This is a genomic window from Streptomyces sp. NPDC059917, assembly GCF_042730635.1.
Lineage (GTDB): Bacteria > Actinomycetota > Actinomycetes > Streptomycetales > Streptomycetaceae > Streptomyces.
Genome location: NZ_JBHWLC010000001.1, coordinates 57,672 through 112,961 on the forward strand (window position 1 = coordinate 57,672; position 55,290 = coordinate 112,961).

A 55,290-nucleotide genomic window follows, 5' to 3' on the forward strand; every position below is an offset into this window, starting at 1 on the left:
GCTGCGGTGTGGCAGACGGTTGCCCTGGGGCTGGAGCGTCTGCATGCCGGGTGTGGTCCTGCAGTCGTCGGGACTGGGAATCGGTTGGTGGAGCGGGAGATTGGTAAAACTGCTCCCCGCACCTGAGGGGATGGCGGCCCGCTGACCATTGGTGTGCCCGGCTCTCGACGAGGCCGCCAGATCCTCAGGCCGCCCGGCTCCCCCCGTTGTCGTCCTGACCGTTCTCGGCCCGGCGGCGGGCGCGGCGGATCTCAAGGGTGATGGCGAGGGCCGAGCCGATCAGGGAAAGGGTGTCGGCGGCGATGGCGAGGAGGTCTGTCACGGGTTCTGTCCTTCGGGTCGGGACCGCGGTGCGGTACGGGTCGAAGGCAGACGGTGCAGGGGAGTTGCGCTGTTCGGACCCTCTGGACCGGACAGCGCAGGTAGATTCCGGACAGAGCAGCGGTTGTCCCAAATGGACCGGACAATCGCGCGGCCCGTCCCGACGGTCGACCCGCCGTTGCGCGAACGTCGCCAGAGCGAGGCGGCCGCGCTGCTGGACCAGGCCGAGCACCCGCCCCGCGCCACCGCGAGGACCGGTCTGCCCGGGACGGGAGCGCCCGGGTCCGTAGAACTCGTCACGGCCATGGCGCAGCACATCGATACGTACGACCGGCTCACCCACGCCATGGAACAGCAGGCCCAGCTGCGCCAGGCCGCCGACAACTACGCACGGCTCTGCTGGATGTTGCTGGGCATCATCCAGTGGCTGGAGGCGCGGGGCGACCTGCTCGGCCAGGAACGGGACCGGCTTCCGGAGACCGCGGGCAGGGAGGTCCAGGCGGAGCTGGAAGCCAGGCTCGCGCGGACGCAGGCCCAACAGGCCACGGCCGACTCCGAGCTGGCCCGGGCCGAAGCGAGGCGGTTGCGGGCCGAGGAGCTCGCCACCCGCCTGCAGAAGCAGATCGTCGCACTCAACCACGAGCTCGACCGGCTATGCGGGAACGGTCCTCCCCTGAACGGCTTCCCGCTCGACCGGTCCCTGGCCGCGTCCCCCCTGCTCGGGCCGGAGTCGTCCTCGGTGGACCTGCAGGCCGACGACATCGATGCGGTGCTGGTCCGGGTGGCCACCGTCAGCGACACCGACGGCGACACCGTCGACCGCATCACCAGGGAAGTCGGCGAGGACGCCCCCGGACGGATCGGACGGATCGGACGAACCGAACGGAGCGACGACGTACCACCGATCCGGGAAGAGCTCGACGAGGACCCACTCACGTTGGTCGGGCTCTTGGGAATGGACGAGGTGGTGCAGAATTTCAGCCGGGCACTGCAGATCGACCCCGACGATGTCGTCGCTCTCACCGGCCGTGGCCTGAGGTACAGCGAGGGCAGGCAGTACGACCAAGCGCTCGTGGATCTCAACCACGCCCTGCGGGTCGAACCGGACTCCGCGACCGCGCTCTTTCACCGGGCCGGCGTCCTCAACCGGACCGACCGGCACGAGGAAGCACTGGCCGACCTCGACCGGGCACACGGGTTGCGGCCCGCCAACGCCTTCGTCCTCGCCCGCCGCGGCGACACCCACCTCGCCCTGAAACGGCTGCCCGCGGCGCTGGCCGACTTCACTCGCGCATGCGCCCTCGCGCCCGAAGACCTCTCGATACTCGCCCGCCGTGGTGATGCGAACAGTCGCTCGCACCGCTTCCTCGAGGCGCTCGACGACTTCACCCGCGTCATCGAGGCGGCCCCGGAGGATTTCCACACCCTGATGAAGCGGGGAGCGGCCCACATGAACCTCAGACGCTTCGACGAGGCTCTGCTCGACTTCGACCGGGCCCTGGCTCTCAAGCCGGGGTATCACGGGGCTCTCTTCCTGCGCGCCTACCTCCGTGCCCGGACGCACCGCTATCACGAGGCACTCGCCGATTTCGACCTGATGACGGCCATCACCTCCTTTCTCCCCGCGCTGGTCATCCGTGCCGAGGTCCATGCCCGCCTGGGACGCTTCGAGGACGCCCTCTCGGACGTCGATCAGGTGCTGGACCGCGGCACCCCCGAACTGCGCGTCCTCGTCCTCTGCATCCGGGCGTCCGTCTTCCTGCAGTGCGGATGCCTCGACGACGCGCTCGCCGACCTGGAAGAGGCGCTGAAGATCGACCCGAACTGCGCCAACGCGTACAGCTCTCGTGGGACCGCGTACCGGCGTCAAGGTCTCTTCGAGGAGGCGCTTGCCGACCATGACCGCGCGATGGCGATCGCTCCCCGAAGCCCCGAGGCGTCGGTCCACCGGGGCGAGACCTACCTCCTGATGGGCAGGTTCACGGCCGCCCTCGAAGACTTCGACCGGGCGCTCGCGCTCGACGCCCTCCATCCTGAGGCGCTCGCGGGAAGGAAGCGTGCGGAGTCGGCGCACCCCGGGGCCGCCGATGGCCAGGTCCCGGCCTGAGCCTGAAGTTCACCTTCGCGACCTCCGGATTCCGCGGGGAACTACGCGCGTCGCCCGTTCGTCTGTGAGTTCGGACGGCTGTGGGTTCTTGGGGAGAACACAGGGGGAGTCGTGCTTGGTCACACCATGCTGAAGGTTCTGGCGCGCGTCATGTACGACCGGCTCGACGAGCACGGGGACGAGCACGGGGACGGGGACGAGCACGGGGACAGGGATCTCGTAGCGGTCGAACGAGATCTCCGCCGGCTGTCGCTCCTGGCGCCGCGAGAACGCCGGGATGCCCTGAGCGCCCTCGCGCCCGAGGAGCGCCGCGAGCTGATGGTCAGCGCGTTCGCTTTCGGTGCGACGCGTGACGATCCATGGAACACCCGGTCCGACGCGAACCTGGTCGCTGCCTTGCTGGATGCCACCGCCGGCGTCATGGTCGTCGGTGCGGAAGCCGAGTGGGACGAGGCCCGCCGTGCGAAGGAGATGCTCACGGGCCAGGCGCAGTTGCTGCGGGCCGTCGAAGCCGATGCCGCGGGGAACCGGCCCGAGGCCCACCGGATGTTCACCCTCGCCCAGGCCCAGTGCGAGGAGGCGGAGGACTGGATCGCCCTGACGCTGGCTTCGCTGGGCGTGGTGGCCTGCGGAAGCGAGGCTCACCGTGCCGAGCGCGCGGTGATCGGCGAGGTGACCAGGCCGGTCTTCGACACGCTGGAACCCTGCCTGCGCCCACCGCACGAGCGGCGGCTGCGGCAGGCGTTCCTCATCCGGTACGAGGCCTTCGGCGTGGTGGAGGAGGCGTCACGGCTCGGTGACGCGGATGCCGTCCTGGCGCTGGCCGGTTCGTGGTTGGAGGGGAATCCTCCCGGCGCCCTGGTGGAGCTGATCCAGGCCTGGGCCGGCGAGATGCGGCGGGGTCTCGAGGACGGGGACGCCGACTGGGCCGTCACGTGGGCGGTACTGGGAGACCGACTGCTTCTCCCGGTCCGTACGGACTCGCCCTTGCAGAAACGACTCGCGCGCTACTTCTGCGACGACGGGAACGCGGACCGTGCCATCGCGGTACTTGAGTGGCTGGTCGCCGATGACCCCGGGGATCAGCACGCCCTGATATTCCTCTCGGACGTCCTTGTCGGCTCGGGCCGCGTGGACGAGGCCGTCGCCCTTCTGCGGTCACGTCTCTCGGATCCTCCCGCTCCAGGGGAGGAGGAAGTCCTGCGCGAGCTGGTCATACTGCTCGTGCACGAGGATTCCCCGGAATCCGAGGCGTGGGAGAGCGAGTACACCCGCCTCACCGGCACCGGCACCGGCATTCGAGGCATGTTGCCGACCGTGGGAGTCGCTGCCCCCACGCCCCAGCCGGCGTTCGCCCACTTCGAAGACGGACGGCTGACCGTCTCGTCGGACATCGACACAATCCCTCCGGGGGAGGCGACTCCGCAGATCTTTGCAGCCTACATAGCCGGGCTTCCCGACGGTCCCCAGCGGTTGCTCGACCTGGCCGAGCAGGATCCGCTCCTGGCGGCCGACGTGGCCCGCCTGCTCGGGGTGCCCTTGACCACCCGGGCTCACAGGGAGGCCGCGCCGCACATCCAGCGGGGAGAGCGGCACTTCCAACGGCGCGAGTACGTCGAGGCCGCCGTCTGCTACCGGCAAGCCCTGGAGGTCAACCCCGAGAGCGCCGGAACCCTCCTCATGCTGGGCGACGCCTACTACGCACTGCGGCACATGGGCCTGGCACGGGTGTACTTCCAGGAGTCCCTGGCCGTGCAAGAGAGCCCCATGGCCTGGCGTTTCCTGGGCGACACCTATCACGCGGAACAGGACGCGACGGAACGGGCACGCGCCTGCTACGAACGCGCCCTCAGCCTCGACCCGAACTACGGCGGTGCCAGAACAGCCCTCGGCGCATTGCCCCCACCGCCGAGACCCGAGGACGCGGCCGACGGCGAGACCGACGGAGAACCCGAGGCGGGCGAAGGGACCCCGCAGACCTTCAGCCCGCGCCCCGGCATCCCCCACGCGGCCTTCGCCGCCGGACCGGGCATCGAAGGCGGCCTGCCCGCCCAACTGGAGGCCGGCTTGAGACAGTCCCAGCCGGCTCTGGGCTCCCTGCTCGACTGTCTCCCCACCGATGAGGACTTCGCGCGCTGGCTCGCGGACGAGGCGCCCGAACACTGGTCCCGCGCGCTGCGGGCGCTCAGGCTCCTCGTCTACCAATGGTCGGCCAGGGGCACCGACCCCGAGCGGGCACTGCTGCTCGCCCGCCGGAGCGTACAGATCGTTCAGACACTCGACGGCCCCTGGCCCGCGGGCGATCCCGAGGACATGGGCAAGGCACGCCTCATGGCCGACAGTCTGAGGCAGCTCGCCTCGGTCAATATGGAGCTGGGACGCCACAGCGAGGCGTACGACCTCCTCAGGGCGGCAGAGCACTGGTCCGATGTCGACGAGGACGAGCGCATCCGGTCGGGCAGGGCGCAGAGGACCGGAGACGACCACTTCAGCGAGCGCCCGCGACGAGCTGCCGAGTACGAAACCCTGGCCGACGCGGCCCGCCGCAGCGGCGATGGCGCAGGGGCGGAGCACTACACCCGGCTGCGCCGCGAGCGCGAGGACGGCAGCCCGGTCACCGACCATCAGCGCCTGGTGCAGCTCGTCACCCACGGACTCGAGGCGTATCTGGAGAACAGTGACCCGGAGCGCGCGCTGCAGTGCCTCTACGCCGCGGAGCGACTCGCAGAGAGCGAAGCGGCCCGCGGCCCGGTCATGGTCGCCCTGGCCACGGTGCACCACGCCTTCGGCATCCTTCTCACCCGGCTCGACCTGCCTCGCCGGGCCCTGCACCATCTCGCCACGGCACGTGAACTGAACGCGGGCAACGCAGGCCGTCTGGCTCGGGACTGGATCGTCACCGCCGAGGCACTCGAACGCTGGCCCCACCTCGGCTCCGCCGTCCTGGCCTACGAACAGGTGCTGGTCCTCTCCTCGGTCCCCGGAACCATCGGGGACCGGCTCTTCTGGGCCCCCCGCCATGAGCCCACCTCTCCCACGGGGCGCCGCGTCATCGCACCCGAACGAGCCTGGAGCGTCGTCATGCCGATGGCCCACTCCGCATGGCGGGCCGGTGACCTCCACACCGCGACGGAGGCCCTGGAACTGGGCGCGGGCCTCGCGGAATTGGTACGCGCGGCACAGCCCGATCCGGATCTGCGCATGCGGATCCAGGACGAACGGGCCGCCGTCTTCGAACTGCTCACCCGGTTCCGCCTCGAGCTGGCGAACGATGCGGAGGAGGAGGCCGATCCGCATCTCGTCGCCGCGTACACCGCGTCCGAGCGGAAGCGGTCCCGGACCCTCCTCGACGCGATGAGCACCGCTCGCCTCCGAGCGCCCGCCGGAGTCCCGCGGCCGCTGCTCGACCGTGAGCGGGAGCTGCTGCGCGCACGCACCGAAGTCGAGAGCCACGCGGGGGTGGACTGGACACGCCATCACACGCTGACGGCCGAACTCGCCACCCTCTGGAACCACATGACGGCTTGCGGTCCGCAGGCCGCCGAGTACGCCGCGATCCGGCAGTCCGAGGTACTGCCCCCCGCCGACGTGATCGCTGAGCTGGCCGGGGAGTCCGTCGTCGTGGCGTCGTACGCGATCCTGGACGACGGCCAGATCGTCCTCTTCACGCTCAGCGGGGAGAACGGACTCCAGGTGGCCGCCGTGGACACCGACGGTCCGCGGACACTGCGCTTCATCGAGGACCATTTCGGCAGTACCGGACAGGTGCGCGAGATGGCCGAAGACATGCCGGGCCTGTTCCAGCACGTCCTGGGTCCGCTCGTCGCCCCGCTCGCCGCGGTGACCAGGCCCGGACAGACCATCCTGATCTGTCCCACCGGGGCCCTGCACCACGTCCCCTTCCACGCCCTGTCGGTGGCGGGGTTCCCCTCCCTTCTGGACCGCAACCCCGTCGGCTACCTGCCCACCGTGTCCCTGCTGCGTACCCTCAACCACCGCTCCCCCGCGACCGGCACCGGCGCCGTCATCCTGGGCGATCCCGGCCTGGACCTGCCGTACGCCCGTGCGGAGGCGACCGCTCTGGGAAGCCAGCTGGGTACGGTCCCGCTGCTGGGCCCGGCGGCCACGCGGGAGGAGGTCCTGCGCCGCGTACCGCACGCCTCCGTCTTCCACGCCGCCTGCCACGCCCGCTTCGACGCCGCGGATCCCCTCTCCTCCGGACTCGTTCTGGCCGGAGGAGTCCTGACGGCCCGCGACATCCTGCAGCAGGACTGGCACGGTGTCCGTCTCGCCGTCCTGTCGGCCTGCGAGACGGGCGTGGGCCGCACCAGCAGGACGGACGAGACCCTCGGCCTGAGCCGGTCGCTCCTCTTCGCCGGAGTGCGCTCGCTGGTGATGAGCCTGTGGCGGATACCCGACTCCACCACCGCCGCCATCATGGGCGACTTCCACGATCTGACCCTGGCCGGTGAAGCCCCCGCGCACGCCCTGCGGGTGGCCATGCTCGCCGCACGAGACCGCCCGGGCGGCGGCCGGATGGACCGGTGGGCAGCCTTCTGCCTCCTGGGCGACTGGCGAGCCCCGGCCCGTAGCACGCCCCGAGACGGAGACTGACATGCAGACGCACACGGAACTCCCCCACGGCTACGAGCTCCTCGATCTGGTCGAGCCGGAGGTGGCGGAGCACGAGCCGGACCGGCAGTTGGAACCGCTCGACGAATCCACGATCACGCTGTTGCGCCGCGAGACCCGGATCGGGCTGGCCCGTGGCCCGGTCCGCCGGGTGGAGGCCGCTCCCCCGGGCCGCAGCGGCTACGACGTGCCCCTGATCTGCGTGATCCAGACGCACCCCGAATCGGATGTGCGCTGGTCCCGACTGGTCGTCGACCTCTCGGCCTCGCAGGGAGCCGTCGTCGCGGACATGGCACCGGGCCTCGTCGAGGGGGAACACCCGGTCGAGATCGAGACGACCCTGGGCGCGGGGCTCACCTTCCAGATGGCGAGTTCACTCATCGGCGCGGAGCTGGCGCCCCAGATCACCCGGCGACGGACCGTCTACTGCCCCCGGATCACCTCGTCAGGCATCGGCTTCACCACCGCCTACTGGGACTTCAGGGCGTCGGACCAGGCGTTCCTCCATGTCAACGAGGAACTGCGGCTGCTCGTCGACGCTCCCGCGGGCGTCCCCGTCGATGCGAAGGTGACCATGCGCGTCAGGGTCATGCCACGAGGCCTCGGCAGGGTGATCCGGCTGACCGGCAAACTCGGCACGACCGAGCGACTGTGCCGCCTGGCGGACCCGGCGCCGTCGCAGCCCCCCCGCGTCGCGCCGTCCGACGGTCGCCGGTGACTGATTCGGCCGCCCAGGATGAGGGACCGAGCGAGTGCGCCAAGAGCCGGGCCGGGCCTCGTCGAGCAGGCGTTCGGGCGCGGTGATGCGGTGGGTGTCGAGCGCTGGGCGCCGGTGATCCTCGCGCAGGACACGACGTTCCCGATCACGGCGCTGGGCGTGGCCTTCCGGGACCGCGGTGACCTGGAGCGGGCCATGCAGGTGTTCCTGCGCGCCGAGCACGCTTACGGCTTCGCCCATCTCCGCAGCCGCCGGAGTCACCCCGACGTCCTCGACTACCTGGAGCGCATCCAGGCGACCCTCGACCCCTTCGGCGGCCGCTTCGTCATCCACGGTCCGCCCGTCCTCCGCCGACTTGGCGGTCTTCGAGTACGCGATCCACAGGTCGACAGCCCCACGGAGCCACAACCTGGCAGCACCCCATCGGACCTGACCGGCCGACCGACCCGCGGCGGTCATCCGGATGGAGCACAATCGTTGTTCAGCCGGGGCGGCCTCGACCGCGTACCGGCGATCGCGGGCAGGAACGGCCAGGCAGGGTGGGGAAGCGCGTGCAGGCAGCACAGATCGTCGGGGTGCACGGGATTCGACAGTCCAAGACCTCGGGGCGGCAATTGACCGAGGACTGGGGCAAGGCGCTCCGACGGGGCATCAAGGAGTTCACGGACCGGCCCGACGATGCCTTCACCCTCCAGGTGCCGCACTGGACCTCACTCTTGGCCACGGGCACGGACCGCCTGGGACCGGCGGACGACCGGTTCGGCGAGTCCGCACCGATGACGCCGGGCGAAGAGGAGTTCGTGGCCGAGGCACTCCGTGACCTGGTCCGGCCCGAAGACCTGGCCTTCGCCGAAGAACAGCCGCTGGCCACGCTGGGCCTGCCGAAGCTGTGCTCACCCCGCATCACCCGGCTGTTGATCGCCTACGACCACCGCCACCCGGGCGGGGTCGGGCAGTCCGTCGTACGCAAGATGAGGGAGGTCCACCTCTACCTGACGGAGCCGGACCTGGCCGCCGCGGTCCGGGCACTGATCCGTGACGACTTCTGCGCCACCACCTCCGTGGTCATCGGCCACTCCCTGGGCAGCGTGATCGCCTACGACCTCTTCCGCCTGGAGGAGATCGGTACCACGCGCACTCCCGGGCCCGCCACCGACACCTTCGTCACCTGCGGCTCCCCCCTGGGAATCCCCTCGGTACGGCGGCTCATGGGAATCAAGGACGACGAGCGCCTGCGCCTCCCCGACCACATCACGTGGATCAACGTCTACGACCCCGGCGACCTCATCACCGGCGGCGCCGGGCTCTCCCACGCGGCACCGCACCTGACCGACGCCAGGGTCGGTAACGGCATGGGCGACCCCCACAGCGCCGTGCGCTACCTCCGTACCGAGCCGGTCGCTCACGCGGTGACGGGCGGACGGCGTTGACCCGAGAGCCCGCCCCGCGGACGTTCGCCCGCCGCCTCCTCGTCATCGCGGTCACGGAGTACGACGACGGGACCCCGGCGCAGCAGAGCGAGTTCAGGGCGGGCATCACCGCCCAAGTCGCGACCGTGGAGGGCTGGTGGGCCGGTCCGGGCCTCGATGACAGTCGCCGCTTCACCTCGGTCCCGGCCAAGCGACTCGACAGCCTGCGTGACCTGCGCGAGTTCCTCCTCGACCAGGAGCTCCACGATCTGGCCGATGATGAAGCCCTCGTCGTCTACGTCACCGGCCACGGCCTGGCCCCGGACAACTCCCCACAGCACTTCCTGCGCCTGCCCGCGTCGTACGAGGACCGGCCGCTCAGCACCGCCTTCCCCACCGCCGAACTGATCACGACCGTGCTGGACTCCCCTGCCACGCACGTGCTCGTCATGGTCGACTCCTGCTTCTCCGGCCGGCTCGGTGGAGAGCTGACGACCAGCGTGAAGGCGCTTCGCAAGGACCGCCACGCGCTCGGTTCACTCGTCGTGATCGTTTCCGGAGACGACGAGAGCAGGCCCCGTCTGGGGCAGTTCACGAACCTGCTGCGGGCCGTTCACGACCACTGCGCGGACAAGGCCAACGGCTACGCCGAGCCGCACCTGAGCTGGCAGGAGTGGAACGGGATCGTCCAAAAGGTCTTCGACCCGCGCACCATGGCCGACCTCCACCACATCTGGCCGACGCGCTCGCTCACGGTCCAGAGAGCACAGCAACTGTCGAGCCCCTGCCTCCCCAACCCCGGCCATGCCGGAGTCGAACCCGTCCTCGACGCGTCCCTCGGTCAGGTCGGCTGGACCCGCACCGAGCTGGACACGTATTGGATCCCGCCCGCCGCCGGCGCCGGTGTGGCCGGGGCACCCGGTTGGTATTTCACCGGCCGCGCCGCGCTGGTCAAGCGGATGCTCGCGTTCCTGGAGGGCGAGGAAGGCGTACTCGTCGTCACCGGCGAGGCAGGCTCCGGCAAATCAGCCCTCCTCGCGCGCATGGTGACCCTCAGCGACGCCCGGTTCCGGTCCGACGCGCGCTACGCCCCCCTCCTCGACTCCATCCCCGACGAACTGGACGTACGCCAGGGGTCCGTGGACGCGGCCGTACTCGCCCGCAACGCGGACCCGGACGAGCTCTCCCAGGCCCTGTACGCGGCGCTCGGCGGTGTCCCCGGCACAACGCCCGAGAGTTCGGCGACGACGCGGGACGCCGGCCCTCCGGCCCGCCTGCGCACGCTCGTACAGGACACCGCGCAGCGGCGGGGGAAGGCATTGACCATCGTCGTGGACGGCATCGACGAGGCCAGGAACCCGACGCGCGTCATCACCGACCTCCTTCGTCCCCTCGCCGACCTGCGCATGAAGGCGGAGACCGGCGAGCGGCCCGCCGTCCGGCTGCTCCTCGGTATCCGCAGCCCCCGGCAGAACACCCCGGCTGCCGCGGGCGGCCTCCTTGCCTCTGCCCCGGACCATGCACCGGCCTCTGCCCCGGCCCCGGCCTCCGCCGTCGGCCCGTCCGACCTGCTCAGCCTGCTGATGCGTGCCACCCACTCCTGCGCGCCGATCCGCACGGACGATGCCGAGACCACCGCCGTGGACGTCGCCGCGTACGTCCGCGCGCTGCTCCGAGCACCGCGTGCGGACCAGCACGACGACCACCCGGTGCCCGACCCGGCCCGGCACCACGAGCTGGCCGAGGCAGTGGCGCGGGAGGTGTCCCCGTCCTTCCTGGACGCCCGGATCGCCGCCGAACAACTGCGCGCGATGCGCGACCTGCCGGACCCCGACGATTCCGAGTGGCGCCGAACCCTGCGGCAGGGCACCGAGGCCCTCCTCCGCGAGGACCTCGGCGAGGTCGCGCTCTCCCACGGCACACCGGCCGGAGAGCTGATCGCCGCACTCACGGCGTCCGCGTTCGGGCAGGGGGCGGGACTGCCCTGGGCCGACATCTGGCCGACCGCCGTGCGTGCGCTGTCGCCGAGCCCGGCTTCCGACCCCGACGCGGTCATCCAGCAGGTCATGAAAAGCCGTCTCAACGGCTATCTGACCACCGCGGTCGAGGACGGACGGACCGTGTACCGCCCGATTCACGAACGCATCGGCGAAACCCTTCGGTACGCGCCGCACTCGCTGCTCGACGTCCCGGAATCCGGCCGTCCGAAGAGGCTCTCCTCCAGCGAGGTCGCCGCCGTTCACGGGAGACTGACCAGGGCCTTCGGGCAGTTGATTCCGCTCGGGACCGACCAGGCCCCGCACCCCTATCTACGACGCCACCTGATCGCGCACGCAGCCGCCGCCGGACTGCTCGATGACGTCCACGTCCCGAAGCGCTTCCTGCCCTGGGAGACGAGTGGCACGGTCCGGGCGGCCCTCGGCCTCCCGGCAGACCCCGGCCCGCTGACCCGGAACCTGGCTTCCTGGGCCCGCGTCGAGCACTTCCTCGGTGACGCCGGAGTAGCGGCCCGGGCTGACAGCCTGGATCTGTCCCTGCTCGGTTTGGACCTCGAAGAGGATGAAGAGGACGCGATCCCGTCCCCGACGGAGACCCTGCCCGCAACGGAGACCCCGTCCGCAGCGGAGACCGCGTCCGCAACGGAGACCGCGTCCGAGACCGAAGCCGGTCGGTGGGACGACGGGCACGGCTCAGGGGCCACTCCCCTGTGGAACCACCTGCGGGTGCCCGGCAACCTCCTGGGCCGTATGACGGCCGGCCTCTCCTCACTCGTCCCCTTCACCCTGCCGGACGGCAGCCCGCTCGTCGCGGCAAGCGATCAACACGGTGAGGTGAACGTGTGGGACCCGCTCACCGGAACCGAGTTCGGACTGCCCTTCCAGCGGGCCTACTTCGCGCGCGCCCTGGCGGTGCTGACCGGCCGGGGCGGGGAGCCCCTGCTCGCGGTGGGCACGATCAAGGGCGTCTGGATCTACGATCCCCAGAGCGGCGACGCCACGCCCCTGCCGACGACGGAAGCAGTGTTCGCACTCGCGGCCTTCACGACACGTGACGGCCTGGGCAGGCTGGCGGTCGGGACCAGACAGGGGCTGTCCCTGTACGACCCCCTGGCAGGCGAGTTGCTGTACCGCCGGCCGCTCCTCGACGGTGTGGTGGGCCGTGCGGTCACGGCCCTGTCGACGATGCGGCTCCCGTCGGGAAGGACGCTGCTCGCCATGGAAGGCCCGAGCGGCACCCTCGACGTCGTCGATGCCGAAACGCTCGACGTCGTCACCGTGGTACGCGGTGTGGGAGGCGGAGTGGCGGACCTGGCCCTCTACGCCGACCCGCACGGTCGGCCCCGACTCGCCGCGGCCTTTCGGACGATGCGCAGCGTGCGCACCTACGACGCGTGGACCGGGGAGGAGAACTGGGCCGCGCGCATCACACACCGCGCGGTGTCCATCGGGCTCTACCCCTTTTCGCACAACCGGACCGTGCTGGCACTCGGCAGCGGTGACGGCTCCGTGAGCCTTTGGGATCCTGGTACCGGAAGGGAACTCTACAAATCCCCGTCCGACCACACGCAGCGGGTGACAGCCGTGGCCGCGGTGAGCACGGAAGGGGAACTGCCCCTCGTGCTGTCCGGTTCCTTGGACCGGACGGTCAGGGTCTGGAAGCCCACTCCTCTCATGTCCGGTTCGCAGATCCGCCTGGAGGAGCTGGGGGACGGTTCCCACATGGCGGTGCTGCCCCGAACGCGGGGCGGTTCCCTCCTTCTTGGGCCGACCCGCTCGGGTGGCGTGACCGTCCGGTCGGCGGTGACGGGGCGGTTGCGCCGCCGCTCGGAGTGGCCCACCGAATGGAATTCCGGGGGCCTGACCGCGCTGGCCACGCACGAGTGGCCCGACGGTTCGACGCGGGTCATCGCCGGTACGGCCCACGGCTTCATCGGGTGCTGGGACGAGGCGAACGGCTGGGAACGTCTTCCGGTGGCCGATGCCTCGCAGAAGACGAGTGTGCGTGCGCTCGCCACGTTCCCCGTCGGGGGTACCGACCGAGTCGTCCTGATCAGCGGAACGGGGAGAGGAGACGTCCACTTCCACGATCTCGCCACCGGCGAACCATGGGCCGACTCTCTCCGGACACGCGGAGCCATTCGCGCCTTGGCGGCGTTGCCGAGCGCGTCGGGCCCGCTCCTGGCCTTCGCCACCGGGCACGACGTCAGGGTCGGGCGCCTCGGGGACCCACCTGACCTGCGCCTTCCCATCCGCATCGGTGACGTCTCCTCCCTCGCGGTGTGCCCTGCGCAGGACGGGAGCCCTCTCCTCGCCACAGGCGGCCGTGACGGTTGTGTGCGGCTCTGGTCCCCGGAGACCCCGAGGAAGGAGGTCTATCCGGTGCTCGAGGGCCACCGCGGTCGGGTCTCCGCCATCGGGCTCCTCCGGACGCCCGCCTCGTCGCGACCGCTCCTCGTCACCACGGGATTGCACGACACCACCGTGCGCCTGTGGGACCCCTGGACCGGAGAGGAGCTGATGCGCCTGGTCACCGGTACGAGCCTCACGTCCCTCGGCGTGCTGCCCGCCGGGAGCGGAGCGGCGGACCACGGCGACCCCGTGATCGCCTTCGGCGGACCGGCGGGGATGGCCGCGGTCACGGTCCGGTGACCTGACGGCGACTTCCTGCCCCCCGACTGGAGCGAGCGGCAGATGACCACGGTATCGAGCATGAGCGCTGGTAGGACGAGCAGTGGTCCTACCGCCCTCTGGAGAGCCGCGTCATCCGGCCCCCTTGCGAGGACCCCTGTGGCGCAAGGGCACCTGACTCGGGCTCACAGGCACTGACTGGCACCCAGGTTGCTCCAGCGCCGATTCACCTCCGCTGACAGCTTGTTGCGGGTATCGGTGTTCTCCTGGTAGCTGCCTTCGGGCACCACGCCGTCAGCGATCTTTCGGAAGGCACCCGCGAGTGCGCCATCCAGATTGCTCACGTTGTTCATTGCCGTGATCAGACCCGAGATCTCAGTGTCGTGGCCCTTGGGGACCTCGATCCTTTCGAGTTCGGCTTTCAGCATCCTCTCCTGGCCCGTCAGTTGGTCCAGGTCGTCTGCCGCCGTACGGAAGACCTGCCGCAACTGTGCGGTGGGGAGCTCGTCAGCCGTCCCGATCGCCGCCTGGGCATCGAGGGCGGCGCGTGTCGACGCGTGCGACGTGTTGTTCGCCTTGAGGATGTCGCCCCAGTTCTCGTCACAGGCGCTGTTGGCTTCGTTCGCCCAGTCCGCCGGGGTGAAGGGCTTGGGAGGAGGGGGTCGATCGATCAAAACGATCGCCGTACCCACGATGCCGGCGATACCGGCCAGCACTCCGAGCCACGTCTTGGCATGGCGGGAGAGCTTGCTCTGGCGCTGGGCTTCGCCCGGGTTGTCCGCTTCAGGTTCGTCCATGGGACATGGGTTCCAACTCCGAGCCCGGTGGCGATCCCGGTGAAACTCGAATGGCGTAGCCATCCGGCGGGTGGAGGTCGTGTGTCACCGGTACGTCTGCGCTCTTTGACGCTTCTGCTCTCCGGTGGCACCGCTCACCCGTACGGTTGCAGGCGGGCTCCCCCTCCCCCGACACCCTGAACGAGGAATCCCGTGCGCAGTGTCATAGCTGTCCCGGCCGCCGCGGCGGTCGTTGCCCTGGCCGTGGCGTGTTCCCCGCAGGGCCCGGCCGCCGGGTCATCCGCCGCGCCACCGACGGCCCGGGCGACCACCGTCGTGGAGGGGACCCTGACGCTGCAGGGCAAGGCCGCTGCGTACGCCAGCCAGTCCGGCCGCACCGACAGCAAGGTCTGCACCGGGGCCCGGGGATACGACGACGTACGCGAAGGCGCTCAGATCACGGTGTACGACAGGTCCGGAACCGTCCTCGGCGCGGCACGCCTCGGCAGTGGGCTGGACTACGGGCGCGTCACGCTGCTCGGCAACAGCACGCAGAAGGCCTGCGAGTTCCACATCGGCCCGGTGTCGGTACCGGCGGGGGCGGGCCCGTACCAGGTGGAACTGGGCGGGGGCCGGCGCGGGAAGTACACGCTGGTCGAGGGGGCGCCGCTCGCACTGACGTTGGGAACGGGCTCGGGAACGGGTTGAGGACCGGCCCGCTGACCGACCTGCCGCTCGGCGAGGAGGCCGTGCGGGCCCATGGGGCTATGCGTTGTCGGGGCGGTCGGCCTCGGTCCGGAGCGCGACGAGATCGCGGCAGAGGGCGGTGACCGAGCCGTTCCCGTGGGCGATCTCGTGGCTGCAACCGTTGCGGTGGGGCAGGACCCCGTCGAGGGTCACCGTCCCGAGGTGGAGGATCGGACCCGTCGGGCCGGTGCCGATGGCCAGGGCGCGGACGGGGGCACCTCTGAGTAGGGAGTGCCGGAGTTCGCCGGTCAGGGGGTTCCAGACGCGCACGCCGCTCCGGTCGCCCGAGGCGAGCAGCATCCGGCCGTGGGACGTCCCGGCCGGTTCGCCTGAGCTGGCTGGCCGTCCCGGCCGGGGTCGCGGACGTGGAGGTCGGCAACGGCAGGCTGAAGGCCCACGACGTGCGCCGCTACCTCGACCAGCCTGCCGTCGCCGAACGCATCGTGAAGGTGGCTATTGAACGCTTCAACCTCGGTGGTCAGCCCGCGGTGGGTGTGGAGGGCGCCGCCGCGAGCCTGGCCATCGCCCGAAGCCTAGTGAAGTAGGAGGCGCAGTACTCCTCGTTGATCAGAGGAAGGATCTTGTCGAGGTCGGTGATGCAGCCCCATAGATAGGCGACGCCACTGTCGTCGAGTCCGCCCTTCAGCTCCCTCTGCACGAGGCCGGCGACGTCGGCGTCCAGGAGGACCAGGTCCACGCCGTCGAAGTCCACTCCGCGGAAGCCGTCGGGGAACAGGGGGCGCAGGTGGTCCTCCCACAGTCGGACGAGACCGCCTCCGGGCTGCGCTCCACCCGCGCAGGAGGCTGTCACCTCTGCCGCGGACGGTGGGCGCAGGAGCAGGGAGACGGCATCGAATACGGCACGCAGCATGGCGGCGGCCCGGGTCGGTGCGTGACGGCGACGGTGGCGAACTCGTACCGGTAGTAGGAGTGCCGGATGAGCTCGCGGGAGGTTTCCAACGAGCTCATGACGTACATCGACGCACCGCCGGGCAGGACCAGGTCGCCGACCAGGGCGTGCATGTCCGCGTGGTCGAGCACGAGGTCGCGGGCGCGCGGGTCCCGTACGGGCAGCGAGAGCGGGTCGGGCGGCGCTGGCAGGGTGTTCGCCGGTGCAGTCTTGTCGCGGGAAGGGTCGGTGCCATCGGATTTGCTCGGGGCGGTCGATGCCGCCCGGGCCGCCCGGATCAATCAACCGGCACGTCACGTCGGCGGCAACGTGAAGAAGGGTGTGATCGCGATCGGGCCGGTGACCATCCGCAGGACGCCTGGGACGATCGCCGCACTGGTTGTCGTGGTGGTGCTCGTGCTGGGCCTCGCCCTCAACGGCTTCGTTCGTCTCCTCGACAGCGACAACAGTTCCGCCGACACGTCCAACTGCCAGGGGCGATTGAACACGGGTGGCGTGGGACCGGCCGACTCCTCGGGCGACACCCAGGTCGCGTGCAACTACCGGACCCACGACACCGTCGAGAACGCCAAAGCCGCCTACCAGCGGTACGTCGACCAGGCCGGAGGGACGGTCGACGAATCCCGGGACACGATGTCCCTGGCGCAGGTCGGCGACAGCAGCATCGCCTGCTCCTCGCGCCGGTACACCGGTTCGGAGCAGCTCTACGAAGGGCCGTGGCGGCGGCGCGGGCACGGGCCGCCGGCGAAGAAGGTTGCGCACGCCTGCGTGGATGGCCACGTGGCCTCGGGCGTGTTCCAGAACTGGGGTCTTTGCCTTGCTTCGTGCCCCGATGATCGGGGAGGGGGTGGGGAGAGGGGGCCCTTCAGATGGCCAATGGCCGTTCTCGGGGCCGCTGTTGACGGTCACGCTCCTGGGCCGCTCGCACCGCCGATACAGTCCCGCTGCCGTCAGGGGCATCGACGCACTGTCAGCGGCCTACAGAGCGGGAAACCCTTCGACCCCACGTTTCAGGGCAGGCGGCACTTCGGCCAACTCCGAGACGATCAGGCTCACCTTCCGCCTGAGTTCGGGGAACTCGGTCCGGACCTCGACGTCCCTGGTGAGGACGGCGGCCAATAGATCGCCCTCGTACATGTCGCCTCCGCCAGCGGGTCGGCCCGAAGGACCTCCATCGCCAGCGGCAGGAGACGGGCAAGGCCCACGTCCTGCCCGATCAGCAACCGCATGTCCTCGACCGACGGACCACCGATCGGCTTGCGCCGAAGCTCGCGCACGGTCGCCATGAGCCGGGTTTCACCGCCCCACCGGGCCGACCAACGGTCACGCTCAAGCTCCTCAAGGGAGCGGCCACGGTTCACCAGTCGAGTCACCCACCGATCGTCCCATGTCAGATCTCCAGCGCGTCCTGAGAAGTACGCGGACAGAATGCCGAAAGCCCGAGAACTCCGCGAACAGGCGGTCCGGATCTCCGACCACCCTTGAGACGCGGGCTCCTCGCCGATGCGGGATGATCCTCGATTCCGTGCGTGGCCTGGTGTGGGCGTGCGCGGGTTGTGCGCAGGCGGGTCCATGCGTGCCGGGCGGCTGGGGCGACGAATTCGGATGACAGGTCTCGCCCTGGTGGGCATGATCAGTCGGTTGTTCCGTCATGTCTGACTACGGGGGTCCCCACGTCCATCCACATCGAACGTATCTGGTCGCTGCCATGGACTGCAGCCGACCCCAACCGGAATCCCTTCGACTGGGACGACGACGAGGCGGCACGGCTGACGGCGCTTGTCGTCCCGATGGTGCCCACCGAGGCCGACCGGATGGCTGATCCCGACCGGGTGGCGGGTTATCGGTTCATGGACGAGGTCACCGTGCTCCTGGTGTCCCGCTACGGCCGGTGGGCCTGCGGTTGGGAGCGCTCGGTCCATAACGGTGGACCCGTCGAGGCCTGGTGCTGCGAGTCGCACTCGGTCACAGACGCACAGGAGACTGCCGAGCGCGTCGTGACGTGCCTGCTGGAGTGGCGGGACTGGCTGGAGGACATGGCCGAGCGGTTCGAGCAGCTCGCGCCGTGTCCCGACGCTGACGCCGAGGACCGGAGCTGGCATCTGGAACGTGCGGTGACCCGCCTGGTCACCGCAGTCGTCAACAGCACGCACGCCGAGTCGTCCTGGTACGGGCTCTGCGAGAAGACGCTGACCTGGTTCCTCACCTCCACGGGGCTGGGCTTGGAAGAGGCACAGGTGGCGGTGGAGGCCGCCATAGGCGGTCGGTTCAAGAGCCACGTTGCACCTGCCCCGTTGCTGGTCGACACGATTGGAGAGGACCTGGCCATTCGCCTGACCGGACGAGGGTTCTATCGTGAGCGATGACGCGCTGGCCGCATGGTGCGAGGTAAGGGAACAGGTCGACTGGTCCTCGGCCGCGTGCGTAGGTCCGGCACCGGTACGCCCGGCTGTCGATGGACTCGCCGCCTGGTTCGACGGTCCGGTCCGCCTTCGCGACCCGGATCGTGCGGACCGGCTCCTGGCCGCGATGGCCCTGTCCCGCGTAGCGGCCTCACGGGGAGAGCCACTCACCTCGACCCTCCTCGCCGACTGGCAGAAGCGGGTCCTCGGTGTGAACGAGGTGGGTCTGCGTCAGAGCGACGCCTTTGCCAAGGGCGGGCGGGAACGATACGGCCTCGCACCTCACACATGGCGGGACTTCGCCGCCTGCCTGCACCAGAGTGCCGACCCGTCCGTTCCTCTGACGGCCCGCGCGGCCAGGGCATACCTCGACATAGCCTTCTTCCACCCCTACCCGGACGGCAACGCCCGCCTGGCACTGCTGGTCCTCGCCCACGTCCTGGAGAGGGAAGGAGTACGCCTGGACGAGGTCGGGCCGTTGCAGACCACCCGCTATGCGGACGACCCTGACGGCGCTCTCGACCTGGCGGTTTTGGTCACCGTGCTGATCCGCGCCACGTACCGTAGGGCAACCGAACGGTGAGTGAAGATGGCGGCGGCGTGCAGCGTCCTCTGCTCCCCGCCGGCGCGGGGGCAACCCCTACTCGCCGTCGATCGCGGCCAGTTCGATGCTCGGACCGTCGACGAGAGGCCGCCCCATCGGCATCGGCCAGCTCGCTCGACGGGTCTCGGGAGGGCATGGCCCACTGCACGGGGCAGGGTCGAGCGGGTCGGCCACTCGCGTGATGGTGCGGTCGCACCAGTCGCAGAGCACTGTCGCGTGGGAACCTGAGCCGCCAGGACATCGACCGCGCCTTGGGCGGTTGCGGGCAAGTCGGGTTCCGTGATCGCTACGGACGGACCGTCCAGCAGAAGCTTGCTGTTCCGGAGGCTGAGGCCGGTGATCGTTCGGATCGCACGTCTCAAACCAGTGCCGCATCGGACAACGTTCGCCCCTGATGTGCTGGGCTGGGGACTGCCATACTGGGCGCCATGGGGAGAGCTTTGAGTCGCACGAGACCGTGGGAGCAGGGTGATCTGACCGGCGGACCGGCCGATCAGGTTTTCGCGCAGGTCCGTCAGGCCGTGCCGGGTGTGGTCATCGAGCGTCTGGCGGTCACGCACCCCGCCGACGATGGCAACGTCTACTTCCTGGGTGCCGGGGCGGTTCTGGACCGAGTCCAGTTGGATACCGGCCCGGATGGTCGGCCGCCGTTCCTGATCGAGACGGATTGTCGGGTGGTGACCTCGGACGTCACCGAGGCGGTCGCGGCTGTTTCCGTGGGGCTGGGTTCAGTCGACGTTGCCTTGGGCGACGAGCTTCCGTAGGCGGTCGTCGTCGGCGTTGCGGTTTCGCCAGATGATGTGGCGCCGGATCGTGCTGCCCTGCTCCTTGTGACCGGCGCGATCGGTGCCGTCGAGGGTGAAATAGCGCAGGTCACACAGGACCCGGGCCAGCCGGGTGACGTCGTAGCCAGCATCGCCATCAATCATGATGGCCGGTCCTCGGCCCGTCACTGCCCCGCGCCGATGAACCGTTCAACGACTCCTCGGAGCTGGTCGGCGGTGACCCCGGTCGCGTCGTCGACCGGTCCGGGCCGGACTGCGTCGAGGATCGCGGTCCAGGATGTGGCACTCGGCTCCAGCACGGCCACGAAGGAGTAGGGCCGGCCTGGGATGAACCGGGAGGCCGTCTTCGCGCGCCCGTGGACGTGGCAGAACAGCCGGTCGGCTGGGCACGGCGCGTTCGACCGGAGCCACGGTGACACATTGACCGCCGGGACCAGCCGTCCACCGTCGAACCCCGGTAAGGGCAGCCCGGCCAACACCGTCCGCTGACGGTCGACGTCGATCCGGCCGCGCTTCAGGTCGCCGTGCATCGCTCGGCGCCCACGACGGTGCTCGGGCAGCAGCGTCGGGTCCACCAGGGACTTCACCGCACCATCCACACAAGCACCGCATCCACCAGCTCGAACAACTCGGTCGGACACTCCTAGAACTCGCCCTGGAGGGTGACGCTTCCGCGAACGCTTCCCTCCGGACCGCATCGGGCAGCAGACCCGCCCTCACGACCTTCGCCGTGATCACCTGCAGACTTGGTCGGAGCACATGATCAGACGAAGGCCGCCCCCGCGTCCGGCGAATCCCCAGGTGAGCGACCTAGGACGTCTCTTTCGGATCACTGCGCGGCCCAGATGAGGATGCCCGCAAGGTGGATGCCGGCCTGGAAGATGCTCGCGGTCCTGTCGTATCGGGTGGCAAGGCCGCGCCACTGTTTGGGTTGGTTGACGCACCGTTCCACGGGGTTCCGCTGCCTGTAGGCAGCCTTGTCGAAGCCGGGCAGCCTTCCGCCGTGGCGGCCTCGGCGCTTTCGGTTGGCTATCTGGTCGGAGGGCTGGGGGATGACCGCCCGGATGTCGCGTCCGCGGAGGCGGTCACGGATCGCGCGGGAGGAATGGCTTTGTCCGCCAGGACCATGGCCGGTCTCACCCGAGCCCGCCCGAGCGGGCGCGGCACCCGGATTGTGGCCATGACCTGTTCAGATGCGGGTGCGTCACCTGCCTATGCGGGGGTTGGTACGAAAGCGAGAGGGCGGCAGAGGTCGTCCACTGCCACGTTGCGCCTCGGAGTGCACTCCTGGGGGTGACGGCATGATGCCGGCAGCCGTGTTCGCCGCGGTGTTCGCCTCCCATGTCTGGGCGGATCATTGCTGGCAGACGGACAGATGGGCAGGGGCGAAGGGTCGTCCCGAGCCCGATGCCGATGGGCCGCCAGCGGCCGGGTCGGGGTGCGCTCTGCTCGCCATGTCGCTGTCCATCACCTGGTCATGGCCCTGATGCTCGCGGTGACGACGGTCCTGCTCGACCTTCCCGTCGGTTGGGCCGGGGCCACGGCGGGGATCGTGTTCTCGGCCGTCACCCACGGTTTCCGGGACCGCCGATGGCCGGTGAAGGCATGGATGGTCCTGACCGGCAGTGGCGAGTTCGCGAAGAACCCGCAGGGCCGATGCTCCGTCGACCGGCCCAGCATGTCTTCTGCCTGTGGATCGCCGCCTTGACGATCACCCTGGTGTGAGCTCTGGGGCAGGATTCGGTCATGGAATATCGGATTGAATGGCCGGCGCCCATGGACGAGTACGACTGGGCGACTCAGGAGGCCAAGGGCTGGATGGATGTGACCGTCGCGTGGGGCGGTGGCGGGCGAGTCGTTGAGGTGTACGACCCGGTTCGACTTGCGCAGTCCGTAGCCGGTGAAATCGACCGGCTGGGGCACTTCACGGCTGGGAATCTACTGGTGGTGGCGAGCGTGACGCGCGCGAACGTTGAATCTGCCATTTCCGCGATTGCGGACGAAGGCTTCTTCGATCGGGCGTCGTCCCACTGACTTTGCCCGGGAACCTGAGCCAAGCCGCAGAGCGTGGCGAGCTCGTGGCTCACGCACTGGGCCTTGTCCTTGGCCGCCAGGACCGACAGGGTCAGCTGGTGACGCTCCTTGAGCTGGCTGAACCCTTCGTGAGTTCGGGCGAGTTCGCTGGTGAGTCGCTGGTTGAGGTCCCGCAACCGAGCGATCCGCGCCTCGCCTGGGTCGGGTTGCCGGCCCGCGGCCAGGCTGCGGCCCGCCCTTTCTCGAACTCGTCCTCGAGGTGGCCCCAGGTGCGATAGGGGGCGCCGCGGGAGATACCGGCCTCGCGTGCGAGCGTCTTGACGTCACACGCTCCGCCGGGAGGGATCTGACCGATGAGGAACCGGTCGATAGCCGCGCGGATCCGCCGTTCGGCCTGGTCACGCTGCTCTGCGCTGAGCCCCACGTCACCCCGCCCTTCTCGTGCGGTTGTCAGTCACGCCAAGCACAATGTGCCCATGAGTTATGACCTGGCTGTCTGGGAAGGGCCGAGCCCTGCCAACGATGCGGCGGCCAGCGCGGCCTTCGAGGATCTCCATGCTGAGTTCATGGGCGGCCGGAGCGTCGCGCCAACCGCATTGATCAGGCAATACGTCGGCGAACTGGTGACGCGCTGGCCCGACCTCAGTCCCGATGACGACGACGAGGACGAAGACGCGAGCCCCTGGTCCGATGGGCCGTTGATCAACAATGCCAGCGGTCCTCTGTTCTACTTCGGAATGCTCTTCAGCAACTACCAGCAGGCCGCGCAGTTCGCTGCGGAGCGGGCCCGAGCACTCGATCTCGTCTGCTTCGACCCTCAGGATGGGCGCCTCGTCACCTGACCACGTCGTCACGGGATGCCAGCCGCCTGGTCGATCGCTTCGAGGGCTCGTATGGAGCGCTCGTGTTCGGCCCGCAGCCGGTTCTTCTCGCCGGCCGGGATGCGCGGGCCGGCCAGCAGGACGGTGCTGTTGTCCGCCGCGGTCTGTCAGACGGGCCGGTGCGGGAGGTGGTGAGTGGCCTGCGGGCAGCGGGAGCTGTCACACAGCCCCGTGAGCGGAGCCGCCGCTGACTTGGCGCCGGACGGCTTGGGACACGGGGCTTCGGCCGGGCCCTCGCACCAGCAGTAGTTCGCGGTGGAGAAGTGCAGGACCGCGGCCTTCTTCTTGAGCAGCAGTTCGACCTGCCGGTCGGTGACCATCTTTGCCGGGCCTGGATCGTGTCCGCGGAGTTCGTCCTCGACCGTGCGGAAGGCGGCCATCAGAGCGTCCGCACCGGGATCGGCTGGCAACTGACCGTCCTGAAACTGGCGGAATGCCTCCAGGCTCCGGCGCATTTTCTCGTCCGCCTCGGCTCTCTAGTCATCAGCCGCGACGAGGAGAGTGAGCGTCGCTGCCTGGCGGTCGATGAGGACGAGTTCGTGGTAGTCGATGTGGATGGGGCCATAGTCGTGGAACGCGTCCTCGGGAAGCTGCCCAAGCAAGTACCGGCTGGTCGCCTCGCGGATCGGGAGGTAGATCTCCTGATGCAGGCGTGAGGCGAGCGAATCCGGGATGTCTCCATGTTGGTTGGCCCATGAGTGGATGACGTCGATGGCCCTCACGGCGTCGACAGTCTCGTAGGTATCGGGGGCGATGCGGTCAAGCCACCACTGACCGTGCCGCGGCCAGTCTTGAACGCCCGCTCCGTCGTACGTGTTCCGAAACTGAGGATGGGCGATCAAGGCGGCCAGCACGTCTCGGTCGTCCAGCACCTTGGACGAGAGCTGGAAACGTGTGGCGTCGATCCAGCGGTAGCCATGGGAGCCCTCTCCGAAGTCGAAGTCTCGGAAGTTGATGAAGGGGCTATCCACGTGGACGAGAGCGGGCACTGGTTCCATGATGTTCATCGTAGGTCTCGGGGGTACTCAATCCCATTGGAAATCTCTGGCCTGACCAGCGACGATTCCTGATCGTTCTCATGTCCGGCACCCGATTTTCCCTCGGCTGCACGGCTCAAGAAGTCGTGCGCCGGATGACTTCGGCGGCGAGGGTGAACAGTGCGATGGAGCGGTCCTGCCGGGGCCGGATCCCGATCTTGTGGAGACGCCGGCCCAACCGGTCGTCGCCGAGGGATGTCCTGGGCGGCCGTCGGGAAACAGCCGGGGGACGTCTTCGGAGGCTCCGATCTTGGCTTTGCCCCGGCGGGTCACGACGAGCTCGCGGACGAGTGCGGTCAGCGGCTCGGGTAGGGCGATTGGCGAAGTGCCGAACGTGATCGCGACGGTGCCGTTGTCGAGGTGGACGTCGTCGACAGTGAGCCGGCCAATGGTGGCGATCTTCTGCGCGTAGAGGACCAGCAGCAGTCCGGCGACGCGGTCCGGGGTGGACAGGGTGTCGTCGTGGAGGAGCCGTCGGACGTCTGACCAGCGCTTCTCGCTGTCGATGGTGCTGAGGGGGCCCGTCCAGCGGACCATGGCGTAGGTGAGGCCGCGGGCGTGCCGGTGCTGTACCGTCCAGCGGACTAAATGGCCGGTCTTGTCCCGGAAGCTGGCATCGGCGTCTGAACGCCATCGCTCCAGGCCGGGCTGTGTACAGTCGCCAAGCGTCAGGCCGTTGCCGATCAGACGGTCGAGGAAGTTGGCCGCTGCGGTGACGTGACAGCGGACGTTCAGGGCTTGGAGATGGGTGGTGTGTTCCTTGCCGAGGCGTCGTCGCAGTCGCCGCAGGTGATGCCGGCCCGCGTACCCGTGCAGGATCCGGCGCTCGGTGGGACCGTCGGGGGCCTGAACTGCCGCGGTGATCCAGCCCTCCAGGGCGACGAGGCGTTCGTCGCGGGGCCGGCAGTGCTCCGGTGGTGACCATGACGCTGCGGAGACGGGTGAGAACTTTGCTCACGGGTAGTTCGTCGAGTGTTTCGTGGGTGATGGGTCGTTCGTCGCGGTCGATCTGCCGGAGGAGGCTGCTGACCTTCGAGCTCGATAGCCAGAACATCGTGCCGGTGGGCCGGAGCCCAGCACCAGGCGGCCCGACGACGCGTTGACCTGAAGCTCCCACGAGGCCGACGCCGACCGCTCGTCCAACGGCCCGGACAACCGCCGGTCCGCGTACGTGCCCAGCGCGGCCACCAGGTTCTGGCGCGAGGCGAAGACCCCGATCGCGTGATGCCGCAGATGAGTCGGCCGGTCCCGGGCCGCCAGAGCGTACGCGCGCCACGAGTTCGGCGAGGGGGCGCCATTCGACGGCAATGTACGCCGCCACGTGTTCACCACCCGCGTCGCCCGCGGGCCGTCCGAGTCCCCACGGCTGCCAGCCCTCGGAAGCGAGGAGATGCACCAACACGGACCGGGACGTTGGGCCCGCGACACGACCTCCATCAACTGGTAACTCCACAACCGATCAACAGGAGCTGAGAGATGGGAGACACGCAAGGAAAGCAGAGACGAACTGGATCCGGAACGACCACTGCCCCCAGGTTAAGGCTGCCGCCGACGCCAAGCCGGTCCTGATGGCCGCCGCCGACCCGGACGCCGAGCCGGTCGCGCACGGCACCCGCGACGGGATCAATGCGCGCCCGGCAGGACGCCTCTGCCTGGTCGGTTGCGGTTCGCGTGATCGTCAGCGAGTGTTGTCCCTGATCAGGGCAGCTGCGATCGAACAGATCGCTCCGCGACAGCCGTCGTAGACGCTGCTGGTCTGACGGCGACGTACATGGGCACGAGGCTCCGTTGCCGGGGCCTCCAACGGCATGGGGGCTCTCCATGGGCATGAACAAGGCGGCCAGGACCGAGTGGTGGGAGAGTCTGCCTGCCGGGATCCGCGACGAGATCGACGGATACATCCTCCAGGACTCGCTGCTTATGGCGGCGAAGGTCATCACCGACATTGGCCTCGTTCCCCATGGCATAGGGGTCGGTACCGCTCAGCTGATCGCCAATGATCGCTATCTCCACTACGGCAACCGGATTGCCCGCGAACCGGAGAGCCCCCTCGACCTGGAGTCGCTGGCCTATCGGGCGGCCGGATGTGGGGGCCGCGTCGTGGCGATTGAGGCGATCTGGGACGGTGACACCGTCCACGACTGGTTTGTGCGACTACTGGCCATCACCGCTGACCCGGCGGGAGAGGCTCAGATGGCCACCGTCTATTGGTCGACAGCTCAGCAGTACGTCGGCGAACAAGAGGATCGCCACAAGCGCCACCCCGTAGCGGTGGCTGCAGAGCGGGCTGGTCGTGCCCTTGCTGAGCACCTCTCAGTCCCGTTCCACTTCGCCAGCCCGGACACGCCCGATGACGAGGCCCCACGCTGGCAGCCCTGAGCAACTCGGAGAGCTGGTCGCGGAGCTCGGCGACCTGTTGTTCAGGGTGTCCGATCTTCCGCTGAAGGGTGTGCGTGTCGGTGGGAGCGCCGAGGCCAGTGGCGCGCCAGGCGTCTTGGCCGAAGGCGTCGGACAGGCGTTGTTCGAGGCGGGCTGCGTGGCCCGCACGGCGGGTGTTGCGTTCGGTGAGGTTGGCCAGATCACTCAGCAGGGAGTTCCGGCTGACCTGCGGTCCGGTGGCGTTGTTGGGTGGTTGGCCGGCCTCGGCTGCCACGGCTGCGTGGAGGTCGCCGTGGCGGTGGATCAGGCTGCGGTGGCCGCCGGTCAGGCGGGCTACGGCGGAGACGCTGATCGGCTGGCCGGTGCGGGGCAGGTCGTCGAGCGCGGCCAGCACGCGCCTGCGGTAGCGGGTCGATTCATCGGTGCGGGCCTGGGCGAGCCGGTCGGCCGTGAAGGTCGGCTTCCTGCTTCTCGCTCGCGTCGAAGGCCACCGGCGGCCGGCCGGAGGTGGGCAGCCGAGCTGTACGGTACGGGACCGGCGCAGGACCGAGGCCGCCCGGCGGATCTCCTCGCGTTCTTCGTCGGTGAGGGTGTCGAGGTCGCTCTCGACCCTGCGGATCAGGCGCCGCAGGCAGCTGATCTCCTCCTCGGATGGTGTTGTGCCTCCGCCCGGGCCCAGGGGTTGAGCTCGTCGGCCGCGGCGAGCCGTTTCCGGTCCCGTAACTGGGTGTCCAGGTAGGTCCGCAGGTCCGGCAGGTAGGAGGGGTCGGCGCGGAACGGTACGGCGACCTGGCCGATCCGCATCCGGGCGTGCTCGTGGTCCAAGAGGGCCTTGGCCTCGTCCCACGATCGGCCGCCGTTTCGGTCGAACTGGAGGGTGACCAGCCGGTCGACGGCCTGACGCGTGCGCTTCTCGGAGACCTGTGATGGTGGAGTCGGGTATGGGAGCTCCCGGAATGCCTCAGCGAGCGTCTTCATGGGCCGCAAGCTGTTCGGGGGTCCCCACGAACGCCGGGCCGGTGCTTGACGGAAGCCTCGCGATGACCATGGCGACGGCTTCTTCTGCAGTGGCCGCTGGACCAACCGACTCGTTCCGAAGGGGCCCGGACACCCAGTAGCCACCGCCCTTGGCTGGCTGGATGTAAGGGATGTCCCATGTCCAGCGATGCTCGGTGCAGCGGCTGAAATGCAGCTCTCCCATGCCTGTCCAAGGGAAAAGTCGTCGCAGGCGCGGCTCTTGGTGGGCAACGTCGATGAGTTCGTCCCGGACTCGCCCGTCACGGCGAACGGCCTGCCAGCCCGCTTGAACGATCTCGTCGCCTGAGGGCAGTGCGTTCATGTCATGGTCATCGAGGGGCACGGGCGTCTTCCTCCTGGTGGGGGTTGGTTCGGCGGCTGACGTCGGCGGCGGCAGCCGCCCAGTCGCCCGCGGCGGCCCACTGCCATGTGAAGGCGACGGTGATGTGGATGCCCAGGGTGCGGGCGAGGATCGCGGAGGGCAACTCTGTGGCGAGCTGGAACAGTGCGGTTGAGCGGGACACGGCGAGCCGGATGCCGAGCTTGCGGAGCCTTTCACCCATGCCCCAGGCGCTGATCGGGCGGCCCGGCTGGCCGCCGGGGTAGAGCCACGGTAACTCGGTCTGGGCGAGGACCGCGTGGCTGCGGCGGGCGGGGACCCGCTGCGGGGCCGGCCCGGCGACAGGACCGGGCAGCGCCACCGCGACATCATCGAGGTGGACGCGGACCGTCGCGGCCGTCACTTCGATATGGCCGGTGGTCAGCCGGGAGATCGCCGCTGGCCACTGGGCATGGAGGAGCAGCAGCAGGCCGGCCAGACGGTCTTCCTTCCGGATGGTGCCGTCGTGGAGCAGACGGCGAGCGGTGGTCCAGCGGGCCTCGTCGTCCATAGCCTGCCCGGAAGACACATGGCCAGCCAGCAACTCGGCCGCCGCCTCCACACCATCGGACTCCCCGCCGAAGTCGGACGGAGCGCGGCCCTGCTCGACCTCTGCGAGCAGATCCCCCGGGCGTTCTCCAACGTCTGCTCGGGATCAGCCCTGCGGCTGCCGATCGCTGGTCAGCCGGGGCCGCCGGGACCGCAAACGCAGCCGAGGTGGCTCTTCGACCAGACAGCTGAGACACATTGAGCAGCACCGACGTCTGCTCAGCGGGCTGCCATCATGCTCAAATGGCCCACGACATAATCTTCTTCCTCGCCCCTGACGACGAGACGGCCGCCTCGACCCGCCTGCGGGGACCTGGCGAGGACTTTGAGTCTGTTACCTGCCATTTCATTGAGCCGGACAGCGCCATCGCCGAGTGGGACATGTACTTCGAGGCACCTGCGGGCGGCGCCCCGCCACTTGAGCAGCTCTATGCGTGGCGGCCGTGGCCGGAGTGGGTCACCGCCCCCTTGAACGATGGCGTTGAGGTGTTCGCTCTGCCGAAGCGGCTGACCCGAGCGCTCGGCAAAGCGACTTCCGCCGAACTCGAAGAACTCGCAACCCGCTGGATCACGCGCCTCCGGTCTGAGGACGGCGACGATATGACCGACGATGATCTCCTTGTGGTCTTGCGGGGCGTTGCACGCCTCGCAGCGTCTGCGTCGAAAACGGGTGGCGGCCTCTACAGCTGGAGCTTCTGACGGCTCCCCCGCGAGGGCCGCTCCTTCTTGACGCCGTTGCACGCCAGGAGCTCGGTCCCAGTGGCGTCGAAGTACAGGGTGAGGAACCAGGACCGATCTGCTGCGACGATGTTGCCGGTACGCAGTTCCTCATCACGGTGCCGGGCACGGAGGATCTCAACGGTCCCGTCGAGGCCGACGGTCGTCAGGCCGATCTTCACCGACCGTCTCAGCCTTGTCGCAGCGATGCCGAAGACCATCCAGTGCGGGGCCCGTCCGTCGTAGACAGAGCATGACCTCGCCGCCGGCGCGATGGCGGCGCGCGCTGCTTCGTAGGCTCTGGTCCGGCCTTGGAGCATCGCGGTGATGTCGCGCTGACTTGGGGTTTCCTCCTCGGTGGCCATGCGGCGACTGCAGGGAACGGGGGCGTCGCTACGGGGTTCGGCGTGGCCTGCGCGGGGCCGTTGGGCCGTGGGGAGCCATCAGGCCGCCCACCCGGCGGAGGACGTTCGTCGATGGCGCTGCTACTTCGCGCTGATGGCCGCAGCCTGTGTTCGGCATCGTTCCAGCCCTGCCGCCACCTCTTCGTGGTCCGGGCCGTCCTGGGCGGCCAGGAGTTCGCCGGCCGCGGTCATTGCTGCCCAAAAGTCGCGTGGTGAGCCGCGCCCGTCCCGGAACCGGGTTTTGGCGAAGTAGAGGAAGATCTTCGTGAGCTCCCCGGTGCGAAACCAGGCGAGCAGGCTGCCCGGATAGCCTCCGCGGGCACCAGCAGCGGTTCCCAAGAGGTCGCGGATGCGCTCCTCGTGTTCCGCAAGTACTCGGTCCACGATGAAGACGTGCCCAAACGTGAGAAAGAGGGCGAGGTCCTCCTCCTGACCCACCGCGAAGTCCGAGAAGAGTGGTTCGGCCTCGCGGAGCCGGGCCTCGGCGTCAGCCCGGGGCACACCCAGGGCCAAGCACACGGCCAACAGACAGACACCCCATGTGCCGGTCCTCGCGGCCAGCTCGGTGAAGACCTCCTCGTCGCTGTGCCCTGCGGCGAGCATCTCCTGCGCCTCCAGAACCAGCGCGCCCTCACCCTCCCCGTGACCCATGGCGAGAGGCTACCGCGAAGGTGCGTCGGCCGAGTCGGCTGCCTTCCCCTCGCTCACCGAGGCAGCACGAAGCTTCCCGGCTGGCGGGGTACAAAGCGCAGCAGAGCCGGATTGCAGCCCTATTCCGCACACTCGAATATCCGAAGCTACCGACACTGGAGCAGCTCGCGACCAAGACGGGGAAGGCCAACTCCTTCCGCCCCGCCGATCACGGCCGTCGACCGGGCGGAGCTCGCCGCGATCCCGCGCGAGCGCATCGAGGGCACCGAACCGCCCGGCGGCCTCATCCCCCGGCCCTCTCGCAGCTGGTCACCTTCGCCGCGCACCGTGCCGAGCCCGTCCGGCCCGACCGCTGCGGCGACGCCTCCCACGACCTGCACGACTGCGCCGCCATCGTCAACGACAACGCCGGTGCGCGCCTGCTGAGGGCCACCCGCTCCCTCGACCCGCAAGGAGAGCCCGCATGAGCACGCCGACGTTCCACCCGGAGCTGCCCGAGTACGGCCCGGTGATCCTCATCGGGCCCGGCGGAGCGGGCAAGCCGACGCTTGCGGACGCCTGGCCTGCCTCGCAGGTCTGTTCCTGGACGCGCTGCGCGAGGTCGTCAGCGACGACTTCCCTGTCAGGTGCAGCATGTTGAACTGAAGCAGTCCGCCCAGTCGACCGGCCGGTGGTCTCGCGCAGGTGGCCGGCGATCCTTTTCTCGTTCCGCCTGTCGTACTCGGGCAAGGCGGTCCACCGACCCGTGTCGGCCAGGTAGCGAGCCTGGACCAACTCCTTCAGGAACTGACGGAACGGGAGCAAGAGGTACCGGACATCGGCCAGTGTCGGGATGCCCACTATGATCACGCTCTGACTTGCTCACGGGGGAGCTGAGGCCATGAAGAGACCGGGATGCCTGACGATCTCGTTGAGTGCAGCCGGCCTGCTGGGCCTGCTCGGCTGGGGCGCGACGTCGATGCTCGACTCAGCGTTCGGACCGCCGGACAACCATGTCGCAGCGACCGATCCCCGAGTCTGCCCGGAAACCCGGCACAACAACCTCTCCCTCGCCGATGCGACCAGGCACTTCGGACTGGCTGTGCCCACCGTCGCCACGAGCCTCGTCTTCACTGCCGAGGCCGGTGGTGTGCAGGGAGAGAGCGACCTGACGCTGCGATTCACCACCACGCCAGCAGATCTCGCCACGTTCCTCACGGCCAGCCATTTCGAACCACCGAGTGCGACCACGAAGGTACTTGAGGGTAGCTGGACCGCCTACAGTCCCGGAGCAGCTGTTCAGCCTGCCCAGGGCCCGTGCAGTCTGACCCCGCCGGTCAACCCCACCATGGTCTACAGCCAGGACAGTCCCGGCTATGCCAAGCGGACCAGTCCACGGTCCCTGGCAGTGGACAACACCGATCCTGCGCATCCCGTGGTCTGGGTTTCGGGTGCGGACTTGTGACCACTTCCGCCACCTCTTCGCTGTGATGGAGTCGGCGGTCAACGCCGGCGGTGCCTTCTGGGAGTGGGGCAGCGCGACACCGTTCATCACTCACACCTGACGCCACCGAGCACTCGAACGACACGCTGGTCGCGCGATTCAGTGCAGGTCATCCGGCATAGTGCAGAGAAGGGTCTTCGCCTCCTGCGGGCCAGGACGCGTTCATCGAAGGCCACGTCCACGCGCTGAAGACCCTGGGTGGCGTCCCTCGCGGCAGGGTCCGCTACGACAACCTGAAGGCGGCGGTCTCCCGGGTGATCGGGTTGGGACGCATACGGGTGGAAGCCGAACGCTGGACCCAGTTCCGCTCGCACCGGGGCGTCGACGCGTTCTACAGCCACGGCTCAAGCCGCTGCCGGAGGAAGCGTTCGAGACGGGCCGCTGGTTCACCCCGCGAGTGGACCGCTACAGCCAGATCACCGTCCGCACCAACCAGCACTCGGTGCCGGTTCGCCTCATCGGTCAGTCGGTGCGGGTGCTCCTGCACGCCAACGACCTGGTCGTCTACGACGGCCGCAACGAGGTCGCCCGGCACGAGCGACTCAGCACCAGGGGCGGCTCCCAACTCGTCCTGGACCACTACCTCGAAGCCCTCATCCACAAGCCGGGAGCCTTCCCCGGCTCGACCGCGCTGGAGCAGGCCCGTTCGGTGGGCAGGTTCACCCCGGTCCATGACAACTGGTGGGCGGCGGTCCGGTCGGCGCACGGAGATGCCGAAGGTACCCGGGCCCTGATCCAGGTGCTGCTGCTGGGACGCCACATGCGGCACGAACACGTCGTCGCCGGCCTGGCCGCGGCCTTCCGGGCGGGTGCCCTGACCGCGGACGCGGTCGCGCTGGAGGCCCGCAGGGCCGCCGAGGGCGACAGCCCAGCGCCACCTGCTCCGGCACCCGAGCCACCCGCCCCGGCGGTGGAGGAACACGCGAAGGTGACCTTCCTCGCCGACTACCGGCTGACCCATCTGCCGCCCGACACCCGGCCTCTGCCCTCGGTGGCCGCCCACGACCAACTGCTCAACCGCCGCCGGACCGGCGGCCAGGGCGCCAGCCAGGGAGAAGCGACATGACCGTCCCGCGCCAGCGCGAAATCACCGAAGAAGCCGCCACCACGCGATCGACCAGGCCTGCCGCATGCTGCGGCCGCCCACCACCCGAAGCCAGTTCCCCGACCTCGCGGCCGCGGCCTCCCGCGAGCAGATGTCCTACCGAGGATTCCTGGCCGAGCTACTGATGTCCGAGTGCGACGACCGGGCACGACGCCGCTCCGAGCGCCGGATCAAAGCCGCCGCCTTCCCCCGCGGCAAGTCCCTACGGGCCTTCGACTTCGACGCCAACCCCAACGTCGACCCGGCGGCCATCCACACGCTGGCCAAGTGCGAGTGGGTCCGCAAAGGCCAGCCGCTCTGCCTGATCGGCGACCCCGGGACCGGGTCCCACCTGCTGATCGCACTGGGCACCGAGGCCGCGATGAAGGGCCACCGGGTCCGCTACACCCTCGCGACGAAGCCCGTGAACGAGCTCGTCGAGCCCGCGGACGAGAAGCAGCTGACCAAGACCATCGCCCGCTACGGCCGCGTCGACCTCCTCTGCATCGACGAACTCGGCTACATGGAACTCGACCGCCGCGGCGCCGAATTCCTCTTCCAGGTGCTGACCGAGCGCGAGGAAAAGAACAGTGTGGCGATCGCCTCGAACGAATCGTTCGGAGGCTGGACCAAGACGTTCACCGACCCCCGGCTCTGCGCGGCCATCGTCGGCCGCCTCACCTTCGGCGGCAACATCATCCAGACCGGAACCGAGTCCTACCACCTCGCTCACACCAAGGCCCAAGCTGATCGCGCCGAAGTTGGCTGACCAGCAGCTCTTCCCCAAAATGCTGGGCCATTCGAGGAGAGCGCCCGTATGTTGGCGTCATGGTGGATGAGGGAGACCAGCAGCTTTTCGTGAACCGGTGGGGCGAATCGTCCGGTGCAGAGTCGGTTGGACGCGAGTTTGGCCAGGAGACCTGCCGCTGCTTCGACCAGCGCAAGCCGTATCCGCGTGCTCGGGTCGGCTTCCATGCCGAGCTACAAGACACCTCGGCTCCTGGCTGGCAGCACCTACTTGAGCTCATCGACGAGGCAGCCGCCGACGGCCGGGAAGAGTTCCGTCCCCTTGTCGAGCTCAGCCCCCAGGAACGGCGGCAGGTCATCACTCTGCCGCCGGCCATCCGCAAGCTGACCGCAGTCAAGCACCTCGTGCTCTACGGCAGCAACCTCGTCCGGCTCCCACCCGAAATCGGGGCAATGGCAAGCCTGGAGGAGTTCACCCCTTACACCTCCTACCGGCTGCACTGGTTCCCCTACGAAATCACCAGATGCACCCGGCTCGTGAGGAGCACGGTCAGCACGCGTTCTCTGTTCGGAAACTACAAGCTGCGGGCACCGTTCCCCCGGCTGGCACCCGCTCTCAGCTCGGTCGCAGGCCTCAACACAACGGGCTTGGACGCACGTCGCTGGGGCACGACAGCCGTCTCATCATGCAGCGTCTGCGACCAACCCATAGAACAGGGCGGACTCCATCCGGTCTGGATCTCCTTGCGCGTGGCCACGGATGTCCTGCCCCTCCTGGTCAACGCATGCTCTCCGCAATGCGTGGCCACCCTCCCCGAGGCGCCCGAGGACTACGTCCAATCCGCGCATACCGGCGGCCGGGTCAGTCAACCCGCAGCTGACTGGGACTGAACAGCAAGCGCCTAGTCGCACACGCAGGCGGCACCAAATCTCATTGACTTAGATCTTCGTTCTGCCGCCACACAGTGCCACAGGCGGAAGTATCGCGGTGGCCGAAGACCCGCCCGCGACGGGGGATGGACATGGGCAGCACGTACGTATGGCCGCGCGGGGCGACACCCGGCGACACGCTCCGGCTTGCGACGTGGCTGGCCGCGCACGGCTGGGAGGTCGACCCGACGGTCTACATGGTCAGCGGGGGGGGGCAGGTTCGCCGCATTGGGGCGGCCTGGGCTGATGGGGAGGCGGGACTGCTGATCCTGCCAGCGGAGAAGGTGGTTCACGACGGGACCCGGATGCGGATCGCGCCGCGGGCCGCCGTCCCCGCCCGCTGTTCGGCCTCCTACTTCGACTGGGAGGAGCCTGGGTCATCGCCGGTTCTCGATGGGCGTCCAGTTGGCCACACCGCGTACCTCGGGCGGAAGGTCGGGGTGATCGCGGCTGCCGCACGCCGTGGCGAGCAGGGTGCGCCAGCTCCCGAGTACCTCCTCCGGGGGTGGGCGGGTCTGCCTCATCCGGCTCGCTGTATACGGATCCCTCGGGGCGAGTGCCGTCCGGGCGGGTGTCGGCATCGGATGCAAGGCTGTGGCCTGCGGCAGTGGGCCGCCCATCGCGGACGGACAAGGGGGCCGGCCATGGACAACCAGCGAGTGAAGTGGGTACGCGCGGAGGACGGCCGGCCCATGGTGTCCGGGGTGAGTTACGACAGGCCCAGCGCCGAGCAACGCAAGACGGCACTTGAGGCCGAGGGGGCGAAGGACATCGAGATCGCGAAGGTGAAGCCCGGCCAGTAATCCACCGGTAAACCTGGAATGGGAACAGCCCCCTCGATCTGATGGTCGAGGGGGCTGTCACGTTGGTAGCGGGGACAGGATTTGAACCTGCGACCTCTGGGTTATGAGCCCAGCGAGCTACCGAGCTGCTCCACCCCGCGTCGGTGACACCACCCTACGTCACTAACCCCCGAGCTCCTGACCGAATTCCCCCAGGCCTGCGTCACCAGTGACTGGCCACCCCTGCGGTGTGGGCTTCTAGGAATGCTGAAGTCTTCTGGCTGGTAAGCCAGTTGCCCTCGGCGGGCAGTTGGCGGCCCGGGCCCAGCCGGAGCGTTGTCAGTGCTGCACGTGATCATCTTCGGCATGGGAAGAATCCGCCTTGACCTCGAGGAAGTGCTCCGCCGTACGTTGGCGGTGGGCCTTCAGCCTGTCGATATCGCGCTGTACGCGGGTACCGGCAAGCCGTTGGAACTGCGGTGCCAGAAGTGCCAGGCTGTCGACAGCTACCGGATCAGTGACATCGGCAGCAGAGGCTGCCGGCACTGTACGCCCCGTGAGCACAAGGTTCGCTGGACGAACGAGACAGCCTCAGCGCGGATGGCCGAGGCGCGTCTGCGCCCCCTGGGGCCGTACCCGCGCCGTACTGACGGGGTCTGGCCGGCCGAGTGCATGGACTGTGGTCGGGTGAAGCCCAAGCTGCGCTTCACGCAGGTCCTCAGCGGATGGCGCTGCCCTCATGTCAACCCGGGGAAGCCCCAGCTCTCTGAGGAGGAGGTCTTCGCCGATTTCGCGAAGGCCGGGTTGGTGATGCTCGGCCCCTACGTGAACACCACGACCGCGGTCGAAGCGACCTGCACCGGCTGCGACCGCACGGTGAGCCCGAGGCCGGCGCAGATTCGCCGCGGGGAGCGAGGCTGCGGGCCGTGCGGGGTGAAGCGGCGTTCCGCAACGATGATGTTGGACCACGCGGTGGCCGCGGCCGTGATGCGGCGGGTGAACCTCGTGCCGCGCGAGCCCTACCCCGGGTCCGAGACGCCCTGGGAATGCGACTGCCTGGTCTGTGGTGCCGTCGCCCGCCCGCGGTACGCCAACGTGCAGGCGGGCCAGGGAGGCCGTGACTCGTGCCGGCGGATCGCCCAGTCCTTGCGGCAGAGCGTGCCCAGCGCCAAGGCGGAGGCGGTCATGAGAGCGGCTGGCCTCGAGCCCCTGGAACCGTACAGCGGGAACGGCAAGGACCAGTGGCGGTGCAAGTGCCTGAACCCGAAGTGCGGGGCGATCACGGAGCCCCGCTACGCCACGGTGGCCGCGACCGGCAGCCGGTGCGAGATCTGCGTCCCCTACGGATTCCTGAGCTACAAGCCCTCCGTCCTGTACGTCCTGATGCACCCGGAGAAGGGGGCGGTGAAGGTCGGCATCACCAACACCACCGCGCGCACCGACCGCCTCGGCCGGTTCATGAGCGAGGGTTGGATCGTCATGAAGGTATTCCCCTTCGAAGTGGGTCGCGATGCCCGCATGGCGGAGACGCTTGTGAAGCGGCAGTTCAAGCCCTACGCCGGGTTCCTCGCACGAGGCCAGATGCCCAACGGGGGTGCGAGCGAGACCTACCCGCTGGCGAAGGTCACGGTCGAGGACCTGTGTGCTGCCGTGGATACGGCCGCCGGCGGAGCCGCGTAGGCCTCTGGCGTTCCCCCGAGTCAGCAGCCCGCCCAGTTGGCTCTGTATCCGTGGTTCAGGCACGGATTCCGTGAAGGTGGCCAAGAGCCGGTTACGTTCTGTGGTCGGTCGGAGTTCTGCTCGGGCCGCTGTGCTGGGCGGATCTCTGTGCGCGAGAATGTTCGGCATGACGACTTGAAGAGCACCAGCCGGGCGACAGCATTGGCGAAAGGTCGGGCGCTGGGACACGATTCCCGACGGTGATCGACGCGTCTGCGCCGACTGCGGAACGCCTGTCAGTTCCTACCAGTACCGTTTCCATCCGCCCGAGACTTCGATGTTCGAGCGCTGCATCGGACTCGCCTGGTGTGCAGGTTGCCGGATCTACTCCGGCAACATGGTGTACGTCCCGCGGAAGCGAGTCCTGGTCGATCTACTCGCCTCTCTTCCTCTTGAGCAGCGAGAACAGCTTCTACGTTCGGAGACGCGAGTGATCGAATTCCTGGACCGCCAGGCCCGACGCGGCAGAGGTTAGGGTCGGCGGCTGGCCGCGATCAGGAGGAGCCGCTTGCGCAGCAGCGGCAGTTTCGCTCTGCCGAATATGCTGCGTTTGAGGGCCTTCAGGTCGTTGACGCGGCCTTCAACGGGCCCGGAGGACCATTCGGTGCTCATGCCGAAGACGACGGCGTCGAGGTCGGTCATCAGCCCGGCGGCGAAGGAGGCCAGGCCGCACTGCTGGTCGGCGCAGACATCGGCGATCCATCCGGGCAGCCGGTCTCCTTCACGGTTGGTCATGATGGTCGCGAACGTCCGGACGTGGGTGGTGGCGGCCGTGAGCTCGGGCGAGCGGGCAAGCAGCATCTTGAGCTGCAGTTTGTCGTCGTCGTGCAGGTGGTCGGGGTGGCTCGTGATCCAGCGGATGGCTTCGCGGGGCGAGGGCGGCCGGGCCATCGGCGGACGGGTGGCCACGGGTCGGCGTCCGGGACGCAGCGGATGGACGTAGTCCCGCAGGGTCCTGTAGGCGCAGCGGGCCCCGCGTTCTTGCAGCTCGCGGTGGAGGATCGACAGGTCCGTACAGCCCTCGGCGATCCGTTGCTCCAGGTAGGGCCTGTAGCGGTCGAGTTTGCTGGTCCGGTCTTGCCGCTGGCCGTGCAGCATCGCCTCCGGGCTGGCCGCGCGAGCGTACTTGCGCACCGTGTTGCGTCCCAGCCCGAGCCGGCGGGCGACTTCGCGCAGGCTGAGGCCCTGATCGACCTGGCCGCGGACCGCGGCGTGGGTGTCGCGGAGCCGGTCGAGGAACTTCCCCGGCGGGTAGGCGTCGGGTGGCTCCTGGCCAACGGAGGATAGGGCGGGCTCCGGCTCGGGTTCGGGCGAAGGTTCCGGCTCGACGAGGTCGCGCAGGAGAGCCTGGTGGTGGGAGACCAGGCGTTCGACGGCTTCGCCGAGGTTGTGCCAGACATGCCATTTGTCTCCGCAGTGTTGGGCCTGCGGGGCGCCGGTGCGGGCGCCTTCGGCGAAGAATGCCCGCGCGGTCGCGACAGACGATCTCGACGCCGGGTTGCTCGCGCAGCCAGGCAGCCAGGGTTTCGGCCTCGCGGTCGGGCAGCAGGTCCAGGGGCTGGTGGGTCTCGCAGTCGATCAGGATGGTGCCGTACCGGTGGCTCTTCCTGGTCGCGAACTCGTCGACTCCCAGCACCCGCGGCACCGCCCAGGCCGGCTCCGGCAGCGCCATCAGCACACGCAGCACGGTCATCCGGCTGACCACGATGCCCAGCACCAGCCCCAGCCGGACCACAGCACGAGCGGCCAGAACGACATCAAGAGCACCAATGATCCGCTGCAGGACGGTCGTTCGCCGACCGTAGCGGCTGGTCAGCCCCTCGACTTGCTCAGCGAAGGTCACCCTCGCGCAGCCGCTGTGCTCACAGAACAATCGGCGCACCGACAACTCGATGACCACCAGCCGGGTGCCGACCGGAGCATCGGCGATCCTGCGTCCGTAGCGGCTGTGCACCCGTATCGACGATGCCCCGCACCCCGGACACGTGGCCGCTGTCCCGTCCTTCGTGCTCGCCGTGATGCGCAGCACGCCGCTCTCCACCACCGCGCGTTCCACCAGCACCGTCACCAGGTGCGGGAACACCAACTCCAGCAAGGTCTCACACGACCGAAGGATGATGCCCATGATGACGGAGCGTCACCGGCGCAGGGCAGCACGATCCACTTCACGGAATCCCTGCCTGAACCGTTTCGGCTCTGGTCCACTTCTTGTGGTGCGGCCACGCAAGGTAGTCAAGAGGTGATTGGGGGGCCTGTGTCAGAACGGCGGGTCGTCGCTGTAGCTGCCGCTGCCTGTCCAGTTACCGTCCCAGGAAGCGCGGGCGGCTCTGAGAGGGGCGTAGTGCTCGCGGGCTGCGATGTCGGACGCGTTCTCCAGTCCGCTGGTGTCGTGGCCCCAAGCCTTCAGCGCCTCCAGGACGCGGTCCCGGTGGTGTCGGTCAGTGCTGGTGGCCAGTAGGCGTCGAGCGTGGTCGACCAAATCGGCTTGGTATTGAGTGAGGAAGGGGTGCTCGATGAGGGGGATGGCGGTGACCAGGGCGATGTGGCGGACGTTGGCGTCGTCATGACCCAGGAAGGGACGAACAGCGGAGAAGATCGCCGGGCGTGCGTCCCGGAACGCCCGCATCGCGTCGTACTCGTCGAGGAAACCCCCGTCGAAGACGCGTTCGCCGGCAGCGACGCACTCGTCGTCGGCGTCGTAGGCCGTGTCGCCGAGCCAGTCGAGCAACTGCACAAGAGTCGGGCGGTGCTGTGTCCCGACGACGAGATTGTCGTCGCCCGCAGTGATGGCCGGATGGTTGAGGATGGCCGCGACGAAGAGCGCCACGGGCACGGTGGCCTCGTAGATGCTGTTCTGGTGGGTCACGGGCCCCAGCGCGGCCTGGAGAGCGGACTCCCTGATGACCGGATCGGGATCGGTGAGAAGCGTCAGCGCCACCGGCAGGTCTTCGCCGGTCCCGAAGGCTGTGTCGAGTACCCCCCAGTTCGTATTGCTCAGCAGTGTCTGGAACGGCGGGAGGACGGCAGGGTGAGCCTGCTCGTTCTGGCTGGTGCTGTGGGTCACAGGACGAGGCTATTGCGTTGACCAGCCAGATCTGTGCGCGGGTGTCACCTGTAGACCAGAACTCGTTTGCGGAGGAGGTCGAAGCCTGCGCGGCCGAACATCTGGCGCTTCAGCATCTTGATCCGGTTGACATGGTCTTCGACGACTCCAGAGTTCCATGACTGCGAGAGTCCGGCGGTAACAGCGTCGAGGTCGCGTTCCAGGTGCCGGGCGAATCGCTGGAGGCTGGGCAGGTCGGCGTCGGTCGCAGCCTCGATCCACGCCGGCAGTTGGTGGCCTTGCAGCTGAGTAGGCATGTGCGCGAAGGAACGGACGAGCCCGGCGAGTGCTTCCAGTTCGGGGCAGTTTGCAAGTACGGCCTTGAGCTGGATCCGGTCGCCCTCGGCCAGGGCCTCAGGACGGGTAAGGATCCAGCGGGTAACGGCGCGAGCGGATGGCGGCCGAGGGCCGACCGGCTGGGGCTTGCCACGTAGATTCCGGCTGACTTAGTAGTGTTGTCGTACCGAACCTGAGGGCGGTGTTTTCACTGGTCAGGCATAGGGTCAGCGATCTCGTGGGAGGGGTGGTCTGTCGTGTCATCGTTCCTGGGGAGGTCGTGGATGCTGTCGGTCGTGGGGTTGCTCGAACAGCGTGAGCTGGGTGCTCGGCGTCGGGTGGACGAGCTGCGGGAGGAGGCGGATCGCGTCCAGGCCGAGCTGGCCGTGGCCGAGCGGGAGTGGAAGGAGTGGGTCATCGCCCGCTCGCGGGTCGGCGAGGTGCTGGGGCCGGTGGACGAGATCGAAGATCATGCCCGGACTGAACGGACGGTGCCGGCCTGTGTGCGGGCCGAGGAAGCGTCATCGGCGTCGATGGCAGCGAAGGCGAAATTCGCCGGTGCCGGTGTGGCGCGAGGGGCTGGACTCGTCGGTGCTGTCGGCGGACTACCAGCGCATGCTGCAGGCCCTCACGGACCGCCATCGCCTCCATCAAGGGCCGCTGACCTGCCAGGAGATGGCCGTCTTGTTCGGCCTGGACGTTGTCCCATCGAAGGTCGAGGCGTTGCGGTCGAAGGCGAAGCGGCTGGTGGCGCGGGGCTGGCTGGCCGAGCGGCAGCCGGGCCGGTTCATGCTCGCGCAGAATACAACCGGGCCAGGCGGCGGGTCATGACCATGGTCATCGACCAGTGGACCATCGCCTCGGCGCTGGTCGTGCGGCGTTCGAAGTCGCGCACCAGGCGTCGGGTGCGCATCAGATGGGCGAAGAAGCGCTCGACGATCCACCGCTTGGGCAGCACCACGAAGCCACGCGTGTCGTCGCTGCGCTTGATGATCGCCAGGACCAGGGCGAGCACGGTCAGGCAGTGCTCGACGAGGCTGCCGGTGTAGCAGCCGTCGGCCCAGACGAGTTCCAGCCGGTGGTGGGCGCTGGCCACCTGGGCGAGCAGCACCTTCGCGGCGGCGCGGTCACCGATGTCCGCCGCGGTGACCATCACACCCAGCAGCAGGCCGAGGGTGTCGACCACCACGTGCCGCTTGCGGCCGTTGATCAGCTTGCCTCCATCGAAGCCGCGGCTGTCCGCGCCAACGACGGCGTCCGCCTTGACGGACTGAGAGTCGATCACACCGGCCGTCGGCTCTGCACCCTGCCCCGCCTTCTGCCGGACCTCCTCGCGCAGCCGGTCGTGGAACTCGTGGATCAGCAGGTGGTCGCGCCAGCGGCGGAAGAATGAGTAGACCCGGTCCCACGGTGGGAAGTCGGCCGGCATCGCCCGCCACTTGATCCCGTTGTCCACGAGATAGCGGATCGCGTCCAGTATCGCCCGGTGGCAGTACGCTTCAGGCTGCCCTCCCCGGCCCCGCATCCAGCCCGGTACCGGCAGGAGCGGCCGGACTACGGCCCATTCCGAGTCCGTCATGTCCGAGGGATACCGCCGAACACGTTCCGGGTGATCGGCCGCATTCCCGAACCGGTGAGCGACGCAATCACACGACAGGGCAACCGAGTTGAACTCCACCGGCGCAAGCACGTAGAACTGTGGCAACAGGGTCTCCTGGATCTCGGTTGGCTTCGCAACCCCGAGCTACCAAGAGGCCCTGCCTTCATGCCCACGGCAGGTCGCGATCACCCGAACGAGACTTCCGTTCGACGCCCACCCCTCAAGATCGGAACGACAACAGCTACTTATAGGCCCCACCTGGACAGGCGCTGGGCAGAGGGCCACACCAATGCCGTTCACCTGTACGCAGAGCTCAAAGAGCTGGGCTATCGGGGCAACCACCAGATCATCAGTAACTATCTGCGGCCGCGGCGCCGACGCCGTATCCGCGTCGTCGGGCCCGCGCCGCCAGGACTCCGGCAAGTCACCGGGTGGATCATGTGTCACCCCGACCACCTCTCGGAAAGCGAGAGCAAACAGCTGACGAAGTCCTCGCCCGTTGCCCGGAACTCTCGGTGGCCCACCGTCTCGTCCGCAGCTGCGCCGCGATCCTCTCCACCCGCACCGGCAAGCATCTGAAGGACCGGGTTGTCAGCGCGCGGGCCGAGGACCTTCCCGGTGTTCACTCCTTTGCCGTCGGCCTGGAGAAGGACTGGGACGCCGTTGTCCAAGGCCTGACGAGCCACTGGAACTCGGGTCCCGTCGAAGGTCGCGTCAACCACATCAAGATGGTCAAGCGCCAGATGTTCGGCCGCGCCAAGCTTCCGCTCCTGCGCAAACGGGTGCTTCTCACCGCCGCCCGATGATGACTTGCTCAGGCAGGACGAAGCCGTCTGAGTACGAACTCCGATGGCCAGCAGAGGGCTCGAACAACCACGTTGGTGACGACGAAGTACCCCGGACTGACCCATGCGTCCTCTTTGCTCACAAGCCCCGGACCGTCCTCGCGGTAGTAGCGACGCAACATACGGCGCAGCAACGGAGTCCCAGCCACCAACAGAACCGGTGCGGCAACGACTGCACTGACCGTCACGCCGAGCCGGATTGCATGGATCCTGGCGACGCTCTCTATCCGCATCTCTCCAGTCTGCCGATCAGAAGAGCCTCGTCCACCGCTCTCACGGAATATGTGCCAGAACCTCGTTCTCACCTACGTAGCCACCCACGGTGCCTCCACCCCGGCGTCCAGTGCGTCGGCGATCATCTCCCAGGCCTGGCCAGGCCAGGCGGGGTTTGGTCGCGAACTGCACCTCGTTGGGAATCCCGGTCTCCTGACGGCGTTCGGTATCGGTGCACCAGGAATGTTCAGGCAGGTGAAGCCGTCGGTCGATCAACGCTTGTCCCCGGCCGGTTGCGTAGGCGAGGAAGACGCCGACCTGACTGTTCTGGATACGTCCGACGGTGCCGGTGTGCTGCCGCTGCACGCCCGCCGAGGACCGACCATTCTTCATGAAGCCGGTCTCGTCGACGATCAGCACCCCACCGTCGCTGCCGAGGTGGTCGACGGCGTAACCGCGGACTTCGTCACGGACCGCATCAGCATTCCAGCGGGCACTTCGCAGCAGACGCTGCATCGGCCCGGGACGAGCGTGACCAGCCTGTTCGGCAAGCCGCCGGCAGTTCTTCCGATCCACGCCGGAGAGCAGTCCGAGCAGGTGCGCGCGGGCGCTGGCCCGCGGCTCCACGCGTCCCAACCACCCCGCGATCCGGCCCATGACCTGCTCGAACATCGCCCGCCAGCGGGCAGGCTCTACGCTTTTGCCCGCGGCCACCGCACGATCTTCAGGACTCCACACAAACCCCGATGATCACGCGGTGGCCGTTCCCGCTCCGGGTCCAGGGCAGTACCGAAATCCTAAACTTGGCCCGACGGCCCCTGATCGACAAGATGAGCGCGTGGACAGCGAACCTCTGCAGATCCCGCTCGATCAGCTCCGGCAGGCCTTCGAGCTGGCACTGCAACACATCGAAGCGTCAGCCGGCAGCACTGTGGCGCTCGAACACGACTACTTCTGGTCTGTTCCGGGCGGCGAACTCTACGACGTCCCCAACGAACCGAGAACGATCACGATCGGGCAGCTCTCCGAGTCATGGCAGCACCTTCAAGACCTACGCGCCGACCCGGATCGAGCCGTGGGGTACCACCTGGTCTGGCTCGCCGATGTCCTCCGCGCGATCGGACAGGACACCGCTTAGTAAGGAGCCAGCGCACGCACAACGTGACGTGGAACCACGAAGTCACACTGGAGTGCTGGGAGCCGTCCGGTCGATCACGGCACTGCCCCGTGCTCACGCAGCCGGGGCGGCCCGCGACAATGTGGGCCATGGATGCTGCTGAAGACCCTGTAACCGCAGTTACACGCCTGATGGACGAGCCGTGGGACCGCAGATGGAACAGCCTTGAGGTGGCGGGTGTCGATCTGGTGTCGATTTACACCAGGATGGAGGGCTGCACTTACACGTGGATCACCCATGGCGGCTCCCTCCACGAGCGGGGGATGGCGACCGTGAGGTTCATCTCTGACGAGATCGAGAGGGTCCTTCCCGATCTCGCCGAACACGCCAGCGTGCACGTCTGGCATTGGTTGCACCGGATAGCTCAACTGATGATCGCTCACAACACCGCACCGGTTGAGGCGAGTTCCTAGGAACTCGCCGATCGGCCATGCACGGAGCCATATGACGAGGCTTGCCGCCGTGATGGTGCCGAGGAAGACGTAACCACGCTTGTCATAGCGGGTGGCCACTGCTCGGTGGCTCTTGAGCCTGGTGATGGCCCGTTCGACGGTATTGCGCTTCTTGTAGAGGGACTCGTCAAAACCAGGCGGCCGGCCGCCGCGTGCGCCTCTTCGCAGGCGCGCGGCCTGGCTGTCGGCCTTTTCCGGAATCGAGTGCGGGATACCCCGGCGTCGCAGGTACTCCCTACGCGGCCGGTTGCTGTAGGTCTTGTCCGCGGCGAGGCCATCCGGCTTCTTGCGGGGCCTGCCCGGCCCGAGACGGGGAACGCGGATCTTCTCCAGCACCAGTCGGAATTGGGGACTGTCACCCCGCTGGCCGGCGGTGACGAGCAGGGACAGCGGACGGCAGCGCCCGTCGGCGCTCAGGTGGATCGTGCTGGTGAAGCCGCCCCGCGAGCGGCCCAGTCCCTCACCTGCCGCGCCACCTCCGCCAGCCAGCCGACCAGGCTTTGCCACAGAGGCTCGGACTGGCGTTCCGCTACGTCGCCCCCTTTTGAGGCGGCTGTGCCGGGCGCCGGGTCGTTGCGGGCGCCCGCCGCGTGCTGATGAGCGCGCACGCTCGTCGAGTCGACCGAGACCTCCCAGTCCACGTCGCCCGAGGCGTCGGCTACGGGTTGGACCTGCTGAAGCAGATTCTCCCAGGTGCCATCTGCGGACCACATCCGGTGGCGCTCGTAGACCGTCTTCCAGAGCCCGAACCGCTCGGGAAGGTCGCGTCACTGCATACCGGTCCGCACCCGGTGCGGAATCCCGTCGATCACCTGCCGACGGTCCCGCCATCGGCCACAACGACCATTGCTCACCGGCAGGAACGGCCAGAGCCGTTCCCGCTCGGCGTCCGACAAGTCACCACGCTGAGCCCGCCCCATACCCCGACCAACGAGTCAGGAACGAGCCGGCCACATGATCGGCCGGACAGCTCCTAGTTGACGACTACGGCATCAGCCCCATCGTTCCAGGTTCCGCCCCAGACGTAACTCGCTCGCGTGGCCGTGCCGGCGCGCCGACCTTCGACTGTTGCGCATGACGTTCGTCGCGATGCCGAAGAGCCACGCCCGTTGACTGACGACGCCGTCGAGCGTGTCGCGGCGCCTCCATGCTTCGAGGAAGGTGAGGGAAACGACGTCCTCGGCGCCCGCTAAGTCCGCGGTCATGCGCACGGCGTGTGCGTACACGGCTCTGGAGTGCGCTTCGTAGAAGTCTGCGAACATTTGGTGGTCCGCACTGAGTAGTGTCCGTACACCCCACCCCGTTGCGTGCGATCCACGTCACACTTGAAGGTGAAGTGTCCCGAGATGATCAGTGAGGCTCACCGCACGCGGTTTCGTCCCGTTGGGTGGTCACGGCCGCCCCAGGCCCCAAAGGCGTCTTGAGGGTGAAGGACCAGCACTGATACTCCGCCTTCGACCCCAGGAACGCCATGGCGACGCGGATCTCGTGATCGGTGCGTCGGATGGTCCACGGCTGCGGTGAGATGGCCTTGAGGTCCTCATCCGTCAGAGTTCCGTCCCGCGCCCGACGTTGGATCGCCTGACCGGTCTCCCTCGTGTCTATCTCCAGTTGCCGTTCCATGCGCGTGGCAGCGCCACGCGGGAGGGCCACTTCCAGCCACCAGACCATGCCGCCGACCACGGCCAGCGCGAGTACCGACAGGAGCAGCAGGACGGCGCCCCCCGCTCGCATCGCCGTGCGGCGTGCGGACGGGGGGCGCTGAGGGCCAGGTGCGTCTAAGGGGTTCACCTGGACGAGCCTGCCCTGTGGATCACGAGCCTGTATAGCCGATCTCCTGGAGTCGCTTGGCCATGACGGCCGCGTATCCAGTGGTTCCAGCCGATTTGGGGTGGAAGGATTCTCGACTCATGCACGCGTCGGCGGGTATCCCCTCGTACAGGCAGCCTCCGGACTGTGTGACGGGGTCCTTCTGGTGGAAATCGCCGTCACCGTTCGGGCCGACGACGATCTTGTTGATCCACTCCGGTTCGTCGCAGCCGGCGTGCCCGGTGAACGCCTGTACCGGGTTGGCGTAGGCGATGCTCCAGCCAACGGCGGCCTTCTGGTTGACGAGGTCGTTCTGCTTGCCGTCAACGTAGTTGACCAGTTCGGCGATGGCTCGGGCCTCGGGCAGGTAGAAGTAGAGCGATCCGGAGCACTTCACCGTCTTGCTGAGCAGCTCGGGATAACCCATGAGGACGACCTTGGCCCCGGGGGCCTTGCTCCTGATGTCCTGTAGCGTCCCCTCCAGGTTCAAGATCATCCTGTCGGCGATGCCTTTGTACTTCGGCAGGAAGTTGGGGTCGTCGTTGCAGTCCTTCCCCAGGCCCGCACAGTCCAGCATGGCGTTCGCGAACCCGCCGCCGTCGTTGCCTCCGAGCGTCAGCATGACCAAGGTCGTGTCGCTCGACAGCACCCCTGAGTCGACCTGGTTGATCTCCCGGAACTGGCCTTCCTCGAAAGGCTGGGATCCCGGTAGGTAATTCCCGCTCCGCACGTTCTTCGTCATTGCTCCGGAGCAGGCTACGAATCCGAGTTCGGCTGACGGGCTGAAGGTGTCCGCCTGGGTGCCGAGCGGCGCGGACTGGCCGGGAAGGGTGAGTTTGCGGGCCCAGGCGTCGTTGCTGCGGCGGCACGCGTCCCAGTTGGGCTTGCCGTGGTTGGCGTCCGATTCGGGAGAGTACGCGCCGGCGCCCTCGCCGGAGGTGTAGGAGTCGCCGAGTACCGCGACCATGTGCTGGGGTTTCGCCGTGAGCGGTTGGAAGGCGATGGCGTCCCAGGCGACGTCCTGGTCAGCGGTGCCGTCCGCGGTCTGGTTGTCCAGGCTCACCTTCGGGGTGCCCTTGAAGCGGTACGTGCCGAGTGACACCCAGCGATTGGATCGGTAGTTCTGGTTGATGTAGCGGTCCCTGGGGGCCGTGCCGTCGCCGAGGTCGACGCGGTACCGGGCCTGGTGCGTCTCGGCTCCGCTGTCGGGCAGGTGGACCAGGACCCGCGCCCACTGGTCGAGCGGTTTGTTGAGGGTCCAGGTAGGTGACGGGCGTACCCGGGGTGGGTGCGAAGTCGAGCGAGAGCGAGCCCGAGTTCGTCCACGGCTTGGAGCAGTCGCCGCGGAAGGTGGAAACAGCGGCGTCCACGTCGTCGACGACCAGGGCGCCCGCCGGCAGACCGGTCGTGCCACAGTTGGGCTTGCCGCTGTTGCCCCGCCCGAGCTCGGCACGAAGGGTCTTGCAGGTGAGTGCCTCGTGTCCGCAGGCGGCCGCGCAGTCCTTCCAGGTGGCGTCCGTGTGGAACCAGAACTGCTTGTAGCATTCCTCGTTCGTGCAGACTGTGGGCGTGCCGGGCGTGCAGTTGTTGCTGCTGTTGCAGAAGGTCGACAGCGGCGGCTTGATGGCTGAGATGCGGGAGGCGATGTCTCCCCACCAGGCGGCCGAGTACCCGTGCGTGTTGCTGTTGTTCTGCTCTCCGGCGTCGCTGTAGGCACGGCCCGTGTCGATCGGGTACGCCGCCCATCCCATGACCTTTTCGGGGTAGGGCCAGTTCTGCGGCTTGGCCGCGTCCGCGTAGTGGTTGTTGTCGAGGAAGGCGTTCCGGTCGGCCGGGTACTTGGGGTTGGCCGGGTTGTTCAGCCATCCCAGGCCCCAGCGGCCGAGAAGGTCACCGGTGTTGAAACCGAGGTTGTAGTTCCACACCGCGGCGAACCAGTTTTCGACGGCCTTGGGGTCGTCATTGTTCAGCTTGATCGTCTGACCCGGCGCGTGCAGCTCGTTCCACTTGTCGGACAGCGTCTTGGCCGCGATCGCGATGTTGTACGCGTAGTCGAGTGCGACGGCCCTCTGCTGCGCGGCGGGCATGGCATCCGGCTTGCCGTCCTGCCTCCGGCCCGGGACGCTCATGCCGTCGGTCTGCTGGCCGATGCCGTAACCGCAGTCGGCCTTGGTCCAGTTGACGCTCCAGACCTTGTCCGGGTCGTAGCCGGGGGTGCCGGGGTACACGTTCGTCCCGTAGAAGTTGCCCACCAGGGGGTTACCGGTCTGGCCGGGCATCGCGTGGTACGACGCCTGCGAGAGGTTGGACTCCTGGGCCAGTACGCCGAGCAGCACCTGGGCCGGGATCCGGGATCCCGCCGGCGCGCCCTTCAGCGCGGGCAGCGGGGGAAGGTCTGGGACGGCGGACTCATCGCGCCGAGGCCCGCCTGCGAGCGGTATCCCGACATCGGAACCCAGCTGCTTCCCAGCTCACCGCGGATGGCCATGTCCGCGGCCCATTCCACCTGGTTCGGTGTGGGCTGCAGGGCCTGCTGGCCGGCGTCGTTGCGGGGAACGGAACAGGTCCGCTCAGGGTCGTACGGCGTGGACCCGGATCCGGCCGCTGCGGCTCCCGCCGCGGAGGGCTTCGCCTTCTCCGCCCCTGCGGCCGCCGCGAGGGCGGGCGAGGGCTGCTCGGCACCGTTGCCAGGGGCGGCCGGGGACGGTGAACGCGAGCTTCTTCCTGCTGCCCGCCGTGTGGGCCTCGATTCGGAAGGGAGCTCTCTCCCCGTCCTCGTACGGCGCAAGCGGCTTGGCGACGTGGGTGCGCAGACCCGCGGAGACCGCTGTGTCCACCACGAGGCGGCCGTGTGAGGAGACAGCGCTGCCGGGCTCCGCGTTCACCTGCTGAACGCTCTTGGGCAACACAGGCCTGCCCGCCGGCGCCCCCGTCAGATACAGCCGTCCCGCTGTACCCACGGCCAGGCCCACCGTGCCCAGTCCGCCGCGGGCGAGTTCAGTCACCTTTGCGACAGCCACTCTTTTGACACTGACCTGCTCGTCATGGCGTTCGAGGAAGACCACCCAGCCGTCGGCGTCCGGATGCACGTGGAAGGCGGGCCCGGACGTCCTGGCCAGCAGCTCGCTGCGACCGTCGGGCAGGACACGGCTGAGCTGGTTGCCTATGGCGGCGACGATGCCATCCTTGCCGGGCACGGCCGACGTCGCCTGTCCGACGACCGTGACCTCCGAGGTGATCTTCCCCGCAGCGGCGTCCAGGCTCAAGAGCCGGGTCTCGCCCGTCTCCTGATCGGCGGCCTGGGTGAGCACTGCGGTCTCCCCCGTCCCACAACCCGGGTCGAAGTACGCGAGGGACACCTGCCGATCGAGCTTCGTCACCTTGCGCGTCTCGAGGTCCACCACCGCGGCGAAGGCACCCCGGTCGAACAGCATCGGCTTGTTGTTGAACGACCGGGGGCGTAGGCGACCACCGCCCGCTTGCCCGAGCCGGTGACACAGACATTGCCGACCCAGGCATCACTCTCGAAGCCGCCTTCCCGCAGCGCGGCGACCTCCCGCCACTGGTAGGCCTTGGAACTGTCGGCCGCGAGCACGTGGAGCCCCTCGGCGTCACCCACCACAGCCACGGCCCGGTCGCCCGAGGTACGCCAGCCCTTCGGCAGCACAGTGTCCGGCCGCTCCACCTTCGACGGGTCGTCCCCGCCGGGTAACGACCGACCGGCGGAACCGGGCTCCTTCGCATTCGCCACCGCGCCTGCGGCCTGTCCCTCGCCGGGTCGTGCCCGCGCCGCCGTGGTGGGGAGCAACCCCACCGTCAACGCCGCCACCGCGCTGGCGGCGACCCACCCCTGTCTGCCTCTTCGCATCAGCGTTCTTCCCATACCTCTCAACGGCCCTACCAGGAATGTGTCCGGTGTAGAAAAGGCCGTTGGAACAGGGAGCGGCAATCACACAATTCACTCCAGTCCCGGCACGTGGCCGGGTCTCATCGGCTCCCGAACGGCGCCCGGTCTCCGCCCGGCGGGCTTGACCTGGGCAGCCCTATGCCTGATCGGATAGACCTGCGGTCGGTTCAGCAAGATCCTGCTATCCGGACTGGCCTGTACCTGTCACCCGGATCAAGGCGTCGTTCGGCCGACGATCCCGCACCCCGACCACCGGCTCACCCACCAGATCACCTGGCTCGCCGTTGAAGCGGCAGGCCTCCCCCGCCTCTACCCCGAAGCGGGCGCGCCCTGGCAGCCCGCCGCCCTGTACGCGGCCACGCATCGGGAATCGGCGAACGGCCTGGATGTCAAAAGCCGGCTGGCAGCACGTCGGCTGCGACGCCGTGCCCCTCGGCCGCGCCAGCGGTCAGGCCGACGTCCGGGAGTTCCTCCGCCGGATCGGGGTTCTGGGGAGGACTGGTCGTCAGGTGAGGAGGGCGTCGAGGGTGCTGGCTACGACGGTGGCGAGGGTGATGACCGCGGCGAAGGCGGCGGCGGCGCGGTAGCCGGCGTTGTCCATGCGGGCGAGCTTGCCCGCGCCGGCGGCGGCCAGCAGCACGAGGACGGTCACGAGCGCGGTGGCGAGCAGGACGACGGTGACGGTCACGTCGATCTCCCGGTAAGCGTTGGGGTGTTGACGTGGTCGAAGGCGGCGCAATCCGCGTTCGCCGGGGTTCGCCGGTAGGAGGATGAACACCGGCGACCACGACGGTCCTGGGGGCACGCACGGTGCATGACGAACACAACGGCCAGGATCCGGCGCTGTCCGAGCTCCGGGAGGGGCTGAGATGCGGGACGGCCCGCCTGCGGCTGAATCAGACGGATCTCGCCCAGCGTGCCGGTCTCGGGCGCACGACGGTCTCGGAGGCACTCTCGCCGACGAAGCCCGCGCCCTCACCCGAGACCGTGGCGGCCCTGGCCCGCGCGCTGCGCACTACCTCAGCTCCCGAACCATGGCACCGGACGCCTGACTTGGAACACATCTGAGGGGCACAGGGGCGGCTAGGCCGGCAGCGGCTGGTGCAGCCACGCCTGCAGCGTGCCGGTCTTCGTCGGGACGCCGATCTCACGGAACTCGTACGGGCTGATGCCGAGGTGGTTCTGGCGTACGGTCGTCCAGTAGACGGCATCCGAGACGCACAGCGCGTAGGGGTCCGTGCCTCCGCGCAGGGCCGCGCGGACTGCCTGTGCGTCAAGCAGTCGGCAGGCGTCGTTGAGAGCATCGCCGACCCAGCCGTCGTGTCCGTCCGCGTTTACGTCACCCGTGGCCAGGACCAACCGCGAACGGAGTTGAACCGCGTCCGAGGCAAGCCGGTTGATCGCCCGCAGTTCCGTAGGGACGACCCGGAGCACGGCGCGCAGAAGATCGGCCATGGGGACAGCGGCATCGATCAGTTCAATGACCCCGTCCCCTAGATCCGTCCGCCGCCGCGCCGCCGGGTCCACGCCGGCTGCCTCTGCGACACGGTCCAGGAGACCGAAGAGCATCCGGCGCATGTATCCCTGCTCGACATCGCCTCGCCTGCTGAACCTCTCGAAGTCGGCAAGGAGCAGGCTCCGCGGTGTGGCCCTCCCGACCTCAGGGTCACGCGTGACCGTTACCGACTGGAGCACTGCCGCAGTCACCTCCTGGGCCGGCCTCGGTTCATCCGTGGCCGGCGGCAAGGAGTCCGCTTCCGCGGCGGCGTCCCACAGCGCGTGGAACCGTTTCACCTCGACCGCCGCATCGGCGCCCGGGGTCCGACCCCCAAGTTCGCTCACCAGCATCTCCACAAGCCCCCACATCGGCAGCCGAGGCTTGGTGAAGGCGTCGTGGATCCGGCTTGGGCTGACCACTCCGGTGCCCAGAGCTCGGGCCAGCTCCCGCACCGACGGCCAACCCGCCCGGCGATGAGCGAGGTGCAGCTCATCGCTCAGCCTCTTGCGAGGCCCAGGCAGAAACGTGGGAGCCGTGAGTCGAGCCATCCGTGATCCCCCGCGAAGTGTCCAGAAGCGTCCAACTGCGTCCGACGGGCAACGTACCGCGTCCGAACTCGTAAATCTCCGAACTGAGTTGTCTGGGGACGTCAGACCACGTCAGCACCCCTGTGAGCGAGCCGAATCTGGATGAGACCGATCGGAATCGCACCAGGAGACACCATGATCGACACGGCGCTGACCCTCATCGTCCAGGGCCTGCTCACCGAACTCCCCGCCAGCCTGATCACGGCGGCCTGCACCGCGCTCGCCGTATGGGCAGTCCGCAAATGGAGGGCGCAGCAGCCCAAGTGAAGACCCGCTCCGCCGCTCCACGCCGCCGATACCCCTGCGGTCCCGCTGCCCTCCGCGGCCCGGCGGGGGTATCGGCGGCCCTTCGCCGTCGTGGTGCGCACCGCAAGCCGGTCCACGTCGGGGACGGCGCCCGCCAGGCTTCGCCCGCGGCCCGTACGGGGCAGGGCACCAGGAGGAGAAGCGTGGCCGAGGCAGGTGGGGCTGTGGCGAGGCCCCCGCGCGCCGGGACCACGTGCACGCCGAGCGGGGCACACCTTCTGTGGCCGGCGTCCAGAGCGGGAACGACAACACCCCGGCACGACGGACGTGCCGGGGGCGAAGCCGGTGCGTGACCACGAAGCTCACTGCGGCAGGCGAGCCGGTCAGCGTCCCGGGCCCACAGGTACCGCGGTGGTCTCCGGCCTCGGGGATCGATCAGGACGTGGATAGCGGCCGCAGCCGGCGGCTTCGGCCCTCAGTCACTCCCGGTTGGACGAGCCAACAGAACCCGGAGGCGGAATCGGTCCGTCTGACCGACCTCCCCGGCTGCAACCGGGGGGCCGCCGGGTCTGTCTTCACCACCATGAGAGCCATACCAAGGCGGGAATCGACCCCGAACCCACAGACCGCACTGGACGACCGGGAGTTACGGCTGTCGCCGGTCGGCCAAGTGCTGGCCGCCACTTTCGCCACCGCGACCCTGGTCGCGGGCGGCATCTTCTGCAGCCTGCTGCTCGTACTGGACTTCAAGGGGATCGACAACACCGCGAAACTCGACGCAAAGACCCTCTTCGACCTGGTGAAGGTCTCCTTCGGGGTGGTCGCCGGGGCCGGCGCCCTCGTCGCCCTTGTCGTCGCCTACCGCCGCCAGCGCGTCGACGAGGCCGGTGCCCACCGGGAAGCCACCCGCCTGCACACCGAGCGCTTCACCGCCGCCGTCCAACAGCTCGGCTCCGACTCCCCGGCCGTCCGCCTCGGAGGAGTCCACGCTCTCGCGGGCCTGGCCGACGACGCCCCTGACCAGAGCCTGCGCCAGACCTGCATCGACGTCCTGTGCGCCTACCTACAGCTCCCCTACACCCCCGACCCCGGCGGCAACCCCGCCCACCAGGAGGAACACGACCGCTACCTCGCGCTCCGCAAAGTCCGGCACACCATCCTGCGCTTGATCGGCAACCACTACCGACTCCCTTCGGGCACCTATCGCTCCTGGCAGGGCTGCGACCTGGATCTTTGCGACGTGACCATCGACTGCGACATGAACTTCAGCGGCGCGGTGTTCTCCGGCGCCCAGGTGGCCTTCTCCCGCGCGACGTTCTCCGACGGCCACGTGTCCTTCGCCAACGCGACCTTCTCCGCCGGCGAGGTGTACTTCATCGGCTGTACCTTCTCCAGCGGCAGTGTCTCTTTCGAAGGCGCCGTGTTCTCCGGAGGTAGCACATTCTTCGGGGGTGCGACGTTCTCCGGCGGCGAGGTCGACTTCACCCGTGCAGCGTTCTCCGGCGGCGACGTGAACTTCTACGACGCGGTGTTCTCCGGCGGCACCGTGAACTTCGGCGAAGCTACGGGGCGGCCTCCCCGTCTTCTCCTCATTGCTGTTGGCACTCCGGTCCCTGCCTTCGTCACCCTGCCTCCCTCCTGGTCACTCCCGGCCTTGTAACAACCAGGGTCCGGCGAACAACGGCGAGACGGCCCTCGGGGAGGATCGGCCGGATCTTCACACAACTCGGTTCGCAGAACGAGGTGCGCCTGGCCGGGCGGTGAGGACGGTCGGCCTCGCCGACTCCCACCGGTCCCCGGCCGGCAGTTTGGCCCGCGGGTCACCCCACCGGTCAGTCCGCCGGGCGTACACGTCGCGCCGGCGCAGGGCCCGACTCCGGCTCGACCTCTGGTGCGGCGAAGACCAGGCGCCGCCACGACCCGGTCACCGGCCCGCCCCCGGCGGCCCCTCATCGTCGGGCACTGGGATGCACCGGGGCCGGCCGAGCGCACCTACACCAGCGGGGTCGGCTGGTACGGAAAGCCACCCGACGGCAACGATCCAGCTCCTCGACACAGGGACGCCCCCCACACGGTGCTCATGACATGGCCCCCGGACAGCACCGAATCAACCAACGGTTGAGGCCAGATGGCGGACGATCCGGACCGCCCTTCGTGCCCAACTGGTGCGGTAGGCCGTTCGTCTCCCGTTCGAGTGAAGTCTGCGGACCCGGGGGCGATTGCGGGGGTTGGCGGCGTCTACAGAGGGGGGTCGTCGTGGCCGAGGACGTGCCGGCCGTTCTCCTCGGTGACAACCGGCGGACAGCCAGGGCAGGAATACACGCCGAGCGAGCCCAGCCAGCGCCAACCCCGTCTCCAAAGGGGCTCCCACTGGTCACTGGCCGGCCGCGGGACGTCGGCGGTACAGGCGGTGCAGGAGACGACGAGGGTGTCGGTGGGCTCGGACACGGCCACAGCCTACCGGGGTGATCTTCGGGAGAAGGTGCTCGGCAGCCCGAGCGCCGGGGGCCGCGCGACCGCGTCCGGCCCCGGCGCCCGCCTCACACGACCGAACGTCGGCGCGGCGCTCAACTGCGCTGTTAAGGGCAGGACGCTGTCGCAGGCGCGTGCGATCCTCTACGCGGTACCGGACAGTCGGTGCTGCACGGCTACGGCGCGGGACCTGTCTCCCGGACCGCAGCAATCAGATCAGCAGGGGTGGGAATGAAGAACAACCGGATAGCCATGGCCGTTACCGCGGTCGTC

At 68.7% G+C, this 55,290-nt stretch carries 54 protein-coding genes, 1 tRNA gene and 6 pseudogenes (1 of these 61 cut by a window edge); 30 read left to right on the forward strand and 31 right to left on the reverse strand.

The window, feature by feature from the left end:
- Window positions 1–184 precede the first annotated feature (184 nt).
- Entirely contained in the window at window positions 185–322 is a 138-nt protein-coding gene (locus ACFWAR_RS00255) for a hypothetical protein (protein WP_385772003.1), read from the reverse strand.
- Window positions 323–625: 303 nt separating this feature from the next.
- Here ACFWAR_RS00255 and ACFWAR_RS00260 point away from each other — a divergent pair, with 303 nt between their 5' ends.
- The 6 genes from ACFWAR_RS00260 (at window position 626) to ACFWAR_RS00285 (ending at window position 13,836) form a co-directional block, all read left to right on the forward strand.
- A complete protein-coding gene (locus ACFWAR_RS00260; RefSeq protein WP_385772004.1) occupies window positions 626–2,428 on the forward strand; it encodes a tetratricopeptide repeat protein in 1,803 nt (600 codons plus the stop codon).
- A 126-nt stretch (window positions 2,429–2,554) separates the two neighbouring features.
- The gene (locus ACFWAR_RS00265; RefSeq protein WP_385772005.1) at window positions 2,555–7,042 is read left to right on the forward strand and encodes a CHAT domain-containing protein; all 4,488 of its coding nucleotides are present in this window, start codon (window positions 2,555–2,557) and stop codon (window positions 7,040–7,042) included.
- 1 nt (window position 7,043) lies between these two features.
- Window positions 7,044–7,778, forward strand: coding sequence for a hypothetical protein (locus ACFWAR_RS00270; RefSeq protein WP_385772006.1), 735 nt, complete (start codon window positions 7,044–7,046; stop codon window positions 7,776–7,778).
- A 90-nt stretch (window positions 7,779–7,868) separates the two neighbouring features.
- On the forward strand, window positions 7,869–8,396 hold the full coding sequence (locus tag ACFWAR_RS00275; RefSeq protein ID WP_385772007.1) for a hypothetical protein: 528 nt from the start codon (window positions 7,869–7,871) through the stop codon (window positions 8,394–8,396).
- A complete protein-coding gene (locus ACFWAR_RS00280) occupies window positions 8,330–9,208 on the forward strand; it encodes a hypothetical protein (protein ID WP_385772008.1) in 879 nt (292 codons plus the stop codon). The genes ACFWAR_RS00275 and ACFWAR_RS00280 overlap by 67 nt, the downstream gene beginning before the upstream one ends.
- The gene (locus ACFWAR_RS00285) at window positions 9,205–13,836 is read left to right on the forward strand and encodes an AAA family ATPase (protein ID WP_385772009.1); all 4,632 of its coding nucleotides are present in this window, start codon (window positions 9,205–9,207) and stop codon (window positions 13,834–13,836) included. The genes ACFWAR_RS00280 and ACFWAR_RS00285 overlap by 4 nt, the downstream gene beginning before the upstream one ends.
- Before the next feature lie 164 nt (window positions 13,837–14,000).
- Here ACFWAR_RS00285 and ACFWAR_RS00290 read toward each other — a convergent pair whose 3' ends face one another.
- A complete protein-coding gene (locus ACFWAR_RS00290; RefSeq protein WP_385772010.1) occupies window positions 14,001–14,612 on the reverse strand; it encodes a hypothetical protein in 612 nt (203 codons plus the stop codon).
- A 192-nt stretch (window positions 14,613–14,804) separates the two neighbouring features.
- Between ACFWAR_RS00290 and ACFWAR_RS00295 the strand changes: the two genes are divergently transcribed.
- Window positions 14,805–15,299, forward strand: coding sequence for a hypothetical protein (locus ACFWAR_RS00295; RefSeq protein WP_385772011.1), 495 nt, complete (start codon window positions 14,805–14,807; stop codon window positions 15,297–15,299).
- A gap of 57 nt (window positions 15,300–15,356) precedes the next feature.
- On the opposite strand, the gene ACFWAR_RS00300 is transcribed toward ACFWAR_RS00295, so the two are convergent.
- A complete protein-coding gene (locus ACFWAR_RS00300; RefSeq protein ID WP_385772012.1) occupies window positions 15,357–15,638 on the reverse strand; it encodes a hypothetical protein in 282 nt (93 codons plus the stop codon).
- 178 nt (window positions 15,639–15,816) lie between these two features.
- Window positions 15,817–16,209 carry a hypothetical protein gene (locus ACFWAR_RS00305; protein WP_385772013.1) on the reverse strand — a complete coding sequence of 131 codons (393 nt, stop codon included), beginning with the start codon at window positions 16,207–16,209 and terminating at the stop codon, window positions 15,817–15,819.
- Between the two features lie 267 nt (window positions 16,210–16,476).
- Between ACFWAR_RS00305 and ACFWAR_RS00310 the strand changes: the two genes are divergently transcribed.
- Window positions 16,477–17,370: a hypothetical protein gene (locus tag ACFWAR_RS00310; RefSeq protein WP_385772014.1), complete on the forward strand. Its 894-nt coding sequence runs from the start codon at window positions 16,477–16,479 to the stop codon at window positions 17,368–17,370.
- Here the strand turns inward: ACFWAR_RS00310 and ACFWAR_RS00315 are convergent.
- The gene (locus ACFWAR_RS00315) at window positions 17,301–17,879 is read right to left on the reverse strand and encodes a contact-dependent growth inhibition system immunity protein (RefSeq protein WP_385772015.1); all 579 of its coding nucleotides are present in this window, start codon (window positions 17,877–17,879) and stop codon (window positions 17,301–17,303) included. The genes ACFWAR_RS00310 and ACFWAR_RS00315 overlap by 70 nt on opposite strands.
- Before the next feature lie 159 nt (window positions 17,880–18,038).
- On the opposite strand from ACFWAR_RS00315, the gene ACFWAR_RS00320 reads away from it, so the two are divergent.
- The 3 genes from ACFWAR_RS00320 (at window position 18,039) to ACFWAR_RS00330 (ending at window position 20,018) form a co-directional block, all read left to right on the forward strand.
- Window positions 18,039–18,614, forward strand: a complete 576-nt coding sequence (locus tag ACFWAR_RS00320) for a hypothetical protein (RefSeq protein WP_385772016.1) — start codon at window positions 18,039–18,041, stop codon at window positions 18,612–18,614.
- Window positions 18,604–19,233: a Fic family protein gene (locus ACFWAR_RS00325; RefSeq protein WP_385772017.1), complete on the forward strand. Its 630-nt coding sequence runs from the start codon at window positions 18,604–18,606 to the stop codon at window positions 19,231–19,233. Before ACFWAR_RS00320 ends, ACFWAR_RS00325 begins: the two co-directional genes overlap by 11 nt.
- Window positions 19,234–19,682: 449 nt before the next feature.
- The gene (locus ACFWAR_RS00330; RefSeq protein ID WP_385772018.1) at window positions 19,683–20,018 is read left to right on the forward strand and encodes a hypothetical protein; all 336 of its coding nucleotides are present in this window, start codon (window positions 19,683–19,685) and stop codon (window positions 20,016–20,018) included.
- Window positions 20,019–20,123: 105 nt separating this feature from the next.
- Here ACFWAR_RS00330 and ACFWAR_RS00335 read toward each other — a convergent pair.
- Together ACFWAR_RS00335 and ACFWAR_RS00340 are read right to left on the reverse strand one after the other, a co-directional pair.
- Window positions 20,124–20,747, reverse strand: a pseudogene (locus ACFWAR_RS00335) (transposase); the annotation flags it as partial.
- Between the two features lie 121 nt (window positions 20,748–20,868).
- Window positions 20,869–21,296 (reverse strand): annotated as a pseudogene (locus ACFWAR_RS00340) (transposase); the annotation flags it as partial.
- 220 nt (window positions 21,297–21,516) lie between these two features.
- On the opposite strand from ACFWAR_RS00340, the gene ACFWAR_RS00345 reads away from it, so the two are divergent.
- From ACFWAR_RS00345 to ACFWAR_RS00355, 3 genes are all read left to right on the forward strand, one after another.
- A complete protein-coding gene (locus tag ACFWAR_RS00345) occupies window positions 21,517–21,747 on the forward strand; it encodes a hypothetical protein (RefSeq protein ID WP_385772019.1) in 231 nt (76 codons plus the stop codon).
- 38 nt (window positions 21,748–21,785) lie between these two features.
- The gene (locus ACFWAR_RS00350; protein ID WP_385772020.1) at window positions 21,786–22,073 is read left to right on the forward strand and encodes a hypothetical protein; all 288 of its coding nucleotides are present in this window, start codon (window positions 21,786–21,788) and stop codon (window positions 22,071–22,073) included.
- 476 nt (window positions 22,074–22,549) lie between these two features.
- Window positions 22,550–22,915, forward strand: coding sequence for a hypothetical protein (locus ACFWAR_RS00355; RefSeq protein ID WP_385772021.1), 366 nt, complete (start codon window positions 22,550–22,552; stop codon window positions 22,913–22,915).
- Between the two features lie 146 nt (window positions 22,916–23,061).
- On the opposite strand, the gene ACFWAR_RS00360 is transcribed toward ACFWAR_RS00355, so the two are convergent.
- The 3 genes from ACFWAR_RS00360 to ACFWAR_RS00370 form a co-directional block, all read right to left on the reverse strand.
- Window positions 23,062–23,364 carry a hypothetical protein gene (locus ACFWAR_RS00360; protein ID WP_385772022.1) on the reverse strand — a complete coding sequence of 101 codons (303 nt, stop codon included), beginning with the start codon at window positions 23,362–23,364 and terminating at the stop codon, window positions 23,062–23,064.
- A 66-nt stretch (window positions 23,365–23,430) separates the two neighbouring features.
- Entirely contained in the window at window positions 23,431–23,952 is a 522-nt protein-coding gene (locus ACFWAR_RS00365; RefSeq protein ID WP_385772023.1) for a hypothetical protein, read from the reverse strand.
- Window positions 23,953–24,030: 78 nt separating this feature from the next.
- The gene (locus ACFWAR_RS00370) at window positions 24,031–24,528 is read right to left on the reverse strand and encodes a hypothetical protein (protein WP_385772024.1); all 498 of its coding nucleotides are present in this window, start codon (window positions 24,526–24,528) and stop codon (window positions 24,031–24,033) included.
- A 1,284-nt stretch (window positions 24,529–25,812) separates the two neighbouring features.
- Between ACFWAR_RS00370 and ACFWAR_RS00375 the strand changes: the two genes are divergently transcribed.
- The gene (locus ACFWAR_RS00375; RefSeq protein WP_385772025.1) at window positions 25,813–26,370 is read left to right on the forward strand and encodes a hypothetical protein; all 558 of its coding nucleotides are present in this window, start codon (window positions 25,813–25,815) and stop codon (window positions 26,368–26,370) included.
- Window positions 26,371–26,988: 618 nt separating this feature from the next.
- On the opposite strand, the gene ACFWAR_RS00380 is transcribed toward ACFWAR_RS00375, so the two are convergent.
- Genes ACFWAR_RS00380 through ACFWAR_RS00390 form a run of 3 tightly spaced genes read right to left on the reverse strand, consistent with a single transcriptional unit; the run spans window position 26,989 to window position 28,328 of the window.
- Window positions 26,989–27,348, reverse strand: coding sequence for a hypothetical protein (locus tag ACFWAR_RS00380; RefSeq protein WP_385772026.1), 360 nt, complete (start codon window positions 27,346–27,348; stop codon window positions 26,989–26,991).
- Complete coding sequence (locus ACFWAR_RS00385) at window positions 27,332–27,730, reverse strand: DUF6193 family natural product biosynthesis protein (protein WP_385772027.1); 399 nt, start codon at window positions 27,728–27,730, stop codon at window positions 27,332–27,334. Before ACFWAR_RS00385 ends, ACFWAR_RS00380 begins: the two co-directional genes overlap by 17 nt.
- Complete coding sequence (locus ACFWAR_RS00390; RefSeq protein ID WP_385772028.1) at window positions 27,717–28,328, reverse strand: hypothetical protein; 612 nt, start codon at window positions 28,326–28,328, stop codon at window positions 27,717–27,719. Before ACFWAR_RS00390 ends, ACFWAR_RS00385 begins: the two co-directional genes overlap by 14 nt.
- A 230-nt stretch (window positions 28,329–28,558) precedes the next feature.
- Between ACFWAR_RS00390 and ACFWAR_RS00395 the strand changes: the two genes are divergently transcribed.
- Window positions 28,559–29,014: a hypothetical protein gene (locus tag ACFWAR_RS00395; protein WP_385772029.1), complete on the forward strand. Its 456-nt coding sequence runs from the start codon at window positions 28,559–28,561 to the stop codon at window positions 29,012–29,014.
- On the opposite strand, the gene ACFWAR_RS00400 is transcribed toward ACFWAR_RS00395, so the two are convergent.
- Both ACFWAR_RS00400 and ACFWAR_RS00405 read right to left on the reverse strand, forming a co-directional pair.
- Window positions 28,996–29,397 carry a hypothetical protein gene (locus ACFWAR_RS00400; RefSeq protein ID WP_385772030.1) on the reverse strand — a complete coding sequence of 134 codons (402 nt, stop codon included), beginning with the start codon at window positions 29,395–29,397 and terminating at the stop codon, window positions 28,996–28,998. The genes ACFWAR_RS00395 and ACFWAR_RS00400 overlap by 19 nt on opposite strands.
- Before the next feature lie 120 nt (window positions 29,398–29,517).
- Complete coding sequence (locus tag ACFWAR_RS00405) at window positions 29,518–30,087, reverse strand: hypothetical protein (RefSeq protein ID WP_385772031.1); 570 nt, start codon at window positions 30,085–30,087, stop codon at window positions 29,518–29,520.
- An 880-nt stretch (window positions 30,088–30,967) separates the two neighbouring features.
- On the opposite strand from ACFWAR_RS00405, the gene ACFWAR_RS00410 reads away from it, so the two are divergent.
- From ACFWAR_RS00410 to ACFWAR_RS00430, 5 genes and pseudogenes are all read left to right on the forward strand, one after another.
- Window positions 30,968–31,531 carry a hypothetical protein gene (locus ACFWAR_RS00410; RefSeq protein WP_385772032.1) on the forward strand — a complete coding sequence of 188 codons (564 nt, stop codon included), beginning with the start codon at window positions 30,968–30,970 and terminating at the stop codon, window positions 31,529–31,531.
- A gap of 160 nt (window positions 31,532–31,691) precedes the next feature.
- Window positions 31,692–32,636 (forward strand): hypothetical protein, encoded by a 945-nt coding sequence (locus tag ACFWAR_RS00415; protein ID WP_385772033.1) that lies wholly within the window; start codon window positions 31,692–31,694, stop codon window positions 32,634–32,636.
- A pseudogene (istB, locus tag ACFWAR_RS00420) lies at window positions 32,633–33,423 on the forward strand (IS21-like element helper ATPase IstB). Before ACFWAR_RS00415 ends, istB begins: the two are co-directional and overlap by 4 nt.
- A gap of 59 nt (window positions 33,424–33,482) precedes the next feature.
- Window positions 33,483–34,292: a leucine-rich repeat domain-containing protein gene (locus ACFWAR_RS00425; protein WP_385772034.1), complete on the forward strand. Its 810-nt coding sequence runs from the start codon at window positions 33,483–33,485 to the stop codon at window positions 34,290–34,292.
- Window positions 34,293–34,975: 683 nt separating this feature from the next.
- Entirely contained in the window at window positions 34,976–35,134 is a 159-nt protein-coding gene (locus ACFWAR_RS00430) for a hypothetical protein (protein ID WP_385772035.1), read from the forward strand.
- Between the two features lie 63 nt (window positions 35,135–35,197).
- On the opposite strand, the gene ACFWAR_RS00435 is transcribed toward ACFWAR_RS00430, so the two are convergent.
- A tRNA-Met gene (locus tag ACFWAR_RS00435) sits at window positions 35,198–35,274 on the reverse strand.
- Window positions 35,275–35,455: 181 nt separating this feature from the next.
- Between ACFWAR_RS00435 and ACFWAR_RS00440 the strand changes: the two genes are divergently transcribed.
- A complete protein-coding gene (locus tag ACFWAR_RS00440) occupies window positions 35,456–36,793 on the forward strand; it encodes a hypothetical protein (RefSeq protein WP_385772036.1) in 1,338 nt (445 codons plus the stop codon).
- A 510-nt stretch (window positions 36,794–37,303) separates the two neighbouring features.
- On the opposite strand, the gene ACFWAR_RS00445 is transcribed toward ACFWAR_RS00440, so the two are convergent.
- The 5 genes and pseudogenes from ACFWAR_RS00445 to ACFWAR_RS00465 form a co-directional block, all read right to left on the reverse strand.
- Complete coding sequence (locus ACFWAR_RS00445; RefSeq protein ID WP_385772175.1) at window positions 37,304–37,966, reverse strand: hypothetical protein; 663 nt, start codon at window positions 37,964–37,966, stop codon at window positions 37,304–37,306.
- A 397-nt stretch (window positions 37,967–38,363) separates the two neighbouring features.
- Window positions 38,364–38,957, reverse strand: a pseudogene (locus tag ACFWAR_RS00450) (transposase family protein); the annotation flags it as partial.
- A gap of 132 nt (window positions 38,958–39,089) precedes the next feature.
- Window positions 39,090–39,896 carry a hypothetical protein gene (locus ACFWAR_RS00455; protein WP_385772037.1) on the reverse strand — a complete coding sequence of 269 codons (807 nt, stop codon included), beginning with the start codon at window positions 39,894–39,896 and terminating at the stop codon, window positions 39,090–39,092.
- 44 nt (window positions 39,897–39,940) lie between these two features.
- Window positions 39,941–40,306 carry a transposase gene (locus ACFWAR_RS00460; protein ID WP_385772166.1) on the reverse strand — a complete coding sequence of 122 codons (366 nt, stop codon included), beginning with the start codon at window positions 40,304–40,306 and terminating at the stop codon, window positions 39,941–39,943.
- A gap of 165 nt (window positions 40,307–40,471) precedes the next feature.
- Entirely contained in the window at window positions 40,472–40,684 is a 213-nt protein-coding gene (locus ACFWAR_RS00465; protein ID WP_385772176.1) for a hypothetical protein, read from the reverse strand.
- Between ACFWAR_RS00465 and ACFWAR_RS00470 the strand changes: the two are divergent.
- A pseudogene (locus ACFWAR_RS00470) lies at window positions 40,598–41,042 on the forward strand (hypothetical protein). The gene ACFWAR_RS00465 and the pseudogene ACFWAR_RS00470 overlap by 87 nt on opposite strands.
- On the opposite strand, the gene ACFWAR_RS00475 reads toward ACFWAR_RS00470, so the two are convergent.
- On the reverse strand, window positions 40,999–41,790 hold the full coding sequence (locus ACFWAR_RS00475; protein WP_385772038.1) for an IS5 family transposase: 792 nt from the start codon (window positions 41,788–41,790) through the stop codon (window positions 40,999–41,001). The pseudogene ACFWAR_RS00470 and the gene ACFWAR_RS00475 overlap by 44 nt on opposite strands.
- Window positions 41,791–42,251: 461 nt before the next feature.
- Here ACFWAR_RS00475 and ACFWAR_RS00480 point away from each other — a divergent pair, with 461 nt between their 5' ends.
- Window positions 42,252–42,617 carry a transposase gene (locus tag ACFWAR_RS00480; protein ID WP_385772039.1) on the forward strand — a complete coding sequence of 122 codons (366 nt, stop codon included), beginning with the start codon at window positions 42,252–42,254 and terminating at the stop codon, window positions 42,615–42,617.
- A 312-nt stretch (window positions 42,618–42,929) separates the two neighbouring features.
- On the opposite strand, the gene ACFWAR_RS00485 is transcribed toward ACFWAR_RS00480, so the two are convergent.
- Window positions 42,930–43,583, reverse strand: a complete 654-nt coding sequence (locus ACFWAR_RS00485; RefSeq protein ID WP_385772040.1) for an IS701 family transposase — start codon at window positions 43,581–43,583, stop codon at window positions 42,930–42,932.
- A 124-nt stretch (window positions 43,584–43,707) separates the two neighbouring features.
- Between ACFWAR_RS00485 and ACFWAR_RS00490 the strand changes: the two genes are divergently transcribed.
- Together ACFWAR_RS00490 and ACFWAR_RS00495 are read left to right on the forward strand one after the other, a co-directional pair.
- Window positions 43,708–44,007 carry a hypothetical protein gene (locus tag ACFWAR_RS00490; protein WP_385772041.1) on the forward strand — a complete coding sequence of 100 codons (300 nt, stop codon included), beginning with the start codon at window positions 43,708–43,710 and terminating at the stop codon, window positions 44,005–44,007.
- Between the two features lie 128 nt (window positions 44,008–44,135).
- Window positions 44,136–44,459: a hypothetical protein gene (locus ACFWAR_RS00495; protein WP_385772177.1), complete on the forward strand. Its 324-nt coding sequence runs from the start codon at window positions 44,136–44,138 to the stop codon at window positions 44,457–44,459.
- A gap of 21 nt (window positions 44,460–44,480) precedes the next feature.
- Here ACFWAR_RS00495 and ACFWAR_RS00500 read toward each other — a convergent pair.
- The 7 genes and pseudogenes from ACFWAR_RS00500 to ACFWAR_RS00530 all read right to left on the reverse strand — a co-directional run.
- Window positions 44,481–45,418, reverse strand: a pseudogene (locus ACFWAR_RS00500) (IS5 family transposase); the annotation flags it as partial.
- 72 nt (window positions 45,419–45,490) lie between these two features.
- Entirely contained in the window at window positions 45,491–45,760 is a 270-nt protein-coding gene (locus ACFWAR_RS00505) for an RNA polymerase sigma factor (protein ID WP_385772042.1), read from the reverse strand.
- Between the two features lie 88 nt (window positions 45,761–45,848).
- Window positions 45,849–46,232: a hypothetical protein gene (locus ACFWAR_RS00510; RefSeq protein ID WP_385772043.1), complete on the reverse strand. Its 384-nt coding sequence runs from the start codon at window positions 46,230–46,232 to the stop codon at window positions 45,849–45,851.
- A gap of 79 nt (window positions 46,233–46,311) precedes the next feature.
- Window positions 46,312–47,409, reverse strand: a complete 1,098-nt coding sequence (locus ACFWAR_RS00515; protein ID WP_385772044.1) for an SGNH/GDSL hydrolase family protein — start codon at window positions 47,407–47,409, stop codon at window positions 46,312–46,314.
- Window positions 47,333–48,643, reverse strand: coding sequence for a hypothetical protein (locus ACFWAR_RS00520; protein WP_385772045.1), 1,311 nt, complete (start codon window positions 48,641–48,643; stop codon window positions 47,333–47,335). Before ACFWAR_RS00520 ends, ACFWAR_RS00515 begins: the two co-directional genes overlap by 77 nt.
- A 234-nt stretch (window positions 48,644–48,877) precedes the next feature.
- Window positions 48,878–49,741, reverse strand: coding sequence for a hypothetical protein (locus tag ACFWAR_RS00525; protein ID WP_385772046.1), 864 nt, complete (start codon window positions 49,739–49,741; stop codon window positions 48,878–48,880).
- Window positions 49,742–50,719: 978 nt separating this feature from the next.
- Window positions 50,720–50,902: a hypothetical protein gene (locus ACFWAR_RS00530; protein ID WP_385772047.1), complete on the reverse strand. Its 183-nt coding sequence runs from the start codon at window positions 50,900–50,902 to the stop codon at window positions 50,720–50,722.
- Window positions 50,903–51,024: 122 nt separating this feature from the next.
- Here ACFWAR_RS00530 and ACFWAR_RS00535 point away from each other — a divergent pair, with 122 nt between their 5' ends.
- On the forward strand, window positions 51,025–51,282 hold the full coding sequence (locus ACFWAR_RS00535) for a helix-turn-helix domain-containing protein (RefSeq protein WP_385772048.1): 258 nt from the start codon (window positions 51,025–51,027) through the stop codon (window positions 51,280–51,282).
- Window positions 51,283–51,297: 15 nt separating this feature from the next.
- On the opposite strand, the gene ACFWAR_RS00540 is transcribed toward ACFWAR_RS00535, so the two are convergent.
- Complete coding sequence (locus tag ACFWAR_RS00540) at window positions 51,298–52,164, reverse strand: hypothetical protein (RefSeq protein WP_385772049.1); 867 nt, start codon at window positions 52,162–52,164, stop codon at window positions 51,298–51,300.
- A 270-nt stretch (window positions 52,165–52,434) separates the two neighbouring features.
- Between ACFWAR_RS00540 and ACFWAR_RS00545 the strand changes: the two genes are divergently transcribed.
- From ACFWAR_RS00545 to ACFWAR_RS00555, 3 genes are all read left to right on the forward strand, one after another.
- Window positions 52,435–52,566, forward strand: coding sequence for a hypothetical protein (locus ACFWAR_RS00545; protein ID WP_385772050.1), 132 nt, complete (start codon window positions 52,435–52,437; stop codon window positions 52,564–52,566).
- 562 nt (window positions 52,567–53,128) lie between these two features.
- Window positions 53,129–54,205, forward strand: coding sequence for a pentapeptide repeat-containing protein (locus ACFWAR_RS00550; RefSeq protein ID WP_385772051.1), 1,077 nt, complete (start codon window positions 53,129–53,131; stop codon window positions 54,203–54,205).
- Between the two features lie 1,043 nt (window positions 54,206–55,248).
- On the forward strand, window positions 55,249–55,290 hold the start of the coding sequence (locus tag ACFWAR_RS00555) for a hypothetical protein (protein ID WP_385772052.1). Its footprint extends 774 nt past the window's final position; 42 of the gene's 816 nt are visible here — the first part of the coding sequence; its start codon is at window positions 55,249–55,251; the stop codon falls past the right edge of the window.

Bases quoted from the DNA above. Each gene is read 5' to 3' on its own strand.
- ACFWAR_RS00260 (WP_385772004.1), top strand. From the start codon at position 626: ATGGCGCAGCACATCGATACGTACGACCGGCTCACCCACGCCATGGAA.
- ACFWAR_RS00265 (WP_385772005.1), top strand. From the start codon at position 2,555: ATGCTGAAGGTTCTGGCGCGCGTCATGTACGACCGGCTCGACGAGCAC.
- ACFWAR_RS00270 (WP_385772006.1), top strand. From the start codon at position 7,044: ATGCAGACGCACACGGAACTCCCCCACGGCTACGAGCTCCTCGATCTG.
- ACFWAR_RS00290 (WP_385772010.1), bottom strand. From the start codon at position 14,612: ATGGACGAACCTGAAGCGGACAACCCGGGCGAAGCCCAGCGCCAGAGC.
- ACFWAR_RS00300 (WP_385772012.1), bottom strand. From the start codon at position 15,638: ATGCTGCTCGCCTCGGGCGACCGGAGCGGCGTGCGCGTCTGGAACCCC.
- ACFWAR_RS00305 (WP_385772013.1), bottom strand. From the start codon at position 16,209: ATGCTGCGTGCCGTATTCGATGCCGTCTCCCTGCTCCTGCGCCCACCG.
- ACFWAR_RS00315 (WP_385772015.1), bottom strand. From the start codon at position 17,879: ATGCCCACCAGGGCGAGACCTGTCATCCGAATTCGTCGCCCCAGCCGC.
- ACFWAR_RS00320 (WP_385772016.1), top strand. From the start codon at position 18,039: ATGGTGCCCACCGAGGCCGACCGGATGGCTGATCCCGACCGGGTGGCG.
- ACFWAR_RS00330 (WP_385772018.1), top strand. From the start codon at position 19,683: ATGGGGAGAGCTTTGAGTCGCACGAGACCGTGGGAGCAGGGTGATCTG.
- ACFWAR_RS00345 (WP_385772019.1), top strand. From the start codon at position 21,517: ATGGCCCTGATGCTCGCGGTGACGACGGTCCTGCTCGACCTTCCCGTC.
- ACFWAR_RS00350 (WP_385772020.1), top strand. From the start codon at position 21,786: ATGGAATATCGGATTGAATGGCCGGCGCCCATGGACGAGTACGACTGG.
- ACFWAR_RS00355 (WP_385772021.1), top strand. From the start codon at position 22,550: ATGAGTTATGACCTGGCTGTCTGGGAAGGGCCGAGCCCTGCCAACGAT.
- ACFWAR_RS00365 (WP_385772023.1), bottom strand. From the start codon at position 23,952: ATGGAACCAGTGCCCGCTCTCGTCCACGTGGATAGCCCCTTCATCAAC.
- ACFWAR_RS00370 (WP_385772024.1), bottom strand. From the start codon at position 24,528: ATGGTCCGCTGGACGGGCCCCCTCAGCACCATCGACAGCGAGAAGCGC.
- ACFWAR_RS00375 (WP_385772025.1), top strand. From the start codon at position 25,813: ATGGGCATGAACAAGGCGGCCAGGACCGAGTGGTGGGAGAGTCTGCCT.
- ACFWAR_RS00380 (WP_385772026.1), bottom strand. From the start codon at position 27,348: ATGAAGACGCTCGCTGAGGCATTCCGGGAGCTCCCATACCCGACTCCA.
- ACFWAR_RS00395 (WP_385772029.1), top strand. From the start codon at position 28,559: ATGGCCCACGACATAATCTTCTTCCTCGCCCCTGACGACGAGACGGCC.
- ACFWAR_RS00400 (WP_385772030.1), bottom strand. From the start codon at position 29,397: ATGGCCACCGAGGAGGAAACCCCAAGTCAGCGCGACATCACCGCGATG.
- ACFWAR_RS00405 (WP_385772031.1), bottom strand. From the start codon at position 30,087: ATGGGTCACGGGGAGGGTGAGGGCGCGCTGGTTCTGGAGGCGCAGGAG.
- ACFWAR_RS00410 (WP_385772032.1), top strand. From the start codon at position 30,968: ATGAAGAGACCGGGATGCCTGACGATCTCGTTGAGTGCAGCCGGCCTG.
- ACFWAR_RS00425 (WP_385772034.1), top strand. From the start codon at position 33,483: ATGGTGGATGAGGGAGACCAGCAGCTTTTCGTGAACCGGTGGGGCGAA.
- ACFWAR_RS00430 (WP_385772035.1), top strand. From the start codon at position 34,976: ATGGACAACCAGCGAGTGAAGTGGGTACGCGCGGAGGACGGCCGGCCC.
- ACFWAR_RS00465 (WP_385772176.1), bottom strand. From the start codon at position 40,684: ATGATCTTCGATCTCGTCCACCGGCCCCAGCACCTCGCCGACCCGCGA.
- ACFWAR_RS00475 (WP_385772038.1), bottom strand. From the start codon at position 41,790: ATGACGGACTCGGAATGGGCCGTAGTCCGGCCGCTCCTGCCGGTACCG.
- ACFWAR_RS00495 (WP_385772177.1), top strand. From the start codon at position 44,136: ATGGATGCTGCTGAAGACCCTGTAACCGCAGTTACACGCCTGATGGAC.
- ACFWAR_RS00505 (WP_385772042.1), bottom strand. From the start codon at position 45,760: ATGTTCGCAGACTTCTACGAAGCGCACTCCAGAGCCGTGTACGCACAC.
- ACFWAR_RS00510 (WP_385772043.1), bottom strand. From the start codon at position 46,232: ATGCGAGCGGGGGGCGCCGTCCTGCTGCTCCTGTCGGTACTCGCGCTG.
- ACFWAR_RS00525 (WP_385772046.1), bottom strand. From the start codon at position 49,741: ATGCTGTTCGACCGGGGTGCCTTCGCCGCGGTGGTGGACCTCGAGACG.
- ACFWAR_RS00545 (WP_385772050.1), top strand. From the start codon at position 52,435: ATGATCGACACGGCGCTGACCCTCATCGTCCAGGGCCTGCTCACCGAA.
- ACFWAR_RS00550 (WP_385772051.1), top strand. From the start codon at position 53,129: ATGAGAGCCATACCAAGGCGGGAATCGACCCCGAACCCACAGACCGCA.